Origin of the sequence: Anaeromyxobacter sp., assembly GCA_016718565.1 — a bacterium.
Classification (GTDB): domain Bacteria; phylum Myxococcota; class Myxococcia; order Myxococcales; family Anaeromyxobacteraceae; genus JADKCZ01.
Genome location: JADKCZ010000002.1, coordinates 680,868 through 737,310, shown reverse-complemented (window position 1 = coordinate 737,310; position 56,443 = coordinate 680,868). Strand labels below are relative to the sequence as shown.

General features: G+C 74.8%; 52 protein-coding genes (1 of these 52 running past the window's edge). 18 read left to right on the top strand and 34 right to left on the bottom strand.

The window, feature by feature from the left end:
- Positions 1–138, bottom strand: the 5' portion of a protein-coding gene (locus IPO09_10090; GenBank protein ID MBK9517686.1) for a CPBP family intramembrane metalloprotease. 651 nt of this gene lie to the left of the window's left edge; only the first 138 of its 789 coding nucleotides appear in the window; the start codon lies at positions 136–138; its stop codon lies beyond the left edge, outside the window.
- Complete coding sequence (locus IPO09_10085) at positions 139–1,686, bottom strand: DUF3943 domain-containing protein (protein MBK9517685.1); 1,548 nt, start codon at positions 1,684–1,686, stop codon at positions 139–141.
- Between the two features lie 96 nt (positions 1,687–1,782).
- On the opposite strand from IPO09_10085, the gene IPO09_10080 reads away from it, so the two are divergent.
- Both IPO09_10080 and IPO09_10075 read left to right on the top strand, forming a co-directional pair.
- Positions 1,783–3,114 (top strand): hypothetical protein, encoded by a 1,332-nt coding sequence (locus IPO09_10080; protein MBK9517684.1) that lies wholly within the window; start codon positions 1,783–1,785, stop codon positions 3,112–3,114.
- A 104-nt stretch (positions 3,115–3,218) separates the two neighbouring features.
- Positions 3,219–3,644 (top strand): DUF393 domain-containing protein, encoded by a 426-nt coding sequence (locus tag IPO09_10075; protein MBK9517683.1) that lies wholly within the window; start codon positions 3,219–3,221, stop codon positions 3,642–3,644.
- On the opposite strand, the gene IPO09_10070 is transcribed toward IPO09_10075, so the two are convergent.
- Positions 3,606–4,106 carry a response regulator gene (locus tag IPO09_10070; protein ID MBK9517682.1) on the bottom strand — a complete coding sequence of 167 codons (501 nt, stop codon included), beginning with the start codon at positions 4,104–4,106 and terminating at the stop codon, positions 3,606–3,608. The genes IPO09_10075 and IPO09_10070 overlap by 39 nt on opposite strands.
- On the opposite strand from IPO09_10070, the gene IPO09_10065 reads away from it, so the two are divergent.
- Together IPO09_10065 and IPO09_10060 are read left to right on the top strand one after the other, a co-directional pair.
- Positions 4,105–4,311, top strand: a complete 207-nt coding sequence (locus tag IPO09_10065) for a hypothetical protein (protein MBK9517681.1) — start codon at positions 4,105–4,107, stop codon at positions 4,309–4,311. The genes IPO09_10070 and IPO09_10065 overlap by 2 nt on opposite strands.
- A gap of 123 nt (positions 4,312–4,434) precedes the next feature.
- Positions 4,435–5,820 carry an aromatic amino acid hydroxylase gene (locus IPO09_10060; GenBank protein MBK9517680.1) on the top strand — a complete coding sequence of 462 codons (1,386 nt, stop codon included), beginning with the start codon at positions 4,435–4,437 and terminating at the stop codon, positions 5,818–5,820.
- Positions 5,821–5,823: 3 nt separating this feature from the next.
- Here IPO09_10060 and IPO09_10055 read toward each other — a convergent pair whose 3' ends face one another.
- Together IPO09_10055 and IPO09_10050 are read right to left on the bottom strand one after the other, a co-directional pair.
- Positions 5,824–6,282: a hemerythrin domain-containing protein gene (locus IPO09_10055; protein ID MBK9517679.1), complete on the bottom strand. Its 459-nt coding sequence runs from the start codon at positions 6,280–6,282 to the stop codon at positions 5,824–5,826.
- A 237-nt stretch (positions 6,283–6,519) separates the two neighbouring features.
- Entirely contained in the window at positions 6,520–7,659 is a 1,140-nt protein-coding gene (locus tag IPO09_10050; protein ID MBK9517678.1) for a rhomboid family intramembrane serine protease, read from the bottom strand.
- A gap of 69 nt (positions 7,660–7,728) precedes the next feature.
- Between IPO09_10050 and IPO09_10045 the strand changes: the two genes are divergently transcribed.
- Both IPO09_10045 and gltA read left to right on the top strand, forming a co-directional pair.
- A complete protein-coding gene (locus IPO09_10045; protein MBK9517677.1) occupies positions 7,729–8,763 on the top strand; it encodes a PilZ domain-containing protein in 1,035 nt (344 codons plus the stop codon).
- 129 nt (positions 8,764–8,892) lie between these two features.
- A complete protein-coding gene (gltA, locus tag IPO09_10040; GenBank protein ID MBK9517676.1) occupies positions 8,893–11,901 on the top strand; it encodes an NADPH-dependent glutamate synthase in 3,009 nt (1,002 codons plus the stop codon).
- Positions 11,902–12,106: 205 nt separating this feature from the next.
- Here gltA and IPO09_10035 read toward each other — a convergent pair whose 3' ends face one another.
- From IPO09_10035 to IPO09_09990, 10 genes are all read right to left on the bottom strand, one after another.
- Positions 12,107–12,502, bottom strand: a complete 396-nt coding sequence (locus tag IPO09_10035; protein MBK9517675.1) for a hypothetical protein — start codon at positions 12,500–12,502, stop codon at positions 12,107–12,109.
- The gene (locus IPO09_10030) at positions 12,495–13,016 is read right to left on the bottom strand and encodes an anti-sigma regulatory factor (protein MBK9517674.1); all 522 of its coding nucleotides are present in this window, start codon (positions 13,014–13,016) and stop codon (positions 12,495–12,497) included. Before IPO09_10030 ends, IPO09_10035 begins: the two co-directional genes overlap by 8 nt.
- Entirely contained in the window at positions 13,000–14,877 is a 1,878-nt protein-coding gene (locus IPO09_10025) for a SpoIIE family protein phosphatase (GenBank protein ID MBK9517673.1), read from the bottom strand. The genes IPO09_10030 and IPO09_10025 overlap by 17 nt, the downstream gene beginning before the upstream one ends.
- Positions 14,878–14,880: 3 nt before the next feature.
- Positions 14,881–15,222 (bottom strand): hypothetical protein, encoded by a 342-nt coding sequence (locus tag IPO09_10020; GenBank protein MBK9517672.1) that lies wholly within the window; start codon positions 15,220–15,222, stop codon positions 14,881–14,883.
- A 3-nt stretch (positions 15,223–15,225) separates the two neighbouring features.
- A complete protein-coding gene (locus IPO09_10015; protein MBK9517671.1) occupies positions 15,226–16,392 on the bottom strand; it encodes a hypothetical protein in 1,167 nt (388 codons plus the stop codon).
- Positions 16,385–16,816: a hypothetical protein gene (locus IPO09_10010; protein ID MBK9517670.1), complete on the bottom strand. Its 432-nt coding sequence runs from the start codon at positions 16,814–16,816 to the stop codon at positions 16,385–16,387. Before IPO09_10010 ends, IPO09_10015 begins: the two co-directional genes overlap by 8 nt.
- 131 nt (positions 16,817–16,947) lie before the next feature.
- On the bottom strand, positions 16,948–17,244 hold the full coding sequence (locus tag IPO09_10005) for a GIY-YIG nuclease family protein (protein ID MBK9517669.1): 297 nt from the start codon (positions 17,242–17,244) through the stop codon (positions 16,948–16,950).
- Between the two features lie 7 nt (positions 17,245–17,251).
- Entirely contained in the window at positions 17,252–17,434 is a 183-nt protein-coding gene (locus tag IPO09_10000) for a hypothetical protein (GenBank protein MBK9517668.1), read from the bottom strand.
- A 127-nt stretch (positions 17,435–17,561) separates the two neighbouring features.
- Positions 17,562–18,191 (bottom strand): PEGA domain-containing protein, encoded by a 630-nt coding sequence (locus IPO09_09995; GenBank protein ID MBK9517667.1) that lies wholly within the window; start codon positions 18,189–18,191, stop codon positions 17,562–17,564.
- A 4-nt stretch (positions 18,192–18,195) separates the two neighbouring features.
- A complete protein-coding gene (locus IPO09_09990; GenBank protein ID MBK9517666.1) occupies positions 18,196–18,372 on the bottom strand; it encodes a hypothetical protein in 177 nt (58 codons plus the stop codon).
- Between the two features lie 338 nt (positions 18,373–18,710).
- On the opposite strand from IPO09_09990, the gene IPO09_09985 reads away from it, so the two are divergent.
- Positions 18,711–20,225: a peptide MFS transporter gene (locus tag IPO09_09985; GenBank protein ID MBK9517665.1), complete on the top strand. Its 1,515-nt coding sequence runs from the start codon at positions 18,711–18,713 to the stop codon at positions 20,223–20,225.
- Positions 20,226–20,498: 273 nt separating this feature from the next.
- The gene (locus IPO09_09980) at positions 20,499–22,544 is read left to right on the top strand and encodes a M3 family metallopeptidase (GenBank protein MBK9517664.1); all 2,046 of its coding nucleotides are present in this window, start codon (positions 20,499–20,501) and stop codon (positions 22,542–22,544) included.
- 57 nt (positions 22,545–22,601) lie between these two features.
- Here IPO09_09980 and IPO09_09975 read toward each other — a convergent pair whose 3' ends face one another.
- Positions 22,602–25,349, bottom strand: coding sequence for an amidohydrolase family protein (locus tag IPO09_09975; GenBank protein ID MBK9517663.1), 2,748 nt, complete (start codon positions 25,347–25,349; stop codon positions 22,602–22,604).
- A 145-nt stretch (positions 25,350–25,494) separates the two neighbouring features.
- On the opposite strand from IPO09_09975, the gene IPO09_09970 reads away from it, so the two are divergent.
- On the top strand, positions 25,495–26,847 hold the full coding sequence (locus IPO09_09970) for a M20/M25/M40 family metallo-hydrolase (protein MBK9517662.1): 1,353 nt from the start codon (positions 25,495–25,497) through the stop codon (positions 26,845–26,847).
- 67 nt (positions 26,848–26,914) lie between these two features.
- On the opposite strand, the gene IPO09_09965 is transcribed toward IPO09_09970, so the two are convergent.
- Positions 26,915–27,844, bottom strand: coding sequence for a hypothetical protein (locus IPO09_09965; protein ID MBK9517661.1), 930 nt, complete (start codon positions 27,842–27,844; stop codon positions 26,915–26,917).
- 110 nt (positions 27,845–27,954) lie between these two features.
- Entirely contained in the window at positions 27,955–30,723 is a 2,769-nt protein-coding gene (locus IPO09_09960) for a hypothetical protein (protein MBK9517660.1), read from the bottom strand.
- Positions 30,724–30,970: 247 nt separating this feature from the next.
- Here IPO09_09960 and IPO09_09955 point away from each other — a divergent pair, with 247 nt between their 5' ends.
- From IPO09_09955 to IPO09_09935, 5 genes are all read left to right on the top strand, one after another.
- Entirely contained in the window at positions 30,971–32,221 is a 1,251-nt protein-coding gene (locus IPO09_09955) for a hypothetical protein (protein MBK9517659.1), read from the top strand.
- A 39-nt stretch (positions 32,222–32,260) separates the two neighbouring features.
- Positions 32,261–32,587 (top strand): hypothetical protein, encoded by a 327-nt coding sequence (locus tag IPO09_09950; protein MBK9517658.1) that lies wholly within the window; start codon positions 32,261–32,263, stop codon positions 32,585–32,587.
- A complete protein-coding gene (locus IPO09_09945) occupies positions 32,584–33,183 on the top strand; it encodes a hypothetical protein (GenBank protein ID MBK9517657.1) in 600 nt (199 codons plus the stop codon). Before IPO09_09950 ends, IPO09_09945 begins: the two co-directional genes overlap by 4 nt.
- Positions 33,184–33,414: 231 nt before the next feature.
- Positions 33,415–34,302: a hypothetical protein gene (locus tag IPO09_09940; GenBank protein ID MBK9517656.1), complete on the top strand. Its 888-nt coding sequence runs from the start codon at positions 33,415–33,417 to the stop codon at positions 34,300–34,302.
- Between the two features lie 7 nt (positions 34,303–34,309).
- Positions 34,310–34,642: a hypothetical protein gene (locus IPO09_09935; protein MBK9517655.1), complete on the top strand. Its 333-nt coding sequence runs from the start codon at positions 34,310–34,312 to the stop codon at positions 34,640–34,642.
- Positions 34,643–34,695: 53 nt separating this feature from the next.
- Here the strand turns inward: IPO09_09935 and IPO09_09930 are convergent, their stop codons facing one another.
- The 6 genes from IPO09_09930 to IPO09_09905 form a co-directional block, all read right to left on the bottom strand.
- Positions 34,696–36,198 carry a cobalamin-dependent protein gene (locus IPO09_09930; protein ID MBK9517654.1) on the bottom strand — a complete coding sequence of 501 codons (1,503 nt, stop codon included), beginning with the start codon at positions 36,196–36,198 and terminating at the stop codon, positions 34,696–34,698.
- Between the two features lie 217 nt (positions 36,199–36,415).
- Positions 36,416–37,348, bottom strand: coding sequence for an AEC family transporter (locus tag IPO09_09925; protein MBK9517653.1), 933 nt, complete (start codon positions 37,346–37,348; stop codon positions 36,416–36,418).
- Positions 37,349–37,409: 61 nt separating this feature from the next.
- Positions 37,410–39,899, bottom strand: a complete 2,490-nt coding sequence (locus IPO09_09920; GenBank protein ID MBK9517652.1) for a hypothetical protein — start codon at positions 39,897–39,899, stop codon at positions 37,410–37,412.
- A 162-nt stretch (positions 39,900–40,061) separates the two neighbouring features.
- Positions 40,062–40,805, bottom strand: coding sequence for a DUF3108 domain-containing protein (locus IPO09_09915; protein MBK9517651.1), 744 nt, complete (start codon positions 40,803–40,805; stop codon positions 40,062–40,064).
- Positions 40,806–40,932: 127 nt separating this feature from the next.
- The gene (locus IPO09_09910; GenBank protein MBK9517650.1) at positions 40,933–41,451 is read right to left on the bottom strand and encodes a hypothetical protein; all 519 of its coding nucleotides are present in this window, start codon (positions 41,449–41,451) and stop codon (positions 40,933–40,935) included.
- Between the two features lie 15 nt (positions 41,452–41,466).
- The gene (locus tag IPO09_09905; protein MBK9517649.1) at positions 41,467–41,865 is read right to left on the bottom strand and encodes a hypothetical protein; all 399 of its coding nucleotides are present in this window, start codon (positions 41,863–41,865) and stop codon (positions 41,467–41,469) included.
- A 302-nt stretch (positions 41,866–42,167) separates the two neighbouring features.
- Here IPO09_09905 and mscL point away from each other — a divergent pair, with 302 nt between their 5' ends.
- A complete protein-coding gene (mscL, locus tag IPO09_09900; GenBank protein ID MBK9517648.1) occupies positions 42,168–42,527 on the top strand; it encodes a large conductance mechanosensitive channel protein MscL in 360 nt (119 codons plus the stop codon).
- A gap of 61 nt (positions 42,528–42,588) precedes the next feature.
- Here mscL and IPO09_09895 read toward each other — a convergent pair whose 3' ends face one another.
- Together IPO09_09895 and IPO09_09890 are read right to left on the bottom strand one after the other, a co-directional pair.
- Positions 42,589–43,689: a hypothetical protein gene (locus IPO09_09895; protein MBK9517647.1), complete on the bottom strand. Its 1,101-nt coding sequence runs from the start codon at positions 43,687–43,689 to the stop codon at positions 42,589–42,591.
- Between the two features lie 196 nt (positions 43,690–43,885).
- Entirely contained in the window at positions 43,886–44,353 is a 468-nt protein-coding gene (locus IPO09_09890) for a cytochrome P460 family protein (GenBank protein ID MBK9517646.1), read from the bottom strand.
- Between the two features lie 495 nt (positions 44,354–44,848).
- Here IPO09_09890 and IPO09_09885 point away from each other — a divergent pair, with 495 nt between their 5' ends.
- Positions 44,849–46,171, top strand: a complete 1,323-nt coding sequence (locus tag IPO09_09885; protein MBK9517645.1) for a putative metal-binding motif-containing protein — start codon at positions 44,849–44,851, stop codon at positions 46,169–46,171.
- 103 nt (positions 46,172–46,274) lie between these two features.
- Here the strand turns inward: IPO09_09885 and IPO09_09880 are convergent, their stop codons facing one another.
- The 6 genes from IPO09_09880 to IPO09_09855 form a co-directional block, all read right to left on the bottom strand.
- On the bottom strand, positions 46,275–46,481 hold the full coding sequence (locus tag IPO09_09880) for a hypothetical protein (GenBank protein MBK9517644.1): 207 nt from the start codon (positions 46,479–46,481) through the stop codon (positions 46,275–46,277).
- 98 nt (positions 46,482–46,579) lie between these two features.
- Positions 46,580–46,900: a hypothetical protein gene (locus IPO09_09875; GenBank protein ID MBK9517643.1), complete on the bottom strand. Its 321-nt coding sequence runs from the start codon at positions 46,898–46,900 to the stop codon at positions 46,580–46,582.
- Positions 46,901–47,284: 384 nt separating this feature from the next.
- On the bottom strand, positions 47,285–50,236 hold the full coding sequence (locus IPO09_09870) for an Hsp70 family protein (protein ID MBK9517642.1): 2,952 nt from the start codon (positions 50,234–50,236) through the stop codon (positions 47,285–47,287).
- A gap of 209 nt (positions 50,237–50,445) precedes the next feature.
- Positions 50,446–50,886, bottom strand: a complete 441-nt coding sequence (locus IPO09_09865; GenBank protein ID MBK9517641.1) for a hypothetical protein — start codon at positions 50,884–50,886, stop codon at positions 50,446–50,448.
- 118 nt (positions 50,887–51,004) lie between these two features.
- Complete coding sequence (locus IPO09_09860) at positions 51,005–51,751, bottom strand: hypothetical protein (protein ID MBK9517640.1); 747 nt, start codon at positions 51,749–51,751, stop codon at positions 51,005–51,007.
- Positions 51,752–52,212: 461 nt separating this feature from the next.
- Complete coding sequence (locus IPO09_09855; GenBank protein MBK9517639.1) at positions 52,213–52,926, bottom strand: DUF2461 domain-containing protein; 714 nt, start codon at positions 52,924–52,926, stop codon at positions 52,213–52,215.
- 180 nt (positions 52,927–53,106) lie between these two features.
- Between IPO09_09855 and IPO09_09850 the strand changes: the two genes are divergently transcribed.
- Positions 53,107–53,283 (top strand): hypothetical protein, encoded by a 177-nt coding sequence (locus tag IPO09_09850; GenBank protein MBK9517638.1) that lies wholly within the window; start codon positions 53,107–53,109, stop codon positions 53,281–53,283.
- 299 nt (positions 53,284–53,582) lie between these two features.
- Here IPO09_09850 and IPO09_09845 read toward each other — a convergent pair whose 3' ends face one another.
- A complete protein-coding gene (locus tag IPO09_09845) occupies positions 53,583–54,176 on the bottom strand; it encodes a hypothetical protein (GenBank protein ID MBK9517637.1) in 594 nt (197 codons plus the stop codon).
- Between the two features lie 430 nt (positions 54,177–54,606).
- Between IPO09_09845 and IPO09_09840 the strand changes: the two genes are divergently transcribed.
- Positions 54,607–54,783 carry a hypothetical protein gene (locus IPO09_09840; protein MBK9517636.1) on the top strand — a complete coding sequence of 59 codons (177 nt, stop codon included), beginning with the start codon at positions 54,607–54,609 and terminating at the stop codon, positions 54,781–54,783.
- 401 nt (positions 54,784–55,184) lie between these two features.
- Here IPO09_09840 and IPO09_09835 read toward each other — a convergent pair whose 3' ends face one another.
- Positions 55,185–56,231 carry a diguanylate cyclase gene (locus tag IPO09_09835; GenBank protein ID MBK9517635.1) on the bottom strand — a complete coding sequence of 349 codons (1,047 nt, stop codon included), beginning with the start codon at positions 56,229–56,231 and terminating at the stop codon, positions 55,185–55,187.
- Positions 56,232–56,443 lie beyond the last annotated feature (212 nt).

The window sequence follows — 56,443 nt, the reverse complement described above, 5'->3', positions numbered from 1 at the left end:
CAGGAGCACCTCCACCGGGGCGATGACGTACACCATCTCGGGCTGGCCGTAGGCGTAGCCGAAGCCGTGGTGCATGACGGCCATGCCCACGGCCATGATGGCCACGTACGCGGCCGCGGCGGCGGCGGGGCCGAGCACCTAGGGGGCCTTGCCGGAGAAGGTCAGGGTCTCCCCGAACTGGTAGGCGTAGGCCAGGCCCAGGGTGGCCCCGCTCTGGTCGATGGTCTCCAGGCCCGGGTAGCGGGCCTGCCGCCGCTCCGCGCTGGTCTCGAGCTTCACCGAGTGCGGCCCGGAGAAGCGCCAGGTCAGGTCGAGCTGGCTGAAGGTCATGTCCTCCCACGACCCGCTCTCGGCCGTGGCGCTCCCGGAGACGAAGTACTCCCGGCCCAGCGCCTCGAGCCAGAGGGTGTCGCGCCAGACCACCCCGATGTTGGTGAACACCACGGCCTGCAGCCCGAAGTGGTAGTCGCGCCGTCCCACCGGGTCCTGCAGCGAGCCGCCGGCCCCGTAGCCCGCCGAGAGGATGGCCTGGCCCTGCAGGAGGAAGTCCCCGCCCAGCGGCACGTGGTACACGGCGCCGATCCCCAGCGCCGAGGAGCTGGCCCGGAACAGGGTGGGGGTGAGCAGGTCGTAGGTGCCGTAGAGCCCCCACAGGCCCTTGGCCTGCCCCACCCCGAAGGGCGCCCCGACCAGCAGCCCGTGGATGGAGAAGTTCCCGGTGGCGCTGGCCCCGCCGGCGTCCTCGCTCAGGCCGATCTGGGCCCGCACGTCGAAGTAGTCGAAGGGGGCGCGGAAGCCGTGGCCGCTGCCCGGGTGCCCTTGCACCACCTTGGCACTCACCAGGCCGGTCTGGGTGTGCCCCAGGCTGGTGCCGTCCTGCTTCGAGGCGCCGGCGTACTGGAAGCCGAGCGTCAGCTCGCCGGTGAGGGGCAGGTCCTCGGGCGGCGGGCGGTAGCGGTCGCCGTGGAGCACGCGGTTGAACCCGTTGACAGGCGAGACCGCCGCGGCCCCCAGCTGGCGCCAGCGGGAGGGCGCGCCGCCGCCGTCGTCCAGCACCCGGTTGGCGAGGCGGAAGAGGATCTCGCCCAGGAAGGACCCGGCCACGGTGGTGGTGATCTGGTCGTTCACCGAGGGCGGCTCCAGCTCCCCGGCCGTCTCCCAGAGCAGGCTGCCGGTGAAGGCGAAGGCCGAGGAGACCCAGAACCCGTGGCCGAGGGTGCGCGCCGTCGAGAAGTAGAGGTGCCCCTGGTACGGGTGGCCGAACTGGTTGGTGGCGAACTTGTCCTCGTCGTACCACCACGGCCCGTTGAGGTGATCCTTGAAGCTGGCCCAGGTGGAGTGGAAGGTGGGGTCATCGATCATGGTGCGGCCCCACAGGCTCAGGACGGTGCTGACCCCCACCAGCTCGAGCGGCGGGAGCCACCAGCTGGGGGGGCGCGCCGCCACCGCGGGTGCGCCGGGCGGGGTGAGGCGGAGCTCGGGCGCGGTGGGCGGCTGCACCGCCAGGTCGGCCGCGGGTGCGCCGGAGGCCTGGGGGGCCGGCGCGGCGCCGCCCACCGCCTCCTGGGCGCCGGCCAGGGCCGGGGTGGCCAGCACGAGCCAGAGGCTGAGCGCGGGCAGGGCGCAGGCGGAGCGGGACGGCGGAGCGGGCGGGCGAGGGAGCCGGACGGCGCTGGGAGGAGCCATTTGACGGCGGGTTTTACGATCCTCCCCGGTCCGGTTGCACGGGAAAATGCCGACTCGGCGCGCCGACCCACCCCCCGCCGTAGTAGACCGGTGCCCATGAACGCGCCGACCACCAGCCGGCCCGCCCGGCCGCTCCCCGCGCCGCCCTCGCGCCTGGCCACCGCCCTGCTGGCCGCCGCCCTGCTGGCCGCCGCGCCGGCCGCGGCCGACACCTCCAACTTCCGCCCCTACCTGGTGGGCGCGCGCGCCGCCGGCATGGGAGGGGCCGCCACGGCGCTGGCCGACGACGGCGCCGGCCCCTGGTACAACCCGGCCGGCATCGCCTTCGTGGAGCGCTCCCAGCTCTCGCTGAGCGGCTCGGCCTACGGGCTGGTCTCCGGCACCTTCGAGGACGCGCTCGGCGACGGCCGGCGCTTCGCCTACAGCACCCTCGACAGCTTCCCGACCTCCACCACGGCCGTCTGGCGGCTGCCGGATCCGGCGCCCGGCGAGTCCCAGGCGCTGGGCGTCGGGGTCTACCTGCCGGACGGCTTCTCGGCGGACGACCGCGACCGGTTGGGCTCCCCGCAGAACGCCTTCCTGTTCACCAGCACGCAGCAGACCCTCTGGTTCAACGCCACCTGGGCGCGCCGCGCCGGAGCCGTCGCGGTGGGCGTGGCGGCCTACGGCCTGGTCCGCACCGCGCTCGACTCCTTCGACCTCACGGTGATCGACGCCACCGACCCCTCCCGCTTCGCCACCATCACCCAGCGGGTCGACTCGACCTCCTACGGCGCGGTGCTCGCCGCCGGCCTGCGCTGGGACGCGGCGCCCGGCCTCCACCTCGGGCTCTCGGTCACCTCGCCGGCGCTGGGCTTCGGCGCGCGGCGGGTCTACTCGCGCGCCACCACCGGCGCCGGCCTGTCGGCGCCCGGCGCCCCCGCGGTGGCCGAGGTGGTCAACGAGGACGGGCTGGACGCCGCCCCCACCGAGCCGGCCCGCCTGCGGGGAGGCGTGGCCTGGACGCGAGGTGCGCTCACCCTGGCGGCCGACCTGATCTGGCGGCTGCCGCGCACCGTGGTGGACGACGCGGACCGTGCGGCCGAGGGGCTGGAGCGGCGGGTGGTCCAGCTCGGCGTGCTGGACGCCTCGGTCGGCCTGGAGGTGGTGGCGGCCGGGCGCTTCCCGCTGCGGGCCGGGCTCTTCACCGACCGCGCCGCCTCGCCGGGGCGGGCCGGGGTGGTCAACACCGCCCGCATCGACCGCTACGGCGCCTCCGCCTCGGCCGGGTTGCAGACCGCCCAGACCTCCTCCACGGTGGGCCTCAACCTGAGCTTCGGCACGGGTCACGACGTGGTACCCGACAACCTGGACTTCACCCAGGTCAAGACCACCCGGGCCACCCAGCGCCTGCTCTACGTGTTCATGGCCACGTCCTACGAGTTCTGAGGCCCCCGGGGTGCGCGCGGGCGGCGGCGGCGAGCGCCGTGGCCCGCGCCGCACCGCCCCGAAGGGCGTGGCGCGCCAGCGCGTCGCGCGGCATCTCCTGTGCCGTGCCGCTTCCCGCCGCTCCCGCCCCCGCCGCGCCCGCCCTGGTGCTCTACGATGGCGCCTGCGGGCTCTGCCGGGGCGCGGTGGCCTGGCTCCTGGCCCACGACCCGGCGGGACGGCTCCGCTTCGCGCCGCTCGGGGGCGAGACGGCCCGGAGCCTGGCCGCCGGCCGCCCGGGCCTGGAGGCGGACGCCGACTCGGTGGTGCTCATCGCGGGAGGGCGCACCTGGCTGCGGAGCCGCGCGGTGCTGCGGGCGCTCGGCCACCTGCCGGCGCCCTGGCGCTGGGCGGCGCCGCTGGCCCGGCTGCCGGCCTGGCTGCTCGACCCGCCCTACCGGCTGGTGGCGCGACGGCGCCGCCTGCTGCGGCGCGCCGCGCCGGCCTGCGCCCTACCGGACCCCGACCACGCGACCCGCTTCCTGCCGTGACGGCCCGAGCAGCCCCTCCACGGCACCGACCAGCTCGGCCACGCCGAAGGGCTTGTGCAGCACCGCATCCACGGGGAAGGCGTCGCTCGGCGTCGGCATCCCGGTGGCCAGGATGATCTTCAGCTGGGCCAGCCGGGTGTCGGCGCGGATGCGCCCCACCAGCTCCGGCCCGCTCAGGCCGGGCATCATCATGTCGAGGATCACCACGGAGGGGAGCGGCTCCCGCCCCAGGGCGGCCAGGGCGGCGTGCCCGTCGGCCACGGTGTCCACCACGCAGCCCTCCAGCTCGAGGGCCTCCGCGAGGTTCTCCCGCAGCGCGGCGTTGTCGTCGACGACCAGGATGCGGGTGCTCGGGCTCACGAGCCCACGATCTAACCCCGTGTCACGGGCGGGGCAACCCGGGCCGGGCCTGGTCCGGCGAGTGGAATAAGCGGACGCTTGGGCCGTAGGGGTCAACGACATGGTCACCTTCCTGCTCTGGCTGCTCCTGCTGGTCTGCTGCTGGCCGTTCGCCCTGCTGGCGCTGCTGCTCTACCCGCTGGTGTGGCTCCTCTCGCTGCCCTTCCGCCTGCTCGGCGTCGCGGTGGACGGGGTCTTCGGCCTGCTGCGGGCGGTGCTCACGCTGCCGGCCCGCCTCCTGGGCGGGCCGGGCGCGCTGCGCGGCTAGGGAGCGCCACCGCCACGCCTCGCCTGGCCGCGGCGGGACCGGCGCCGGTCCGCTACACGAGCGTCGGCGCGCCGTCCGCCTGGCGCGCCGCCGCAGCGGGTGCCTTCCCGAGGAGGCGACCACGTGACGCCGACCGAACGGGCCATCGACGCCCTGCCACCCCACCTGCGCCGCTGGGTGGTGGTGCAGGACTACGCGGCCTACTCCGCCGAGGATCAGGCCACCTGGCGCCTGCTGCTCGGGCGCCTCACCGCCCAGCTGGCGGACACGGCCGATCCGCGCTACCTGGCCGGCCTGGCCCTGACCGGCATCACGGTGGACCACATCCCCAGCCTCGACGAGATGAACCTCGGGCTGGCGCGCGCCGGGTGGAGCGCGGTGGGCGTGGGCGGCTTCATCCCGCCGGCGGTCTTCACCGAGCTGCAGGCCCGGCGGGTGCTGGCCATCGCCACCGGCATCCGGCGTCCGGAGCACCTCGACTACACGCCGGCCCCGGACATCGTGCACGAGAGCGCCGGGCACGCCCCGTTCGTGGCCGACCCGCGCTACGCCGAGTACCTGCAGGCCTGCGGGGAGGTCGGCTTCCGCGCCATCCCCGCCGCCGAGGACCTGGCGGTCTTCGAGGCGGTGCGCCACCTCTCGGAGGTGAAGGAGCGGCGCGGGGTCGCGCCCGCCGAGGAGGCCGCGGCGGAGCGGCGGCTGGCCGCGGCCCAGGCGGCGGTGCCGTTCGCGTCGGAGGGGGCGCGGGCCAGCCGCCTCTACTGGTGGACGGCCGAGTACGGCCTGGTGGGCGGCATGGACGCGCCGCGCCTCTACGGCGCCGGCCTGCTCAGCTCGCTGGGTGAGTCGGCCCGCTGCCTCGGACCCGCCGTGGCCCGGCGCCCGCTCGACGCCGGCTGCGCCGAGGTGCCCTTCGACATCACCCACATGCAGCCGCAGCTCTTCGTGGTGCGCGACTTCGACCGGCTCTTCGAGGTGCTGGAGGCCTTCGCCGCCACGCTCTCCTTCCGCCGCGGCGGCGACCACGGGCTGGCGGAGGCGCTGCGCGCGCGCACGGTGGTCCAGCTCGGCCTCCCCGGAGGGCGCGAGCTCTCGGGGCAGGTGGTGCAGCGGTGGGCCGCGCCGGCGCCGCTGGCCGCCGGCCTGCGCACCGCGCTGGTCCACCTGGCGCCGCCGGTGCTCCGGTCGCGGGGCGGGCGGGCCGAGGGCGGCTGGGTGCAGCACCCCGGCCTGGTGGCCTTCGGGCGCGGCGTGCTCCCGCCGCCGGGGCCCTTCACGCTGCGGCTCGAGAGCGGCCTGCGCCTCTCCGGCAGGCACCTCGGCGGCGGGGAGGTCGAGGGGCTGGCGGGCGCCCTGGGAGGGCGGCCCCTGGAGCTGCCTGCCCGCGCCCTGCTCGAGCTGGCCGAGGGGCTGCCCTCGGTGGCCGGAGGTCCGGCCGACCCGGGCCTGGCGCGGCCCGCCGCGGCGGCGGGGGCCGTGCCCCTGGGCGGCGCGGCGCCGCCGGGCTGAGGCTCAGGCCGGCGGCCGCCGGGCGGGGCGCCGGGCCGGGCGGCGGTCGGAGCCGGCCCGGGCGGGGGACCTGGCCAGGTGCTCCGCCAGCCGGGTGTCGTTCACCGCGATGTGGAAGCGGAGCCACTCGATCACCCGGACGCGCAGCCACTCGCCGAGATCCGGCGTGGGGCCCTTCACCGCCAGCTCGGCCTGCAGCTGCTGGAGGTCGGCCAGGAAGGTGTCGTGCGCCGCCCGGTGGCGCTCGCGGTCCGGGAAGAGGCTGGCCTCCATGAGCTGGCCCTCCTCCACGGTGTGGTCCAGCATGGCGTCGCAGAAGGCCGCCAGGGCGCGCCGGGCGTCTGGCATGGCGCCGGTGCGGAGCGCCACGTCGGCGGCCTCCAGGAGCTGGAAGAGGCCGCGGTGCTGGCGGTCCAGCTCCTCGTGACGCAGCGTCAGCTCCGGCGACCAGGCCACGGCCATCTCCACTCCTCCTGCGGTGCCGGAGTCTCACCACGTCCCGCCAGACCGCTCAAGTCCCACGGACAGGCGGAGGGCCGGATCGTGACCGGTGTCACGCAGGTGGCACACCGGCCCACCCGGGCGAGGTGGGGCCAACGTTCGCTTGCGCCCCCAGGTGCCGCTGCCGCTGCCGCGAAAAGGTTTGCTTCCATACGACCGGTACCATCCGGGGCGGGGCGCCTGGTCCGGCCCGGCGGTTCAGGGTGGGGGCGGCGGGGCGGCCGGCCGGGGCTCGGCCGGCTCGCCGGTGCGGATCTGCCGCTCGGCGCGGCAGGCGCCCTGGTGGCCGGCGGCGCAGGCCTCCACCACCAGGCGGAGCCCGAGGTCGGTGTCGCGCGGCACCCCCTCGCCGTTGAAGGCGGTGGCGCCCGCCGCGTAGAGCAGGTTGGCGGCGGCGTCGCGCAGCCCGGCGGCGCCGCCCTCCGCCAGCAGCGCCCGGGCGACGCCGGCCGCCCGCTCGATCTGGCCGCGCTCCAGGGCCACCACCCCGCCGGCGTAGTCGGCCTCCGGCGTGCGCCACCCGGCCTGCTCCAGCCGGCCGAGGGCCTCCGCCGCGGCCGTGAAGTCCTCCCGCCGGAGGGCGTCGAAGGCCAGGCCCTCCAGGTGCTGGCCGGTGAAGCGCGACAGGCCGGCGCGCGGCCAGACCGCGGCGACGCAGGCCGCCAGGAGCAGCGCGGCCAGGGAGGCCAGCCAGCGGGGGCGGTGGCCCGGCGAGGTGAGCGCCCAGGTGGCGGCGGCGCCGGTGACCAGGCCGCCGAGGTGGGCGGCGTGGTCGATGGGCAGCTTGCCCACCACCGCCACCACGGTCCAGGCGGCCAGCTGCCCGACCACCTGCACGGTGGCGGGGCTGGTGGCGAAGGCGCGCCAGCCGGGCAGGGCGCGCCGGTGCAGCGCCAGGGTGACGCCGATCATCCCGAAGAGCGGTCCCGAGGCGCCGGCCGAGACCACGTCGCTGGCCAGCAGGGAGGCGGCCGCGGCGCCCAGCCCGGAGGCCAGGTAGAGGCCGAGGAAGCGCCAGGGCCCGGCCAGCCGCTCCACCGCGCGGGTCCAGGAGAGGCCGAAGGCGACGTTGAGCGCCAGGTGGATCCAGCCCACGTGCAGGAAGGAGGCGGTCAGCAGGCGCCACCACTGGCCCGCCTGCACCATCCCGCGCTCCAGCGCGCCGGCCCGCACCAGCACCCGCCCGTCGGTGGTGTCGCCCAGGGCGAAGGTCACCCAGGCCAGCACCCCCACCTGCAGCGCCACCAGGGCCAGCGAGGCGGGGGTGGTGGCCAGCGAGGCGAGCCACTCGCGGGGCGAGAGGCGAGGCGGATCGGCGGGGGAGGGGGTGCGGAGCACGCCAGGACGATACCCCGGCGCCGGCCCTCGAGTTCGTCCCGGCGCCGTGCCGGCGTAGGATGCCCCCCCGTGACCGACTACATCGTGAACCCGCGGCGGGCGCCGCGCGCCCAGTCCCGCTGCCGCGTGCACGTCCGCATCCAGGCGCCGGCCCAGGTCTGGGACGCGGAGACCGAGGACATCGGGCCGCACGGCTGCCAGCTGGTGGCGCCGGCGCCCCAGCCGCGCGGCACCATCCTGCTGCTGGAGGTGCAGGGCCCGGCCGCCCGGGAGCCGCTGCGCGCGGCGGGCCGGGTGGCCTGGGTGAACTCCCAGCCGCCCTGGCGCCTGGGCGTGGCCTTCGAGCAGGCGGCGCGGCCGACCGCCGCGCGGTGGTTCTCGGCGCTGCTGGCCGACAACCCCGGGCTCGGGAACTACCGGCGGGTCCCGGACCGGCTGCCGGTGGACGCCATGGTCTTCCTGGCCCTCCCGCCGCGCTTCGCCGACTTCGGTCCGGACGAGCTCGAGCTGCTGCGCCACGTCGCCGGCGGCGCCACCATCGCCGCCCTGCGGGCCCGGCTGGAGGGCAGCTGGGCGGTCAAGCAGCGCACCCTCTTCGCGCTGCTGTCGCGCGGGCTGCTCACGGTGTCGCGCGGCGCGGCCGCCCACCCGGAGACCTGGAAGCACGTCATGGCGGAGTACGGCACCTACTTCCTGGCGGAGGCGCCCGCGAGCCGCGAGTCACCCGTCCCGACCTGGGTGCCCCAGGCGCCGCCGCTCCGGGCCCCCCCAGGCGTCCCCGGCTCGGCCGCGCCGCCTCTTCCGCCGCCAGCGCCGGCCAGCGCGCCGCCCGCCCCGCCACCTTCACCGGCCGCGCCGCCGGCCGCCGCCCAGCCGCCCCCGCAGGCGGCTCCCGGAGCCTCCCTCGAGGCCTCGGCGGGCACCGGGTGGCGGGGCGCCGCCCGTCGCCGCTCCATGGAGGCCCAGGAGGCGTTCGACCTGGGTCGCCAGGAGGCGGCGGCCGGCCGCGGCAGCTCGGCCCTGGCGCTGCTGCGCCGGGCCCTGCAGCTCGCGCCCGGCGACACCGACGTCGCCGCCGAGCTCGCCAGGGTGATGAAGGGCTGAGCGCAGCTAAATTGTGGACCGGATTGGTCAATTCGGTCCTGCGCCGCGCCTTGACTGGGGTGGCCCGAGATTGGTACTCCCCCCGTTCCTTCACGCCGTCCCCACCTGACACGGAGGGTTCACTCCCCGATGTATACGATCGTCCGCCGCGAGGCGTTTTCCGACACGACGTTCCTCTGGGAAGTCTCCGCCCCCGACGTGGCCAAGGCGGCGCTGCCGGGCCACTTCGTCATGCTGCGCCTGGGGACGGGCGCCGAGCGCATCCCGCTCACGGTCGCCGACTACGACCGCGAGAAGGGGACCATCACCATGGTCATCCAGGCGCTCGGCAAGTCCACGCGCCAGATGATGACCGACTACAAGGAGGGCGACACCTTCGAGGACTTCGTCGGGCCGCTCGGCCTGCCGCAGCACATCGAGAAGGTGGGCCACGTGGTCCTGGTGGGCGGCGGCCTCGGCGTGGCGCCGGTCTACCCGCAGCTCAAGGCCTTCAAGGAGGCCGGCAACCGGGTCACCGGCATCATCGGGTTCCGCAACAAGGGCCTGGTGTTCTGGGAGAAGAAGTTCGCCGAGTACTGCGACGACCTCATCGTCTGCACCGACGACGGCAGCTACGGCAAGCCGGGCTTCGTCACGCAGGCGCTCAAGGAGGTCTGCGAGAAGGACAAGCCGGCCGTGGTGGTCGCCATCGGCCCGCTGCCGATGATGAACGCCTGCGTCGAGACCACCCGCCCGTTCGGCGTGAAGACCATGGTCTCGCTCAACGCCATCATGGTGGACGGCACCGGCATGTGCGGCTCCTGCCGCGTCACGGTGGACAAGAACGTCAAGTTCGCCTGCGTGGACGGTCCGGACTTCGACGGCCACCTGGTGGACTTCAAGGAGCTGCTCTCCCGCCAGCGGCGGTTCAAGGCGCAGGAGACGCGGGCCACCGAGGACTACGCCCACGTCTGCAACCTCGAGAAGCAGCTCTTCGACGAGAACAAGCACAACTACAAGAAGATCAAGGATCTCGCCCCCAAGCAGACGGTCATGCCGGAGCGGGACCACGTCGAGCGCGCCCGCAACTTCAAGGAGGTCAACCTCGGCTACTCGCTGCAGGACGCCCTCGGCGAGGCCGAGCGGTGCATCCAGTGCGCCAAGCCGACCTGCATCTCCGGCTGCCCGGTGGAGATCGACATCCCGCGCTTCATCAAGCACCTGGTGGTGCGCGACATCGACGGCGCCCTCGAGGTGATCCGGGAGGCCTCCATCTTCCCGTCGGTCTGCGGCCGCGTCTGCCCGCAGGAGACGCAGTGCGAGGCCCAGTGCGTCATCGCCAAGAAGGTCGAGTCGGTCGGCATCGGCCGGCTCGAGCGCTTCGTCGGCGACCACGGCAAGCTCAAGCCGACGGTGCCGCCGAAGTTCGCCCCCGCCGACATGCTCGGCAAGGTGGCGGTCTGCGGCTCCGGCCCGGCCGGCCTGGCGGTGGCGGCCGACCTGGTCAAGTTCGGCTGCGACGTGACGGTCTACGAGGCCCTGCACGTGGTGGGCGGCGTGCTCCGCTACGGCATCCCGTCCTTCCGCCTGCCGCGTGACATCATCGACCGCGAGGTGAACAGCCTGGTGGAGCTGGGCGTGAAGATCGAGACCAACAAGGTCATCGGCAAGACCTTCACGGTGCCGCAGCTCATCAAGGAGAAGGGCTACGACGCCGTCTTCCTCGGCGTGGGCGCCGGCGCCCCGGCCTTCCTGGGCATCCCGGGCGAGTTCGCCGGCCAGGTCTACTCGGCCAACGAGTTCCTCACCCGCGTCAACCTCATGGGCGGCGACAAGTTCCCGTTCCAGGACACGCCGGTCTCCATCGGCAAGTCGGCCGTCGTCATCGGCGCCGGCAACACCGCCATGGACTGCCTGCGCGTCGCCAAGCGGCTCGGCACCGAGACGGTGCGCTGCGTCTACCGGCGCACCGAGAAGGAGGCCCCGGCCCGCATCGAGGAGATCCGCCACGCCAAGGAGGAGGGCATCGAGTTCTTCTTCCTCCACTCGCCGGTCGAGATCTACACGGACGCCGACGGCAACGTGAAGGGCATGAAGGTCGAGGAGATGGAGCTCGGCGAGCCGGACGAGAAGGGGCGCCGCAAGCCGGTCGCCACCGGCCGCTTCAAGGACCTCGAGTGCGACACGGTCATCTACGCGCTCGGGACCAAGGCCAACCCCATCATCACCCAGTCCACCCCGGGCCTGGCCCTCAACAAGTGGGGCAACATCGTCGCCGACGACGGCAAGACCCAGACCACCTCGCTCCAGGGGGTCTTCGCCGGCGGTGACATCGTCACCGGCGGCGCCACCGTCATCCTCGCCATGGGGGCGGGCCGCCGCGCCGCCCGCTCGATCGGCGCCTACCTGAAGGGCGGCAAGAAGAAGTGGCCCATCACGGAGGAGGACATGACCGCATTCGTTCCACCCACCCCGCTCGGCGCCGCCGGCGCCACCGCCACCGGCCCGCAGTCGGCGGCGGCCTCCGGCACGGTGTGCCCCAAGTGCCGCCAGCCCCTCGAGGGTGACGAGGCCTACGTCTGCTGCGCCACCGCGCAGCTCACCTGGAAGTGCCAGGACTGCGCCAAGGTGAGCGAGGGCTTCGCCTTCCCGTACGGCATGTGCCCGGCCTGCGGCGGCAAGCTGGCGGTGGCCGACCCGGCCAAGGCGTCCGAGGCGGCGGCGCTCGATGCCGTCCGCATCGCCTTCGAGATCGAGCTGGGCGGCCAGGCCTTCTACGGCCGCGCCTCCAAGGAGGCGCCCGACCCGCTGCTGCGCGAGCTCTTCGGCCGCATGGCCGAGATGGAGAAGGAGCACATGGCCACGCTGTCGCGGCGCTACCACGCGCAGATGCCGGCGCCCGGCGACTTCAAGGTGGACCGGGCCGCCATCTACGCCGGCATCCCCAACCGGCCGGAGGACCCGGCCAACCTGTTCCGCATCGCCATCGCCTTCGAGGAGCGGGCCGTGCAGTTCTTCTCGGAGCGCGGCGCCGCCGCGGCCGAGGGCACGCCGGAGAAGGAGCTCTACAAGGAGCTGGCGGCCGAGGAGCGGGAGCACGTGGACCTGCTCACCACCGAGCTGGCGCGCTGGCAGGCCGGCAAGCCGGGCCTCATCTAGCGCCGGCGGCAGGTCGCTGGTCCGCGGGGCCCGGTCGAGAGACCGGGCCCTTCGCCTTTCCGGGGAGGCCCGGCGCGACGCCGGCCCCCAGCCGGGGAAGGGCTCCGCGGCCGTGCGGCCAGGGTGCGGCGCCTTGCCCTGTGGCCATTCGCCACAAAGCGAGACGGCCTGGTGGTCCGAGCGCCTGGAGCCCCGAGCCAGCGGCTCAGGCGATCTCCACCAGCCCCGGCGCGTAGCAGGAGAGCGCCAGCAGGCTGGTGCGCTGCCACTTGCGCGCCGGGCTGGAGAGGAAGCGCAGCTTGTAGCGCTGCGGCTCCGGCAGGGCCTGGACGCGCTGGATCCAGTGGATGAAGGCCTTGAAGCCGGAGGAGTTGCAGAACTCCAGCTCCTGGAAGTCCACCCGGATCTCCTTCACGTTGGCGCCGGCCAGCTGGCCGTGCACCGCGTCCACGAAGGGGTTGAGGATGCCGGCCGGGTTGACGGTGCTGATGGTCCCCCGGAAGGCCACCTTGAGGCCGGCGGCGTCGTTGACCAGCCCAGCCGAGTACTTCTCCTCGGACACCTGCAGGGACGCGCCGCGCGAGCCGATGACACTAGACATGGAGACCTCCTGGGACCTGGATCACTGGGGCGTGGAGCAGGCCTCGGGCCAGGACGGTGACCCGGCGCCCCTCCCGGATGACGGACAGCTCGAGCTGGGCCTCGAAGCGGACGCGGGCCAGCCCCAGCCCGCCGCGGGTGGCGGCCGGCGCCTCGGCCATGGCGCGCAGGTAGCTGCGCAGGGCGTCGGGCTCGCTGTTGAGCCGCTCCACCCTCTGGCGCAGCTCCTCGAACGCCTCGTCGCTGCAGGGGTTGCTGACCGCCACCTCGATGCGGTCGGCCGCCGGGTCCACCTGCAGGGTGAGGTCCACGTCCTCGCCGCAGGCCTGCGGGATGGCGTTCTGCATCAGCTCGTGCACGGCCAGCGCCACCTGGGCCTCGCGGCTCTGGCCGGGGCAGGCGCACAGGCAGAAGGACTCGACGAAGCGTCGGATCTCGTCGACGAAGACCCAGGGCGGTCTCATCCTGAGCATGAGGTAGATGGGGCGCCCTCCGAAGTCAGCTGTGGTCGTCATGCGTTCGCCTCAGGATCACCGCGGTCATGTCGTCGGACTGGGTGGACAGGAAGGCCTCGGCCCGCTCGAAGATCAGCTGCAGCACCTGGGCGGCGGTGCGGGGGCCGGGCTCGCACAGCAGCGCCGCCAGCCGGTCCTCGCCGAAGAGCTCGCCACCTGCCGAGGTGGCCTCCACCACGCCGTCGGTGATGAGGCAGAGCAGGTCGCCGGGCCCCAGCTGGAACTCGCGCTCCACCACCCCGGGGCCCACCTCCTCGGTGAGCCCCATCCACGGCCCGGCCGGCTCGAGCACCTCCACCCCGCCGGCGGCCCGGCCGATGAAGACCGGCTGGTGGGCCCCGGCGCAGAGGAAGCGGCCGCCGCCCAGGTGTCGCACCGCCATGAGGGTGAGGTAGTCGTCGCGCCCCATCCGCTTGACCACGTTCTCGTGGATGACCCGGTTGACGGCGGTGATGACGCTGGCCGGGCGCCCGTGCGGATCGTCGGCGATGGCGGCGTAGGCGGCCGCCTGGGCCATCATCATCACCAGGCCGGAGTTGATGCCGTGGCCGGAGACGTCGCCGATGAGCACCCAGAAGGTGTCGGGGAAGGCCAGCACGTCGTAGAGGTCGCCGCCCACGTCCTCGGCCGGCTTCATGCGGGCGGCCACCTCGTAGCCAGGCACGGCCGGGCTGCTGGGCAGGATGGCGGTCTGGATGCGGTGGGCGATCTGCACCTCCCTGCGGAGGGCCTCGGTGCGCTGCAGCTCGTCGCGGGAGCGGGCCACCTCGGCGACCATGGTGTTGAACGAGCCCACCAGGTGGCCGAGCTCGCCCGAGTGGACCTCGGGCAGGCGGGTGGTCAGGTCGCCGCTGGCCACCCGGGACATCGAGACGGCCACCTCGCTCAAGGGGCGGGTGGCCGCCTGCAGGGCCCAGACGCTGGCCAGGGCCGCGCCCACCAGCACCACCCCGTAGAGGACGGCCAGCACCAGCCGCATGGTGGCCAGCCGCCCGTAGGCCTGCGCCTCGCGCTCCACCATGGCCGAGGACCAGCCCGGTGGCTCCTCGGCCGGCGCGGTGCGCACCGCCAGCAGCGCCTCACCCGAGGGCGAGTTGAGCCGCTCCAGGGTGCCGGGCGCCCCGGCGAGCCGGATCAGCTCGTCGAAGGTGGACGGGTCGACCCCGGGGGGCACCAGCACCAGCGCGTGGCTGGCGTCGTGGACCACCGGGACCAGCGCCGTCTCGTTGCCGTTGATCTCCGCCAGGAGGCGGCCCATGGCCCGGGTGGAGATCGCCGCCAGCATGGCGCCCACCACGTCGGAGGCGAAGTCCTTCACCGGCACCGCCACCAGCACCACCACCTCGTCGCCGCCGTCGGCGTCCACCTGGGACAGCCGGCCCAGCTCCATCGAGAGCGGCGTGCCCTCCAGGGCGGCGTCCACGATGTCGAGGCGCAGCGAGCGATCGCGCTGCGCGGACAGCGCCGTGCCGCGCCGCGCCCCGGCCGCGCCGGCCCGGACGCCGGCGGTGAGGGCCGCCTCGGGCCCGACCAGGGCGGCGGCGGCGATGCTGCCGCCCTGCTCCTGGATGAGCCGGCGCAGGTAGTCCTCGGCGAACTTGGGGTCGCCCGAGTCGAGGGTCAGCTGCATGGCCTCGGCCTCGGCCCAGTTGCGCACCGTCAGGGCCCGCTCCTCCTGGAAGCGATGCACCGCCTCGTGCACCTCGCGGGAGCGGGCCGAGAGGTGGTCCAGCACCGCCTCGGTCACCACGCCGCGCGCCACCTGCTCGAAGCCCGCCGCCGCCGCCGCCAGCGCCAGCGCCACCAGCACCACGGTGGCGGCCAGCAGGCGGAGCCGGAGCGAGCTGGCGCGGCGGGGCACCGGCTACTTCCCGCCTGCCTGCCGGCCCGCGTAGTACTTGAGGAACTCGTAGATGTCCGCCGCCTGCTCCTCGTTGATGCCGGAGTTGGGGCGGCGGATCATCTTCTTCATGTAGCGCTTCCACTCGCTCGAGTCGAAGCGCGAGTTGATGGCGCGGGCCGCCGGGTGGCACTTGGAGCACTTCTGCAGGAAGGTCGGGTACTGGCGCTGCTGGTCGGGCGGGTAGGCCGACACGTCGACCGCGCCGGGGCCGTCGTCGCGCGGGTCGTGTGGGGCCTTCTCGGCGCCGCCGGGGGCGCCGGCGCCGAGGGCCGCGGCCAGCGCCAGGCTGGTGAGGCAGGGGATCATCTAGAACGCTCCTCCGAGGCCCAGGTGGCCGGAGTGGAACTCCGCCCAGGCGGTCGGCATCCAGTACTCGTATGACACCTTGAGGTAGAGCGACGAGGCCAGCGAGGTCATCAGGCCCGCGGTGGCCCGGTCGATGCGGGTGGCCGGGGTCATGGCCTGCGCCGACCCGGGCAGGGGCACGCCCCGCCGCTCCAGGCGGTCGAAGCGGGCCACCACGCTGGAGGAACGGCCCAGGGGGTGCTCCAATTCAGCGTAGAAGCCCTGCTTGTCGAACCAGGGGTCGACCACGTCGTAGGCGTAGCCGGCGGCGGACGGGTCGAGCCGGGTCCGGCGCAGGGCCCACTCCCCGCGCAGGGTGGCCTTCCAGATGGGGAGCGCCGCGTCGACCGCCACCGCGTCGTAGCGGAGGCGCGCCGCCTTGTCGAAGCGCCCGCCGGTGTAGGAGGCCCCCAGGCTGACGTCGCCGAGGACGTGCCCAGGCTCGGAGGTCAGGGTGAAGGCCAGGCGCCCGCCGTAGGCCGGCTCGGCGTTGTTGTCGGCGTACGGGACGCTGCGCAGCGCCATCCAGTCCACGTCGTTGCCGCCCTTGAGGCCGGCCACGGCGTAGGCGCCGTACCAGACCTGCACCACGTCGGCCAGGAAGAACATGCCGTAGGCCAGGGCGCCGGTGTCCACGTAGGGCAGCATCACCACCGGGCCGTTCAGGTTGGCGCGGTCGGCGAAGGCGGAGCGGCCCATGTCGTAGATGAGCGGCCCCGAGGTGGCCTTGTGGCCGGAGGGGTCGATGCGGTTGGAGTACTCGCCGAAGGGGACGGCGATGCGCCCGACCTGCAGGTTGAACCAGAGCTTCGGCTGGTAGTCGAAGGCGGCGTGCTCCAGCTCGATGCCGTGGCAGCTCAGGCAGGCCTTGGTGGAGAACGAGAGGTCGTCGTCGATGTCCACGCCCACCTTGAGCGAGCCGTCCGGCGTGACCCCGCGGGTGGCGCGCACCGCCGCGCCGTCGGGGATGACCCAGGTGTCCACGTAGAAGGAGCCCGAGACCGCCACGCTCGGCGCGGCCCGCGCGGCGCCGGCGCCGGCGCCGAGGCAGAGCAGGAGCGCCAGCCAGCCGGCGGCCAGGGCGCGCCGGCGGGGACCAGGGGGGGCGCCGCCGGGCCGCTCAGTCATCGGCCGCTCCGGCGGAGACCCAGCCCTCGATGGCCAGCAGCTCCTCTGCCGTCAGCTCCTCGCCGCCGGGCGGCATGGGGGTCCCGTAGCCGCCCACCGCCTCGTGGGTGCCACGCAGCTTGATGACGAGGTAGCTCTGCGCCAGGTCGCCGGGGGTGACGAGCGGGACGGCGGGCGCTTGCTCGGAGGGGATGCCCACCAGCGCGCCGAAGGACTCGCCAGCCACCAGCGAGAGCGGCGTGCCGTTCCCACCCACGTGGCAGGCGGCGGTGGCGCACCGGGGGGAGAAGACCAGCGACTGCACCGACGACAGGGTCGGCTCCAGCGACGGCAGGCCGCCGCCCGGGATGGCGGCGCCGACGTCGGGCCCCGTCAGGCAGGCGGTCAGCAGGACCGCCAGGGCCGGTGCGCGCAGGTGTCGCATGAAGCCTCCATGATACGGGGGCGCCGGCGGTGGGTGTCAATGCGCACCTGGCCGACAAGAGGCTGATTTCTCGCCCCTTTCGGCGTTCGGTGGGCGGCGTGTCCCGGGGACGGGGGACGAGCCTGCCTCCATCAGCCAGCGGAGGCGCGGGGCCGGCGGGCCTTTCCTGGGGAGGCGGCCACCAGCGCCAGCTTGGCGGCACGTGGGAGCCGCTTGATGGCGGCCTCCCGCCGGAGCGCCGCGCTCCGATCGCCGACCTGCTCCTGGTGGACCAGCACCACCGGCAGGCGCGAGCGGGTGTAGCGCGCCCCCTCGCCGGCGGCGTGGCGGGCCACCCGCCGGTCGAGGTCGTTGGTGGCGCCGGTGTAGAGCGAGCCGTCGCGGCACCGCAGCAGGTAGACGCGCCAGCCGGCCCGAGGCTGGGCCACGGATGGGCTACCGGCCGCGCGGCGCGCTGCGGACGATGGGGCGCTGCGCGTTGAAGGGGTTGCTGGGCTTCCCGGCCTTGAGCGGCGCGGCAGCGACCTTGGCCTCCGGGCCGTGGGCGTGCTCCGACTCGGCGTGCACGGGCTCGCTGCGGTGGACCGGCTTGCCTTCCTTCTTCCGCTTCTTGCTCACGGGCATGGTGTCTGGGCTCCAGGGGGCTGTGGGTGGGACGCCAGGGGCCACGGTAGTCCGGAGCCGGCGCGGCGTCACGCGACCAGCGGGGGCTGGTGGCCGGTCGCGGGGCGCGCCGGCGGCCCGGTCAGGGCGGGAGATTGGCGGTGAAGGAGACCAGCGCGTCCTGGCGGCAGCGCACGGTGCGCTGGGCGGGGCGGCGCCCGGGGTGCACCAGGCGCACCTCGACCGGCTCCCCTGGCCGGCAGTCCACCGTGGTGAGGAGCGGGGTCTGCCCCTGGTCGAGGCCGTCCACCAGCACGGTGGCGCCCGCGGGCCGGGAGTCCACCGAGAGGCCGAAGCCCTGGAACGGCGAGACCAGCTCGCCGCTGGCGTCGGGGACGGCCGGACGGGGGGCCAGGACCTCCACCTTCTTCCAGCCGCGCTGCGCCTCGGCCAGCGCCTCCTGGGCGGCGCGGTTGGCCTCGATCTCCTCCACGGTGGGGCCGTCGCGGCGGGGCGGCTCCGCCGCGGCGCCGGCCGGCCCGCCCGAGGGGGCGTCGCCCAGGGCGGCGTCGGCCTGGCGGGCAGAGGCCTGGGCGGCCTGCTCGGCGGTGCGGACCGCCTGGCGCGCGGCCGGCACGGCCGCCCCGGGGCCCGGACCCGTCGGGGCGGTGGCCCAGCGCCGCACGTGCGGCAGGGCCACCGCGGCCAGCACCAGCGGCACCACCAGGAAGGCGGCCCGGATGGCGAAGCGGAGGGGGCGCGGCTCGCTCACGGCGTCACCTGGAGGCGCGGGAGAAGGCCGAGCCGACGGCCGCCGCGCCGAGCGCCAGGGCCGAGAAGATCCCCATCTTCAGCCACTCGCCGGCGTTCATGGCGGTCATGGCGAGCCAGCCGCAGGAGAAGACGGCGAAGGCGCTGAGGAAGGTGCCCAGCCTGGCCATGGTGCGGTTCACGGCGCCTCCGGCGCTGCGGGGCGGGGAGGGGCGGCGGGCGGCGCGGCGGTCGTGCGGGACATGGCTGCGGTTGTAGCGCGCGACGCGGCCGGTGCAAACCCGCCTCCGGTGCGGTGGCCCCCCGGATCGGGGTGACGCTGCGTCCGAAACATGGTCTCTTCCGCCGGTCCCGGCCGGCGCGTCCCGTGCCCCCACCGGCCCGGGGCGCCGTGCCCGTCGCCCGTCACGCCGGGCGCCGGGGCGTCTCCCTGTACCGTCCCGCCGCCCGCTCCCGCCGCCCCGAGGTCCTCGTGCCCCCGTCGCCGCCCGCCGCACCGCTCCACCCCTCCGTCGCCGCGGTGCAGGGGGACCGCGCCTTCTTCGGCCACCCCCGCGGGCTGGGGCTGATCTTCGTGGTCGAGATGTGGGAGCGCTTCTCCTACTACGGCATGCGGGCCCTGCTGGTGCTCTACCTGGTGAACGGGCTGCAGTGGGACAAGGCGGAGGCGGCGCGCCTCTACGGCACCTACACCAGCCTGGTCTACCTGACGCCGCTCATCGGCGGATACCTGGCCGACCGGCTCATCGGCACCCGCCGCTCGATGGTGCTCGGCAGCGTCATCATCGCCCTCGGCCACTTCGCGCTGGCCATGCCCGGCCTGCCGTCCTTCTACGCCGGCCTCGGGCTGATCATCGTCGGCACCGGCTTCTTCAAGCCCAACGCCGCGGCGCAGGTCGGCCAGATGTACGCGCCCGGGGACTCGCGCCGCGACGCCGGCTTCACCATCTTCTACATGGGGGTCAACGCCGGCGCGGCCATCGGCCCGCTGGTGTGCGGCTACCTGGCCCAGAGCGAGCGCTGGGGCTGGCACTACGGCTTCGGCGCCGCCGGTGTGGGCATGGTGCTCGGCCTGCTCATCTACCTGTGGGGGCGCGACCGCTACATGCCGGGCATCGGGGTGGGCGTGCCGGCCAGGCAGGCGGCCGGGGTCCAGCCGGGCGAGGGCGAGGTCGGTCCGCCGAGGCGGGTGCTGCTGCTCGACGCGGCCGGCGGGGCGGCGGCGGGCGGGGCGCTGGCGGCCCTGCTGGGCGGCCTGGCGCTCCAGCCGGTGGTGCTGGGCGCGGCCATCGGCGGCGCGCTGGCGGTCACGGTGCTCGGCACCCACGGCGAGGAGCGGCGCCGGGTGCTGGCGATCTTCCTGGCCGCCTTCTTCGTGGTCTTCTTCTGGGCCGCCTACGAGCAGGCCGGCAGCTCCATGAACCTGTTCGCCGACAAGTTCACCGACCTCACGGTGGGGGGCTTCGACATCCCGTCCTCCTGGTTCCAGTCGGTCAACCCGACCATCATCCTGGTCTTCGGGCCGGTCTTCGCGGGGCTGTGGGGGGCGCTGGCGCGCCGTGGCAAGGAGCCACCCACCGCCCTCAAGATGGTCTTCGGGCTGGCGCTGCTCGGGGTGGGGTTCCTCTTCCTGGTGGCCGGTGGGGCGCGGGCCGACGCCGGGGTGAAGGTCAGCCCGATCTGGCTGCTGCTGGCCTACTCCTTCCACACCTTCGGCGAGCTGTGCCTCTCGCCGGTGGGGCTGTCCTACGTGAGCAAGATCGCGCCGGCTCGCTTCGCCTCCCTGCTCCTGGGGGCCTGGTACCTGGCCAACGCCACCGCCAACAAGATCGCCGGCGCGCTGGCCGCCTACACCCCCACGCCCGGGCAGGCGCCCGCCGTGCTGGAGGAGGGGCTGGGCGGGGCGGTGCAGCGCATCTCCCAGACCAACGCCGGCTTCTTCTCCATCTTCGTGGTCACCAGCCTGGCCGCGGCCGGCCTCATGCTGCTCTGCGTGCCCCTGCTCCGAAGGCTGACCAGCAGCGTGAAGGCCTGACCGGCCGGCGCGCTGCGCCGGCCAGGACCGTTCCCGAGTTTCCAGTGGAGACACCCATGCCGCGCTCCCTCCGCACCTCCCTCGCCGCCGCGCTGACGCTCGCCACGCTGAACGCCTGCGCCACCACGACTGCGACCCCGACCGCGACCACGACCCCGACCGCGATCCCGACCGACCCCGACCCCGACCGCGACCCCGACCCCAACCCCGACCGCGACCCCGACCGCGACCCCGACCGCGACCCCGACCGCGACCGCGACCGCGACCGCGACCCTGGCCGACAACCCCCTCCTCGCCGACTGGAACACCCCGTTCGGCCTGCCGCCCTTCGCCGAGATCAGGGTCGAGCACCACCTGCCGGCCTTCGAGGCGGCCATGGCCACCGAGCGGCGCGAGGTCGAGGTCATCGCCACCAGCCAGGCGCCGGCCACCTTCGAGAACACGGTGGCGGCGCTCGACGGGGTCGGCGAGCGGCTCGCCCGGGTCTCGGCGGTCTTCTTCGGGCTGGTCGGGGCCGACACCACCGAGGCGCTGCAGGCCATCAACCGGAAGGTGACGCCGCTGCTCACGACCCACCGGGACGACATCGCGCTCGATGCCCGCCTCTACGCCAGGGTCCAGGCGGTCTGGTCCCAGCGGGAGCGGCTCGACCTGGCGGTGGACCAGCAGATGCTGCTGGAGCGGACCTGGAAGCGCTTCGTCCGCGCCGGCGCCGAGCTCGGGCCGGCGCAGCAGGTCCGGCTCCGCGAGGTGAACGCCGAGTTGGCCAGCGCCGGCGTGAAGTTCGGCGACAACCTGCTGGCGGAGACCAACGCCTACAGGCTGGTGCTCGACCGGACGGCGCAGCTGGCCGGCCTGCCGGAGCGGGTGGTGGCCGGCGCCGCCGAGGCGGCTCGGAAGGCCGGGCTGGAGGGGCGATGGGTCTTCACGCTGCAGGCCCCGTCCATCTGGCCGTTCCTGCAGTACGCGGAGGACCGCGAGCTGCGCCGCCAGCTCTTCACCGCCTACACCACCAAGGCGGATCACGGCGGCGCCACCGACAACAACGGGCTGGCCTCCCGGGTGGCGGCGCTCCGGGTCGAGAAGGCCCGGCTCCTCGGGTTCGCCACCTGGGCAGACTACGTGCTCGACGACTCCATGGCCGGCACCCCGGCGCGGGTCTACGGGCTGCTCAACCAGCTGTGGGGCCCGGCCAAGGAGGCGGCCGCCGCGGAGGCCGAGGCGCTGGCCGCGGCGGTCAAGGCGGCCGGCCGGGACCACCCGGTGGAGCCCTGGGACTGGTTCTTCTACACGGAGAAGGTGCGCCAGGCCCGCTACGCCCTCGACGAGTCGGAGCTGCGGCCGTACTTCCCGGTGGACCGGGTGCGCGACGGGGCCTTCGCGGTGGCCGGCAAGCTCTACGGCATCACCTTCACCGAGCTCACGGGGGTGCCCGTCTACCACCCGGAGGTGAAGGCCTTCGAGGTGAAGGACCGCGACGGCTCCCACCTGGCGGTCTTCCTGGTGGACTACCACCCGCGGCCCGGGAAGCGCTCCGGGGCCTGGGCCTCCGGCTTCCGGGGCCAGTGGGTCAAGGACGGCAGGGAGATCCGGCCGCTGGTCTACAACGTCGGCAACTTCTCGCGCGGGGTGGGCGACGCCCCGGCCCTGCTCTCGCTCGAGGAGGTGGAGACCCTCTTCCACGAGCTGGGCCACGGGCTGCACGCCATCCTCGGGAAGAAGCGCTACCTCGGCCTGGGCCAGGTGCCGCGCGACTTCGTCGAGCTGCCGAGCCAGGTGATGGAGAACTGGGCCACCGAGCCCGAGGTGCTGCGGGGCTACGCCCGCCACTGGAAGACCGGGGCGCCCATCCCGCCGGCGCTGGTCGAGAAGATCCAGCGCACCGCCCGCTTCGACCAGGGCTTCAAGAACGTGGAGTACCTGGCGGCGTCGCTCCTCGACCTGGAGTGGCACACCCTCACCACCACCGCCGAGGTGGACGCCAAGGCCCTCGAGCGGGTGGCGCTGGCCCGCATGTCGCTGCCGTCCACCATCGTGCCGCGCTACCGGACCACCTCCTTCCAGCACATCTTCGGCCCGGGCGGCGGCTACTCGGCCGGCTACTACAGCTACAAGTGGGCCGAGGTGCTCGACGCCGACGCCTTCGCCGCCTTCCAGGAGAAGGGGCTCTTCGACCAGGCCACGGCGCGCCGCTTCCGCACGCTGCTCGAGAAGGGGCGGTCGGAGGATCCCATGAAGCTCTACGTCGACTTCCGCGGTCGCCCTCCCTCCGTGCAGCCGCTCCTCCGGAAGCTCGGCTTCGACCGGCCCGGGCGCTGAACCACCGGCGCGGCCGGGCCGGCGCCTCCGCCCGGGCGCCGCCGGCGCCCGCCCCGGCTAGGGCCGGCGCGCCGGCTCCACCGCGCCGGGCGCCTCGGGGCCCAGCACCCGGTAGCGCTCCAGCAGCGCCTGCTGGCGCGAGGCCAGCGGCGCCTGGCGCCCGCCGATCCACATGGCCAGCGGCCGGCTCGACAGCTCGAGCGGGTCGCCGCTCCAGAGCACCAGGTCGGCCACCACGCCCTCGGCGACGCGGCCGCCCGGCAGGCCGTAGGCCTCGGCCACGCCGGCGGTGACGCCGCGCAGGGCCAGCGCCCACGGCAGCCCGTGGGCCACGGCCAACCCGGCCACCTGCCGCAGCGTCCTGGCCTGGTGCGGCTCGCCGGCCATGCCGCGCGGCGCGATCAGCACCGGCACCCCGGCGGCCGCCAGCAGGGCCGCGTTGTCGGACCGCGCGCCCAGCTGATCGAAGGAGGCCGGCAGGTCCTCCTGCGGGTCGAGCAGCACCGGCACCCGCGCCTCCGCCAGCTCCCGCGCCACCAGCCAGGCCTCGGCCCCGCCGCGGACCACCAGCCGGAGCTTCCACTCGCGCGCCAGCGCCAGGGCGGCCAGCAGGTCGGAGACCCGGTCGGCCTCCACCACCAGCGGCAGCTGCCCGGCCAGCACCGGCTGGAGCGCCTCCAGGTCCAGGCGGCTGGCCGAGACGCGGCGCAGCCTGGCCCCGTCGAAGTCGGACCGCCTGGCGGCGTAGGTGCGGGCGTCGTCGAGCAGCTCGCGCAGCCGCTGCAGCGCCGCGCCGCGGGTGGAGTGGAGGGCCTGGGCCCCCGCCACGCCGAGGCTGGCCGCCAGGCCCACCGAGGCCACCCGCACCTGGCCGTCGGTGCCCACGAAGGCGGCCTGGCCGGACACCAGCCCGCCGCCCGGGAAGGCCACCGCGCCGGTCAGGCCGCCCTGTCGGGCCACCGGCAGGAGGGCCGAGGCGGGGTTGACGCTGTCGGCGGCGCGCAGCGCGGCGCGCACCGGGTCGGGCGCCGCCGCCCCTTCGCCGCCGGGGCCGAGGTCGCGCGCGCCCTCCTCGCCCGAGACCTCCTCCAGGCCCAGCGTGGAGACCGGGTCGAGCAGGCCCGGGGAGAGCACCAGGCCGCGGCCGTCCACCTCGCGGCAGCCGGTCGGGGCGGCCAGGCCGGGCGCCACCCGGGTGATCCGCTCTCCCTCCACCACCACGGTGGCCTCGCCGGGCGGGCCGGCGCCGCCCACCACCCGGGCGCCGGTGATGGCCAGGCAGCGGTCGGCCGTGACCGGCAGCGGGGCCGGGCAGGGGACGGCGCCGCCGTCACACGGGGCGGCCGGCGCCGGCGCCCCGGCGGGCCTGCCCGGCAGCGGCGGCGCGGCGGCCGGCGCCTGGCGCGGCTCGCGCAGCTCGAAGTCGCTCGGCGACAGGCCGGCGCGGACGTCGTAGGCCAGCAGGCCGTCCAGGTAGACCTGCTCGGCGCGGGCGTAGACCGAGAACGGGTGCCCGCTCCAGACCACCACGTCGGCCATCTTGCCCGGCTCGAGGGAGCCGGTCTGGCCGTCCACCCCCAGGACCCAGGCCGCGTCCAGCGTCACCCAGCGCAGCGCCTCCTCGTCGGAGACCGGGACGCCGGCGGCCCGCGCCGCCCACATGGCCTTGGCGGCCTCCTGGCCGAGCCGCTGCCCGACCACCGGGGAGTCGGACTGGATGGTGGCCCGCCCGCCGGCGCGGGTGGCCAGCCCGGCGTTCTCCGGGATGCCGTCCCAGGCCTCCAGCTTGTAGCCCCACCAGTCGGCGTGGGTGGCGGTGGCCACGCCGCGCGCCGCCAGCAGGTCGCGCACCTTGTAGGCCTCCAGCGCGTGGTGGAAGGCGCGGATGCGGAAGCCCAGCTCGTCGGCCACCGCCAGCATGGCCGCCAGCTCGTCGGCCCGGTAGCAGTGGATCTGCACCAGCACCTCGCCGCGCAGCGCGGCGGCCAGCGTCTCCAGCTTGAGGTCCCGCCTGGGCGCCGGCCCGGCCGCCGCGCCCGCCTCGGCCTGCTTGGTGCGCCACTCCTGCTGGCGCGCCTGGTAGTCCTGGGCGTCGAGGAAGGCCTGGCGGAAGAGCGACACGTTGCCCATGCGCGTCTGCGGGGCCTGCTTCTTCCCCTCGCCGTAGATCCGCCGCGGGTTCTCGCCGCAGGCCATCTTGAGCGAGTCGGGGGCGCCCGGGAAGCGCGCCTCGGCGGCGCTGCGGCCAGGGCGCAGCTTCACCGGCAGGCCGCGGCCGCCCACCAGGTTGGCGCTGCCCGGCAGGACCAGCGCCGAGGTGACGCCGCCCGCCAGGGCCCGCCCCAGGGCCGCGTCCTGCGGCCAGTAGGCGTGCTCGGCCGAGGCCTCGGCGGTGATGGGGGAGGTCATCTCGTTGCCGTCGGAGTGGGCGAAGGACTCCGGCTGGCCATAGACGCCGAGGTGGGTGTGGGAGTCGACCAGGCCGGGCGTGACGAACCGGCCGGTCAGGTCCAGCTCGCGGGCGCCCGGCGGGGTGGCCACGGTCGCGCTCGGGCCGACCGCGGTGATGCGGCCCCGCTCCAGCACCACCGCACCGTCCGGGATGGCCGGCCCGCTGGCCGGCAGCACCGTGGCGTGGCGCAGCACCAGCGCCTGCGGCTGGCGCGGCACCGGGCCGACCAGCGGGGACGGGGCCGCGGGAGGCGCGGCGACGGGCGCTGGCGTGGCGCAGGCGGCGAGGGCCAGCGGCGCCGACAGGGCGAGGAGCGCGGCGAGCGGCGCGAGGCCGCGGCGGGGCGAGGGCATCCGGGGAGTGTAGCGAGGCCGCGGGCCCGGCGCTGTACGCTGGGTCACATGGGGGGCGGCGGGGACGGGCCGAGGTCGGGGTCGGGGCAGCGCCCCTTCCTGCCCCTCGGCGCTCCTCGTAGGATGCCATCCCCCGGAGCCCACCATGACCTCCCTCGCCCTGGCAGCGCTCGCCGCCCTCACCCTCTCCACCCCAGCGACCGCCCTGGCCCCGTCGGCCCGCTCGCCCCGCGTCGAGGCGTTGGTCGCCGCGGTCGAGCCAGCCCGCCTGCTGGCCACGGTGACCAGGCTGGCCGCCTTCGGCACCCGCCACACCCTCTCCGACACCCGCTCCGAGGTCCGCGGCATCGGCGCGGCGCGGCGCTGGCTGGCGTCCGAGGCGCGCGCGCTGGCGGCCCTGCCGGGGTCGCGCCTCCAGCCCTTCGACGACCGCTTCACCGCCCCGCCGGAGCGGCGCATCCCGGCGCCGGTGGAGCTCTGGAACGTGGGCGTCCTCCTGCCCGGCACCGACCCGGCCCGCGCGCGCGAGGCCATCGTGCTCACCGCCCACTACGACAGCCGCGCCACCGATCCGATGGACGCCACCTCCGACGCCCCCGGCGCGGTGGACGACGCCAGCGGCGTGGCCATGCTGCTCGAGCTGGCGCGGGTCCTGGCGACGGACCGGCCGGCGGTGGCCGTCTACCTGGTGGCGGTGGCGGGCGAGGAGCAGGGGCTGACCGGCTCGACCCACCTGGCCAGGCGCCTGGCCGCCGAGGGCCTGGCGGTGCTGGCCATGGTGAGCGTGGACACGGTGGGCAACGTGGCTGGCCAGGACGGCGTGCGCGACGACGTGGCGGTGCGGGTCTTCAGCGAGGGGGTGAGCCCGCTGGAGGGCGAGGCCGCCCGGAAGCTCCGCGAGGCCATCGGCGGGGAGAACGACGGCGCGGCCCGCGAGTGGGCCCGCTACCTGGAGCGGATGGCCGAGCGCCACGTCGAGAACCTCGACCTGTGGGTCATGCTGCGGCGCGACCGGATCGCCCGGGGCTCCGACCACCTGGCCTTCGCAGGCCAGGGGGTGGCGGCGGTGCGGCTCACCGAGGCGCACGAGCACTACGACCGCCAGCACCAGGTGCCCCGGCTGGAGGCCGGGCGCGCCTTCGGCGACACGCCGGCCCACTTCGACGCCGCCTACTGCGCCAAGGTGGGCCGCGGGCTGCTGGCGGCGGTGGCCACGCTGGCCGCCGCGCCGGCGCCGGTGACCGGCCTCACCCTGGGTGGGGCCGTCAGCCCCGACACCCGCCTGCGCTGGACGCTGCCGGCCGATCCGCGGGTGGCCGGCCTGGTGGTCTACCGCCGGCGCGCCGACGCGGTGACCTGGCAGCGCGCCACGCTCCACCCCCGCGCTGCCTCCCTGGTGGTGAAGGGCGTGGTGCCGGACAGCCACGTCTTCGCCGTGGCCACCGTGGACGCCGAGGGGAACGAGGGGATCCCGGTCCACCCGTCGGCGCTGGAGTGACGGCTCCGCCCGGCGCCCGCGCCCTGCGCGGGGCGCGGGCCGGTGCGGAGAGCGCCCCGGTCGGCCCCTAGAAGCCCAGCCCGAGGCTGAGGCCGGCGCCGCTGACCGGCGAGGCGCCGCGGATCGAGAAGGTGTTCCACCAGTACTCGGCCTGCAGGCGAATGCTCACGGTGGAGAGCCGCCCGACGATGACCCCGCCGGCGGCGTAGGGCTGGAAGCCGTTGCCGCCGCCTGCGCCGTAGTTCACCCAGGCGTAGCGGACACCGGCGCCGGCGTACGGCGAGAGCGTGGTCCGGCTGAACGGGTAGGCGGCGCCGAAGCCGGCGGTCACCTGCTTCACGTCGGCGCCCCAGGCGCCGTCGAACGCCAGGTCCACCAGGAAGTCGCGGGTGTCGTAGGCCCAGAAGAGGCCGGCGCCGGTGCCGTGGCCGGAGGCGCCGGCGCCGCGCGGCCAGACCATGCCGAGCCGGAAGCCGGTGCTGCGGGCCGCCTCCACCCGCTGCACCGGCCGGGACTCCTTCTGCGTCACGGTGTCGAGCTCGGCCACGGCGGCGGCCGACCGGCCCCTGGCGTAGCCCTTGGCGAGCCGCTCCAGGGCCGGGTCGAGGTCCGCGGCGGAGTCGGCCGGCATGTCGTCGTCGTGCACCAGCGCGCCGCTGGCGGCGTCGTACACGGTCAGCCGGGAGCGGAGCACCGTGCCCAGCCCCACCACCCGGACCACGGCGGCCCGGCTGGCGCCGGCGGCGCGGGCGGCCGCGGCGGCCTCGGCGCCGCTGGCCTCGGCCTGCTGCCCGCCCGGACCCTGGACCAGGCGCACCTCCAGGCCGGCGCGGGCCAGGTGGTTGCGCAGCACCTCCGAGGTGGCGGCCAGCGTGCCCTGGTCCACGTTGACGCCGGTGGCCGGCAGGAGCGCCAGCACCTCCGCGGCCTGGGCGGTCAGCGGGGCGGCCAGCCCGAGCAGCGCCAGGGCGAGGGCGGGGAGGGTGGCTGACGGCATGGCGGCTCCAGGGGTGGGCGGGCCGCGGCGGCGCGACCACCCCGCAGTGTGCCGCTGGCCGGCGGCGACGTCGAGGCGGAACCGCCCCCGCTCCCGGCCCGCCGGCCGGCTCAGGGGCCCGGGGTGGAGGTGAAGCTCCACTGGTAGACCAGCTGTCCGTTGTCGGCGCTCGCCGAGGCCTGGAGGCCGTCGGCGGAGACCTGGGGCACCCAGTCCGGATCGGCGTCGCGCACCATGTCGAGCCAGGTGACGGTGGTGGTGTGGGAGGTGACGGTGGTGCGCCCCTCGGGGTCGACGCAGGTGAGGGTGTAGCTGGCCTGGTGGCCCGAGCCCCCGCCCATGTAGGCGCGGTGGAGCCGCCCGCTGATCACCTGCGGGCTGAAGGTGAGCACGCCCGCCTGCAGGCCGTCGTCGCTCCAGGCGTCCTGGCCGGCGTAGGTGCAGTCGTCCACCGTGCCGGAGATCGCCCAGGTGAACTGCCCGTGGGCCAGGCGGAAGAAGGGCTGGCCCGCCATGTCGTAGGCGGGGTCGCGCAGGAACTCCACCGCGGCGGTGATCCGCTCCATCGGGCCGGGCAGGGCGGCCTGGCTGGTCACCGCGGTCACCGTGCCCTGCCAGCGGTAGCAGCCGATGTTGCTCACCCAGAGGCGCGGCAGGTGCCCCTCGGGCTTCAGGCGGTGGCCCTTCCTGGGGGCGCTGTCGCCGAAGGCGATCATCAGCTCGTCGAGCCGGGCGCCCGGGTCGTCCTGGCAGGCGATCAGCCCGCCCGGCGCAGGCGAGGCCGCGGGCCGCTGCCAGGAGCCGTCGCGCAGCTCCAGCAGCCGGGTGGCCACGTCGAGGAAGCGCATGGGGTCGTCACCCGCGGTCGAGTCGGGGATGAGGAAGGTGGAGCCGTCGACGTCGGTGAACTCGATCAGGGGGTAGGTGAGGCCGTCGTAGAAGTAGAGCTGGCGAGCCGTCGGGTCGGGCAGGGTGAGGTGGTGGTAGCGGGTGGCCAGGTGCTGCACCGCCGCCTCCAGCTCCAGCTGCAGCTCGCCGCCGGCCATCCGCACCTCGGTGGGTGGGACCTCGCTGGCCCTGGCGCCGAGCTCCAGGCCGTCCGCCGCCCAGAAGCCCGAGGCGGGGTCGCGGTTCCAGGCCAGCTCCATGAACGGGCCCCACTGGAAGTTGAAGCCGATGCCCATCTGGAAGGCGTGGTCCACCGCGGCCAGCGCCTTCTCCCGCTGGAAGTTGTCGAAGGCCCGGCGCACGAAGTCGCGGGTGCCGAGCCCGCGGGTCATGCCCTGGAAGAAGAGGTAGCTGGCGTAGGCGTGCATGGAGTCGGCGTCGTCGAGCGACAGGTCGGGCCGGTCCAGGAAGTGGCTGGTGTACTCCTGCTCGGTGTCGACGTCGGGGTAGACGTCGTCCTCCGCCCAGGTGGCGATGCCGTCGAAGATCCACTGCGCCTGCGAGTACCGCTCGGCCTGCGCGTAGCTGTCCTGGGCCGAGTGGGTCATCTCGTGGGCGGCGCTCTGGAAGAGGCCCGGGGGGCTCTTGCCCGTGAGCGGCAGGCCCTCCTGGAGCTGGATCCAGGAGGGGGAGGGGGGCCGGAGGTAGGGCTGCTCGACGCCGGAATCGGCCAGGCCCCGCGCGATGATGATGTTCAGCTTGCCGCGCACCCCGTGGAAGTCGGCGCTCGGCACCAGGGCGTCGGCCAGGATGGGCAGGTGGTCGGCCCTCCACACGGCGAGGAGGCCGGGCCAGATCCTGGCCTCGATCTCGTCCCGGAGCGCCGTGGCCGTGGCCAGGCCTCCGGCCAGGTCGCTCAGGTAGTAGACGGCCACGTGCGCGCCCACCACCCACCGCCACTCCGGGGCGGCGGGGGCCGCGGCGGCCGGCCGCGCGCCGGCGGCCCCGGGCGACGGGCGCTGGCGGAGCGAGTACCAGCTGCCGGGGGCGATGGCCGGGAGCAGGAAGGGGCGCACCACCTGCTGGGCGGCCGGCGAGAGGGTGGGGAACTCCTCGGCCACGAGCTTCAGGGCGCCCGTGCCCGAGGGGCCGCGCTCGCCGCCCTGGTAGGCCGCCGGCAGCCGCGCGTCGCCGTACACCGAGAAGGCCAGGTACTGCGCGGCGGTGTCGCGATCGAGGCGTCCCTCCGCCAGCGCCCGGCGGATGAGTCCGGTGCTGGTGGTGGGGGTGGGCAGGGCGGCGGGCTGGCGCACCTCCACCAACAGGTCGACCGAGGCGGTGGCCCCGGCGCCGTCCCCCACCGTGAGCGTGAAGGTGAGCGCCTCGCCGGCCGCGTCGACGGCCGGCGCCAGGAAGCCGGGGCGAGGGGTGTCGGCGCCGGTGAGGGTCACGGCCGGGCCCGCCGCCTGCGCCCAGCGCCAGGTGGCGACGGCGCCCGCGGGCGAGAGGGAGCGCGTCCCGTCCAGCGAGACCTGGGCGCCGCCGGCCACCGTGAGGTCGGGGCCGGCGTCCGCGGTCAGCGCCGCCGCCGCGGTGGCGCACTGCCCCCCGCGGCACGCGCCGTTCAGGCAGTCGGCGGCGCCGCCGCAGGCCTGGCCGTTCGGACAGGCCGGACAGGTCCCACCGCAGTCCACGCCCGTCTCGCCGGCGGAGTGCAGGCCGTCGCCGCAGGCGCTGCGGTCGGTGGGCAGGCAGGCCCCCGCCGAGCAGGTGCCGCCGGCGCAGCTCGCCCCGTCGGGAGCGGTGGGCTGGGAGCAGGTCCCGGTGGCCTCATCGCAGGCGCCGGCCAGGTGGCAGGCGTCGATCGCGGCGCACACCACGCCGGCGCACCGGCCGGGCGGCGGCTGGTCCGGGGAGCCCGAGGAGCAGGCGGAGGTGGCGAGAGCCAGGATCCACGGTGCGGCCAGGAACAGCGCGCGGGTGGCGGACATGGTGTTCCCCCGGTGCGCCTCGGGCGGGCTCCAGCTGGCGCTCGAGTGGAGCGGTGGCGTGCCGGGCGCGGTGGCCCATGTGAGCCTCCCGTTCGACGCTGTGTCGATACCATGAGCAGGCGAGCGACGATTTGAAGCAGCCCGGATGGTGCGGGCCCCGCCGGGGGGCTCCCCACTCTCCGCCCCCTTTTCCGGCCCGGACCGCCGACAATGGTCGGCAGGTTCGGAGTTCACCGGGGGTGAGGCCATGGGTCGATCGGCGAAGCGTCTCCTCGGGGTCCTGGCCGGCGCCCTGATCGCGCTCCTCTCGGCGAGCGGCTGCTCCGGGGGCAAGGAGTCCGGTCCGGCCACGCCGCCGGTCACGGTCACCATCACCACCGACGCGCAGCTCGTCGCGGTGGACGACGGCACCGGCTGGCGGCGGCTGGCGCCGGCCTCGCCCTCCGACGGCGCCGTCTACACCTTCGAGGCGGCGGGGCGGTACGGCGTGGCGCTGGTGGCGCCCGACGCCCAGGTGCGGCTCTACCAGCTCACCACCGGCGAGGTGACCTCGATCCGGCGGGTCTTCGAACCGCCCGCCCTGACCTACGCCTTCCTGTCCGGCACGGTCTCCAACCTGGCGCCCCCGTACTACTCGATGCTGGTGACCAACCAGGTGAACAGCTCCACCAGCGGCTCGCCGCGCACCTTCAGCAACTTCCCGATGCTCCCGGGCACCCTGGACTTCATGGGGGTCGAGTTCTCCCCGGACTTCTCCACCCGGAGCCGCTTCCTGTTCATCCGCCGGGACCTGTCGGGCGACACCTCCCTCGGCGGCGTGGAGGCCGACTTCGCCGGCGCCGCGCCCTTCGCCACCGTGCCGGCGACCGCGGTGGGTGGGCGGCTCGCCAGCGGGCTGCTGACCCGGAACGGCACGCGGGTCCAGCTGGGGGAGCTCGACGCCGGCACGGCCGGCCCGCTGCTCCTCCCGTCGGCCGGGCTCCTGGCGGGCGACCAGCTCTGGCTCCAGGGCTCGCTCACCGACGGGGGCCACACCCAGTGGCACAAGAACCTCGACGCCCGCGCGCCGCCCGCCGAGGTGACCATGGACTTCACCGGGATCACCCGGTACGCCCCGACCTTCGCCCAGGCGACGCGGAGCTTCACCGGCCTGGCCTACGCCGCGCCGGCGCGCTGCCCACCCTTCGTCGGCGACCTGCTGGTGGCGGCGCACCAGGGGACGCCGTACGCCATCTGGTACGCCTGGGTCTCGAAGGAGTGGCTCGGCAGCGCCACCAGCTACGCCCTGCCGGATCTCTCGGGAGTGGCCGGGTGGAACGCCGCCTGGACCTTCCCGGCCGCGGGCGGCTCCGTCAACCTGGCCACCCTGCGCTGGCTGTCGACCACCCCGCTGCAGCACTTCCTGGAGCGCGACGTGGACTTCTACGAGGTGAACCGCGGCGTGCCCGTGCCGGGGCTCGACCTGCTCATCTCCGGGGCGGACGACATCGACATCTGAGGGGTGGACGGTCCGGCCGAGGCATCGTACCATCGGTACGTGCGCTCCCGCCCTCCTGCCTGGCCGCTGCTCCTCCTGGCCTTCACCATGTGCCCGGGCATCTCCAGGCACGAGCTGGCCTGCGAGGAGGCCAAGGCCCACCTGATGGCCTGCTGCCCAGGGTTCTCGGGGGCCATGCTCTCCTGCGACGACACCTCCGACGAGCTCATGGGCTGCGACGACGTCGGCCTCGACCTGGCCGACGCCCGCTGCCTCACCGGGCGGAGCTGTGAGGTCCTCGTCGAGTCCGGGGCCTGCGCCCGCGCCGAGGCGAGCCTGGACACCCTCCCCACCACCTCCCCGTGGACCCCGGTGTGCCTGCCGTGAGGGCCCTGGCCGCCGCGCTCGCAGTCACCCTGTGGCCCGTCGCCCGCGCCCAGGAGCCGGCCGAGGCGCCGCGGCCCGCCCCGGTGCTGGCGCCCCCGCCCTCGCAGCAGGACCTCCCGGCCCCGGCCCGCTCGACGGCCTGGCGCGCCTCGCTCACCGCGGCGGGGGGGTGGGAGTCGGCGCGGCTGCAGGAGGTCCCCTTCTCCGGCCCGGCCATCGAGGTCGGGGTGCTGCTGGCGCCGCGCGAGCTCCCCGGCGACGGCTTCCGGGTCCGCATCGGGTTCCACCTGGCCGGTCGCGTGGCGGAGACGCCGCAGGGGCTCGCCGGGTACCAGGGGAGGATGGGCACGCTCCTGGGCGTGGAGCACGGGCGGTTCGGCCTCGCCGCCGGCCTGGACTGGGTCTGGGTGGACGTCAGGCGGGCCACCTCAGGCTCGATGCGGGCGTACGACCTCGCCCTCCACGCCGCCGGGACCGTCGAGCTCGTGCGGCTCGACGGGGGTGCCCTCTTCGCCGAGGTGGCCGGGTCGGCCGCCAACGCCACGCGCCAGGACACCCTGGCGCTGCTGCTCGGCTGGCGCTTCCACCTGAACTGAGGCCCGGCCGGACGACCCTGGCGGGCTTCCCCGCAGGGGCTGGTCGAGGCGCCTCCGAACGGTCGGCGAACGTCCGTGCCGCGCGGCGCCGGCGCCGGCCCACCTGGAAGGCCGCGTCTTCCTGCCGCTCCGGCCCGTGGCGTGGCGCGTGCACTGCTGGCCGCGAGGACCTGGCTCCCGTCGCAGGCCCGGCCAGCACCACCCAACTTCACCAGCACACAAGGAGGGCACATGGAAATGCCCAGTCTGCACCAGCTTGCCTTGATGACCGCCCTGGGGCTCGGCGCCTGCACCACCACGGCGCCCGCGCCGGAGCTTCAGGCCCAGGCCACCGACACCCAGGCGGACGACGACCTGGCCGAGGCCGGGCTGCGGGAGCACCACCGCCACCAGCACCGCGGCGGCGTCACGCAGTTCATCGCCATGAGCCTCGACACGCTCGATCCGGACGACGCCCAGCGCCCGCAGGTGCTGCAGCTCCAGCGGGACATGTACGTGTGCATGGCGCCCGCTGGCGCCATCCAGCAGCGCCTGCACCTGACGCTCGCCGAGGGCATCACCGCCGGGGCCGTCGACCTGGCCAAGGTCGACGGGATCCTCGTCGAGCTGGACGCGGCCGACGCCGGGGTGCGCACCTGCAGCGTCGGGGGGCTGAACCAGCTCCACGCGCTCCTCACCCCGGCCGAGCGCGGCGAGCTCGCCGAGAAGGTCCAGGCCCACTACGAGGTCTGGCGCGAGGCCACCAACGAGGACGGCGCGGCCAGCCGGGTGCGGGGCGGCCGCCTGGCGCGCCTCACCGTCGACCTGGGCCTCTCGCCGGACCAGGTCGAGAAGATGTCGGCGGCGCTGCACACCGCGCTGGCCGGCCGCGCCGGCACCTACGACCGCGCCAAGGTGGACCCGGCCATGGTCGAGTTCGCCCAGGCCTTCGAGCGCCCGACCTTCGACGCCACGGTGACCCTCCCGTACGCCAACGGCCGCCTGGGGAGCCACGGGGCCTCGCGGATGGCCATCTTCTACGAGACCGTGACCCCCATGCTGTCGCCGGAGCAGCGCGTCGTGCTGGCCGCGCAGGTCCGGGCGCACGCCGGCCAGCACCCCACCATCTCAGCCAAGTGAGGAACCCATGACCCGAACGCTCGAACGGATGTTGAAGGGCGCGCTGCTGGCCGGTGCCATCGCCGGTTGCCTGGCGGCCTCCCCGGCGCAGGCGCAGATCCAGGTGCGGATCAACACGCCGCCGGCCTGGTTCATCGCCACCACCCGGCCCGTCTACCACGACGGCCACGCGTCCTACTGGTACGGGAACCGCTGGCACTACCGCGAGGGGCGGTCCTGGCGGCAGTACCGCCAGGAGCCCAGCCAGCTGCGGGATCACCGCCGGAGCCACCGCAACGACCGGCACCGCTACGGCCGCGATCGCGACGGCGGGTACGGCCGCGACCACGGTCGCCGGTAGTCGCCGGTCTCGAGGGCGCTCCCGGTGCCGGGGGCGCCCTCTGTCCGCGGCCGCTAGGTCGGCTGCCCGTGCGGGTGGCCGCCCGGGTGGCCGGCTGGGTGGCCGCCGGGGTGGCCGTGCATCTGCGGCATCTTCATGCCCAGGAAGGAGAAGTGCTCCTGGTAGCCCTTCATCATCTCCTGGAAGGCGCTCAGCATGTAGCGGCGCTTGAAGCCGTCCGGCAGGCGCATCACCTCGTGCATCTTCTGGGCGTAGAAGGTCATGTAGCACTGGCCGAGCGCCACCATGACCTCCTCCAGCGTCATGTCGAAGGGCTCGATGATGGGCGTGGCCAGGTTGTACTTCGACCAGTCGGTGACCCGGACCCGGTCCTTGAACTGCTGGTAGATGGGCGTGAACGGCATGGGCGTCAGCACCGGGAAGACCGCGATGTCGGGGTTGACCCGGATGGCCTCGGCGATGGTGGCCTGCACCGACTTCCAGGTCTCCAGCGGGCCGCCGATCATGAACGACGCCTCGGTCATGATGTCGTGCTGCCGCGCCAGGTCCACGGCGCGCTTGTTCTGGTCCACGCTGGTGCCCTTGTTGAGCGTCACCAGCATCTCGTCGGTGCTGCCCTCGGCGCCGAGGTAGAGGTGGATCACCCCGGCCGCGCGGTACTTCGGGAGGATGGCCTCGTCGCGGATGATGTCCTCGACCCGCGTCTCCATCAGCAGCCGGACGTTCATCTTCTCGGCGATGAGCAGGTCGAGGAGCTTCTCCCAGCGCACCGGGTCGTTGGTGGGGTAGGGGTCGATGAGGGTGATGAACTCGACGCCGTGCACGTCGACGAGCTGGTGCATCTCCTCGATGACGTTCCTGGGATCGCGCGCCCGCCAGTCGCCGCGCCAGAACTGCCGGTGGCTGCAGAAGGAGCAGCCCATCATGCAGCCGCGCGAGGTGAGCATCGACGCCATGCGCCCCCACGGCTCGATGTTGTAGTGGTAGTCCTTCCAGTCGAGCAGGTGCCAGGCCGGCTTGAGGGTGTTCAGGTCCTGGATGTGCGGGCGGAGCGGGGTGGCGACCACCTGGCCGTCGCGGACGTAGGCGATGCCCATGACGCCGGCGACGTTCCCCGAGGGGAGGGCGGCCACCAGCTCGGGCAGCGTCTCCTCGGCCTCGCCGCACAGCACGAAGTCCACCCGGTTGGCCGGGTCGGCGAAGATCTCCTGGTACATGAAGGTCGGGTGGGGCCCGCCGATCATGGTGACGATGCGGGGGTCCACCTCCTTGGCGACCGTGAGCGCCTGCAGGGCGGCCGGGACCGTGGCGGTGCTGATGGCGCCCGTCACCGGCAGGTAGTCGAGCGTCACCACCACGTCGGGCTTGAACGACGCCACCTCGGCGCGGATGTCCTCGAAGGTGGTGTACTTGTTCATCGCGTCGTAGATGCGGCACGTGTGGCCGGCCTGCTCGGCGGTCCCCGCCAGGTAGGCGAGCTGGAGCGGCGGCCACGTCCCGATGACCTGGACGCCCCAGCACAGGTAGGGCGGGCCGATGAAGAGGATCCTGCTCATGTGGCGCGTGTCCGTTCGGTTCGAGGTGAGGAAGGCACGTCCTGAGGGGTAACGTCGACGTCACTCGGACGCCATGCCGCTGGTCTATGGGACTGTCGACCCGCTGTCCTGGAGCAGAGAGTTTGCTTACACAAGTCGAGGCGCCGAGGCTGGGGAGGGGGCGGAGCCTCGCACGGCGCCGGGAGCCGCGGCAAGTGGCTCCGGAGGGCCCGGTCGGTCAGGGCAGCACGAGCCAGGCGGTCAGCGGGAAGGAGACCGCCCCGGCCAGCGTGGAGAGCAGGATGGCGGCCGAGATCCGCTGCGGCGCCGCGTCGAAGCGCTGCGCGAAGACGAAGGCGTAGGCCGCGGTCGGCAGGGCGGCCACCAGCGTGCCGGAGGCCACCCAGTCCGGGCCGAGCCCCGCGCCGGACAGGAGCGCCCAGGCGAGCAGCGGGTAGGCCACCAGCTTGGCCGCCACCAGGCCGGCCACCGGCCCGAGGCCCTCCCCGAGCCGCTGGCCGGCCAGCGTGCCGCCCAGGGCGAAGAGGGCCACCGGCCCGGCGGAGCCGCCCAGGAAGGTGAGGAGCCGATCGACCGGGCCCGGCAGCCGAGCCCCGAGGAGGCCGAGCGCCGCGCCCGCCGCCACCCCGAGGACGATGGGGTTGAGGAAGGTGGCCCGGGCCAGCACACCGGCCAGGGTGCGGGAGGCGCCGGCGCGCGGGTGGCCCAGCCCCATGCAGGCGAGCCCCAGGGGCATCAGGATGCCGGCCTCGGCCAGGATGGCCATGGCGATGGGCCCGGTGGCCCGCTCCCCCACCACCGCCAGCATGAGCGGCACGCCGAGGAAGGCCTGGTTGCCGCCGGTGGCCGCCTGGGCGTGCGAGCCGGCCACCGCCAGGCCGGCCCGCCCGCGCCGCAGGGTGAGCAGCGCCACCGCCGAGAAGACGGCCAGCCCGGAGGCCAGGATGGCCGCGAAGAAGCGCGGCTCGAAGGCCTGGCCCAGCGGCTGGCGGGCCAGCATGCTGGTCATGAGCGCCGGCAGCGCCAGGTTGAAGGCGTAGGCGGCGAAGGCCGAGAAGCCCTGCGGCGACACCAGCCGGAGCCGCGCCGCGGCGAAGCCGAGCGCCACGACGGCGAAGATGGGGGCGCTGGCCAGGAAGAACTGGAGCATGGTGGTCGGAGCGGGCCCTCCCCCTGGGCGGCGGACGGCCTCGGCGAGGCCCCTGCCTCTATCACGGCAGGCGCTCGATGGCCCCGACGTCCGGGCCGCCCCCGGCCGGCCGCGAGGTCCCCACCTGGTCCACGTCCGTGGCGCCGAAGACCCCCGAGGTCCAGGTGGTGGAGGTGGTCTCGACGTTGGGGCCGAAGGGCCCTGCGGGGAGCGAGGCCCAGAAGAAGTCGCCGAGCTGGACCGCCCCGAGCCGGTCGCCGATGGCCTCCTCGAGCCCTCGCCAGAAGGCGATCCAGGCCGCGTTCTCGGGGTTGGAGGGCCAGGTCACCCCGGGGCCGTGGAAGGTCACGCCGGTCGGATCGGGCAGGCTGGCGCCGAAGTCCGCGCCGAGCTGGTCGCCGTAGCGGGCGCGCACCTGGGCCAGGACCTGGGCCAGGAAGTCGTCGGTCGGCCCCACCTGGGTGTAGTCGGCGGTGGTGGTGCTCACCTCGTACGGGTAGACCGGGATCCGATCGACCGCCAGGCCGACCGGCCGGTACCAGAGCACCACCGGCGCCCCCGGATCGACGCCCGCGGAGGTGACGTCCGGAGCCAGGGCCGGCGCGGCCAGGTCGAGGACGGCCGCGGCCTCGACGCGGTCCTGGTCGCCCGGCTTGGGCCAGTGGCGCCGCGACAGCGTCCCCCACCACGGCGCCGGCACCAGCATCTGCGAGAAGTCGAGCCGGCCGACCAGGTTGAAGCCCTCGCTGTGGAAGTTCACCAGCGAGCCGGTGAAGAGGTCGTCCGCGGCGCCGCCGCGGGTGTTGCCCACCACGATGCTCTGGCGCAGCTGCATCGACTCGACCACGTGGGCGTCGCCGATGGTGGCGCCCACGCCGCCGCCGCCCATGTTGGGCTTGCCGCGGAACACCGCCGGCACGCCCGTCACCACGTTGCCGGTGATGGTGCAGGCGGTGGCGGCCAGCCAGCCGTTCGACAGGTAGACCCCGCCGCCGCGGTAGTAGTACTGGGCGCGCGCGTCCTCGGCGACGTCCGGGTGGTCCTCCACCACGTTCCCGGCCACGGTGCAGCCGAGGAGATCGAGGCCCATCATGTTCCCGGGGCCGCCGCCGTCGCTGTAGACGCCGCCGCCGTAGGCGTGCTGGCCGGTGACGCGGTTGCCCGTCACCGAGCTGCGCGAGAGCCAGGTGGCGCCGGTCTCCACGCCGCCCACCGAGTAGATGCCGCCGCCCGCCGCGCCGAAGCCCCGGGCGGCGTTCCCGCCCACCACCGAGTCCTCCAGGACCACCGAGTCGGCGTACAGGCCGCCGCCGAAGGCGCCGCGGTCGCGGCTGGCCAGCAGGTCGCCCGAGGCGCGGTTCCCGGCCACGGTGCAGCGACGCAGCGTGGCCTGGCCCCACACCGCCAGCCCGCCGCCGCGCCCCAGCGTGAAGGGCTGCGCGGGGTCCGCCAGCGGCTCGGCCAGGGCGTGGCCGCCGCGGACGGTGACGTTGTCCAGGGTGAGGTCGCCGAGCACCGCCAGGACGCGGGCCGGGCTGGCCTCGCCGCCGCTCCACGCCAGCGTCACGCCGTGCGGGAGGGCGCTGGCGTCGATGGTCAGGGCCTTGGCCGCGTAGAGGGCGGAGCGGCCGTAGTCTCGGGCGAGGAAGCCCTGGAAGGTGAAGGCGCCGGCCGCGAAGGTGTAGACCTCGCCCTTGAGCAGCGAGTGGGGCTGGCCCACCAGCGACAGCGCGATGACCTGGCCGTCGAGCGCCGGGGCGAAGGTGATGGTGCCGCCCGGGTCGAGCCGGGCCAGGGCCTCACGCAGCGTCAGCTTGCCGGGCGGCGGCGGGTCGACGTCGGCGGTGGAGTTCACCACCAGGGCGGCCGTGCCGGGTGGCGTGGTGCCGAAGAAGTCCACGGCGCCGCGGTTGGTGCGCCCGCCCACCGAGGCCACCGCCCGGTAGTAGTAGGTGGCGCCTGGCTCGAGCTCGCCCAGGGTGGCGCTGGTGGCCCGCGCCGCCCCGCCGGCCGGGACCGGGACGCGCGGCGTCTCCAGGGCCGCCGCGAGCGAGGGCTCGGTGCCCCACTCGAACCAGGCCAGGCCGGCCTCGCCGCCCACGGTCACCTGGCCGTGGATGGTGGCGACGGTCTCGCCGATGCCGTCGGGGCCGGCGGTGTGGACCAGCGGCGCTGCGGTGGAGAACCAGAGCTGGGCGCCCCGCACCGCCGTGCCGCCCTGGGCGGCCACGACGCGGAAGGAGTAGGTGACGCCGGGGTCGAGCCCGTCGAGCACGAGCGAGAGGGGGGTGGACGTCGCCCCCGCCGCGACCGCCACGGGGGCCGAGGTGGCGCCGCCGGAGAGGAGGTCGGGGCCCCACTCGAACCAGGCGGTGGTGGCCGAGGGCGAGGTGACGACGGCGTGCAGCGTCGCGCCGGTGTAGCCGACGCCGTCGGCGGGGAGGGTGGTCGCGGTCGGCGGCGCGGGCTGGCTGCCGCCGCCGCCGCAGGCGCCCATGGCGAGGGCCAGCGCCGCGGTGAGGGCCGCCTGGATCCCGGTTCGGCTGGACATGTCTCCCCCTTGGAGGCGGCGCGGCGAGAGACCGCGCCCGGTTCGAGCCGACCAGCTATCGGCCAACCCGAACCATGCGTCCTTGACGGGGGTCAGGCGACGGGGCGACGGGGTGAGGCCGCGGCGGCGGCCCGCCCGCGGGCGTCCGGGGCCGTGGCGCCGCTACCGGCCCGGCGTGAACGCCGCCAGCCGGGCCCGCACCTTCCCGAGCGGGGAGCCGAACTCCGCGGCCACGGGGAGCCTGGCCGGGCCGGTGGCGATCCAGAGGGAGACGGGCACGCGGAGCGGGCGGGCGCCGGCCCGGTGGAGCTCGCCGTCCAGCCGCAGGGCCTCGAACCGCCCGGCCGGCGTCGTGACCTGCTCGGTGCCGGCGCCGACGCGCCCCGAGACGCGCCAGGCGCTGGTGGCGCCCACCGCGTCGAAGCAGAAGGCGGCGCCCGGCCGGAGCACGGCGGCGCGCAGGTACGGCAGCGCCGAGGCGAAGTCGAGGAGCCCAGGGCCGCGCCGGTAGGCGCTGCTCCCGGCCCGGCCGTCGGCGCGCCAGTCCAGGCGCACCGCGAGCGCGCTCCGGGCCAGGTCGGCGTCGGTGGAGCGCCGGCCGCCGGCGCCCTCCTGCTCGTCGTGGAACCAGCCCGGCCGCAGCGTGGCCTCGCCGAGCGCGGAGCGGGCGCGGAAGGTGGTCCGGCCCAGGATCGTTCGGTGGCTGGCCTCGACGGTGACCGGGAGCGTGCCGTCGGAGGCGGGGGCCAGCACCACGAAGGTGGCCTGTCCGCCGGTCTCCGCGCCGGCCAGGCCCACCTGGTACGACAGGACCTCCCCCGGCGCGAAGGGCCGCGTCGCGGCCAGCGCAGGCAGATCGCAGCCGGCGGCGGCGAGGATCAGGGCGAGGGCGGTGGGGGCGAGCATGGCGTCCACGGGAGAGACGCCGGGCCCGCCGCGGGCATTCAAGGCCGATCTGGTCTCCGAAACGGGAGCGGCCCGGAGCCGAAGCCCCGGGCCGCCGTTCGGTCCATGAGGGCCGCGTGGCCCTCGCCTAGCCGGGGGGCAGCTTGGTGGCGAGGAACTCGTACCCGGACGAGCAGGTGACGGCGCTGAACGGGATGTCGGCGACGTTGCAGGTTCCCGACTCGCGCGCGACCTCGAAGGTCAGCTCGAGCCGGGCGTCGTCGACGCCGACCAGCTCGCCCTGCACCCGGCGGTGGATGCGGAGCAGGCAGTCGGTGCCGAAGGGGCCGGCCAGGTAGTTGGCCTCGACGGCGACCGCGATGGTGTTGCCGGTGAGGGTGGCCGTCGGCAGCGAGACGAGCGGGGCGCCCGAGTCGTTGGCGAGGTTGAAGGTCACGGCGGAGCCGGCGACCGCGATCCCGATGACCTTGGCAGGGTCCTGGTACGCGGCCAGGATGCCGCACTGGTCGACGGGGCGGAGGGCGGTGGTGGTGGCCCCGGACAGGTCGTAGGTCCCGGTGCTGAGGGTGAAGACGGTCTCGTCGGTGCTGCCGCAGGCGGCGAGCGCCAGCAGCGGGGCGGAGAGGATGAGCGAACGGAGGTTCATGGTGGTCTCCCTGGCCTAGAAGCCGGCGGCCTTGGCCTTCTGCTGCACGGTGGCGTCCTTCTTCAGCGGCTCCACCACCTTGACGTCGGCCTTCTTGACCGCGGCGGCGGTGGCGGCGGCCTTCTTGGCCACGGCGGACGCCTTGGCCTTGGCGGCGTCCAGCTGGGAAGAGGCGGAGGCGGCGGCGTCCGCGGCGGCGGCCTCGAACTCCGTCAGCTTGGCCTGCAGCGCCGTCTGGGCCTGCTCGAGGACCGTGACCTTGGCCTCCGCGGCGGCCTGCGCGACCTTGAGGGCCGCCAGCTCCGCCTGCGCCTTGACCGCCTCGGCCTTGCACACGGCGAGATCCGCCGTGGCCTGCTGGCCGCAGCCGGCCAGTGTCCCGGCCAGCGCGATGATGATTGCGAGCGTCTTCATGTTCTCGACTCCTCTTGCGTGAGCTGGATCCGGCCTGGCAGCGCGTGGCGTGCCGGGGCCGACGTGGATCGGCGCGGACCTGGTTGCGGACGGCACCTGCCGACGGGCGACCACACCGACTCCCGGTGTGGCGTCGACGGCGGCGGCCAACCTAGCCGAATCGTCCCGGTGACGGAAGCGGTCCGAACGGGCGGACCCCCCGGGCCGGCCGGGGCGGGCCGCGCCACGCCCCGTTTGTCCAGGTCTCCGCCCAGCCGGCGCGAGGCAAAGTGACTCAGCGTATCACCTGCCCGGGAGGGGCCATGCTCAAGGGATTCAAGGACTTCATCGCGCGCGGAAACGTCATCGACCTCGCGGTCGGCGTCATCATGGGCGGCGCCTTCGGCGCCGTCGTCTCGTCGCTGGTCGCGGACGTCATCACCCCGGCGCTGGGGATGGCCTTCGGCAAGCCGGACTTCTCGGGCATCACGCTCGGGTCGATCATGGTCGGGAAGTTCCTCAACGCCATCATCGCCTTCCTGCTGGTGTCGATCGGCGTCTACTTCTTCATCGTGTTGCCCATCAACAAGCTCAAGGGGCCGCCGCCGCCCGTCCCACCGCCCGGCCCCAGCGCCGAGGAGAAGCTGCTCGTCGAGATCCGCGACCTGCTGGCGCGGCGGTAGCGTCCCGGCCCCTCCCGCCACCCCCGCCGCCCGCGGGGGGGCGGCGCCAGTCGCGCCCGCCTCAGCGACCCGTGCCGTACTCGAGCGACTGGAGCTCGAACTCGCCGTAGCTCCAGGCGCCGCTGGCGGGGTGCCACCAGGTCTCGGCCCTGCGGGGAACCCGGGCCGGGCCCACCCGCGCGTGGTCCCGCGCCGGCGTGGTCCAGCGCGTCGGCGCCGCGGTGCTGCCGTCGGGCGAGGGGGTGCGGTCGTCGGAGGAGAAGTCCACCAGCTCGGCGGCGTCGTTGAAGTGGAGCGTCGCGGCGATGGTGTTGGCGCCCAGGGTGTAGCGCACCCGCGCGGTGCGCCCGTCGAGGGGCTCCCAGGTGACCGAGGGGCGCACCAGCTCGCCAGGAGCGAGGACGCAGAGGTCGTTGAAGAGCGTCACCGTCTCCGACCGGGTGAGCACCGGGCCGCGGGCGTCGACCATGGTCTTCAGCGAGAGCAGCCGGACCCGCATGGTCGCGCCGCGCTCGTCGAAGACGTGCAGCACGTCCACCGGGAGCCCCTTCATCACCGCGTCCATGAGGAAGAAGCGGCGCGGGGGGTCGAGGGTGTCGAGCTGGTCCGCGGTGAAGGCCATCCAGGGCTGGTCCGGCCCGGCGCGGATCCTGCCAGTCCAGGTGGCGCGGAAGCTGTGCACCCGGGGCTGGCCCACCACCCCGGCGGCGCGGACGTAGCGCCGCACCGGGTCGGGGAGCCCGGCCAGATCGGCCTCCGTCAGCACCTCGCCGGGGCGGGCCGGTGAGGCGAAGGCGAGGTGGCGCCGGTACTCCGCCGGGAGGCTCCACGGCCCCTGGTGCGCGAACCCCCAGGCCACCGCGAGGAGCAGGAGGAGGTTCGGGAGGGAGCCGAACCTGGCGTCGCTCCAGCTGGAGACGATGACCACCTGCGAGGCGACCAGGGCCACCGCGCCCACCGCCCACCACCAGCGCGGGGCCAGCGGCAGCAGCGCCGCCGTGGCCAGGGTGAGGGCGCCCGCCGCCAGCCAGGCCACCCCCCACGGCCGGGAGATCGGCTGCGTGAGCTGCGGCAGCTCGGCCAGGCCGAAGCCTTTGGCGAAGCCGAGCAGGTGGAGGAGGCCATGCAGGCCGAGGACGACCAGGAAGGCGGTGCGGATCATGGAAGGGCCCCGTCGCGGCGGGGCGGTGGGTGCCCGCCGCGATCGGGGCAAAGCCTACGCCTGGCCCAGGGGCGCGGGGTGGCGCTTCTGGTCGCAGCCGCCCCACGGGCCGCTGGGGAGCGCGGCGTCGCGGCCCGCCAGGTCCGCCTGGGGTCGGCTCCTGCGGCCGCACCCGGCGCGGCACGCCGCCAGGCCGTCAGTCGATGAACTTCGAGAAGACCAGGTCGGTGCCCTTGGCGCCGCCGGCGTGGCACTCGTAGCAGCCCTTCACCACGTCGACCCCGAGCGGCTTGCCGTCCGGGCCGAACGCGTTGAACCACCACCCGCCGGTCTGCTTGGCCGCCTCGTCCTTCTTCATGTAGGCGTCCATGATCTTCTTCCCCTGCGACAGCATCGCGCCGTCGGTGCCGACCTCGTAGAAGGAGGTGACGAACTCGGCGCCCTTGGGGAAGGGCTTTCCGCCGCGCAGCGCCTCGAGCGCGGCCGGGTTGGCGTAGGTGTTGTGGAAGCCGTAGAGGCCGTGGCTCTTGTCGGTGATGACCATGGACTTCACGTGGCCCCAGGTGCGGTAGCCCTTGGGGAGCTCGTGGTGCATGGCGAGGACCTGGAAGGCGACGAGCGCGACGGCGAGGGCGGCGACGGCGACGGCGGTGCGGCGGAGCATGTGGTTCTCCTGGGAAGCGCCGGACTGGGCTGGCGCGGGTTCACCAGGGCAGACACCGGGGGAGAGACGGGCGCGACAGGAGGCCCCGGAAGGAGTGGACGGCGAGGGCGACCTCGACGGCGACCTCGACCGCGACCCGGCGGCCCCCTCACCCCGGCCCTCTCCCCCAGCAGGCTGGGGGAGAGGGAGTGCGGGTTCCCGCGACCTCGATCCCGACCCCGATCCCGATCCCGATCCCGACCTCGATCCCGATCCCGATCCCGACCTCGATCCCGACCCCGACCCCGACCCCGACCCCGACCCCGACCCCGACCCCGAGGTACCCAGTTGTGTTGTTCGGGCGCCCGAACAACACAGAAGGGGTGCTCTCAGGCGGCGCCGGGTGCGGCGCCCCGAGGGGTTGGAGGGCGCCGTGCAGAAGGGGTGGCCACACCGAAGGTGAGGATGGCAGAGTGCCGCGCGCCCGGCATTCGGTCGGGCCATCCAGGGAGCATCATGAAGCCGACCGTCGCGATGCTCGCCCTCGCTGGCCTCGCCTCCGCCTGCGGCGGCTCGAGCAGTCCAGTCGCGCCCCCCACCGTCTGCACCGCCGCCGAGACCCGCACCTGTTACTCCGGTCCTGCCGGCACAGAGGGCGTGGGCGCCTGCCTGGCCGGCACCCAGGTCTGTGCGGCAGATGGCGCGACCTTCGGCGCCTGCCTCGCCGAGGTCCTGCCGTCAGCCGACGTCTGCGGCAACGGCGTCGACGACGACTGCGACGGGGCCGTCGACGACTCGCTCGACGCGGACGCCGACGGCTGGGCGGCCTGCGACGGCGACTGCGACGACACCCGGATCGAGATCAACCCCGGGGCCTACGACGTCCCGGGCACCGGGGTGGACGAGGACTGCAGCGGCACGCCCGACGACGCCGCCACCGCCTGCAGCGCCGGCCCGAAGCTCGGCGGCGCGACCGGCAGCGACCTGGCGCAGGCGCTGGACCTCTGCCAGGCCACCACGCAGGGCCCGCCGCTGGCAGAGCGGCGCTGGGGGCTCATCTCGGCGCGCCTCACCCTGGCCGACGGCACCGGGGCGCCCGCCGACCTGCAGGTCGGCGTGCTGGACGGCTTCGGCCTGAACGCCCACAACGCGCCGCGGGCGGGCGCCACGCTGGTGGCGCTGTCGAGCGGCACGGCGCGCGACGTCCAGGACGCCGGCTGGCTGAGCCCCTTCGGCGCCGGGTTCGCCACGGCCAACCAGAGCCAGGCGCCCGGCGACCTGCTGGCGGCCCACGGCAACGCCGTGCCCCACGCGGTCTCCTGCCCCGGGCACGTCGGGACCACGGTCTTCGACCCGGTGCGGCTGGAGCTCCTGGTGCGGGCGCCCACCAACGCGCAGGGGCTCAGGTTCAAGTTCCGCTTCTACTCGAGCGACTTCCCCGCCAACGCCTGCACCGAGTTCAACGATCTCTTCGTGGCCCAGCTCACCTCCGGGGCCGCCGGGATCCCCGCCGACCGGAGCGTCGCGCTGGCGCCGAACGGCGACCCCATCACCGTCAACGACGGCCTCATCACCACCTGCGCCGACTCCACCGGCGTGCCGGGGCCCGGCTGCGTCGCCAGCCCCCAGGACCTGAACGGCTCGGGCTACCACCTCCTGGTGCAGGGTGGCGCCACCAGCTGGCTCGAGACCTCTGCGCCGGTGGTGGGGGGCGAGACCCTGACGCTGGCCTTCAACGTCTGGGACACGGGTGACCACTCCTTCGACTCGCTGGTCCTGGTGGACGGCTTCGAGTGGCTCTTCACGCCCACCACGCTCTCCACCCTGCCCGCGCCGTAGCCACCGGGCCACGTCACCGGGCTCCGAGCCCAGCCGAGATCGCCGCTCAATTGGCCGCCTCGACGAGCTTTCGCGGGGGCACGCCCGCGAGGTCATACAGCCGTCAACCGAGGCCGACGTCGCCCGGCGGGCGTGGATCGACGTCCAGCCCGTGGACCCGGATGGTGGGCGAGCCGGGGAAGGCGAGCCGCTCGGCGTCCTCGAGGGTGCCCACCATGACGGTCACGACCTCGGCGCCTGGCGCGGTCTCCCGGACGACGCCTTCCACCAGCGCCAGCGCTGCGGCGCCGTGCCCGCAGCCGGGGCTCATCAGGACCTCGATCCTCACTCGTCCGGGCCCTTACCGGCCTCCGCGCGCCGGCCTGCTCGGCGTCGGGCGGCACCAGGTGTGAGTCGCCTCGCCGGGCCTCATCGGCTTCCAGTCCCCTCGGGGCCAGCAGGCGGCCGCTCTGGTCGCGGCAGGTGGCTCCGGTCGAAGCGGAGCGGGAGGAAGACCCACATGGGAATCGGCTGGCCCTGGGGGTCGGTGCCAGCCACCCATTGGCAGGCGCTGACGGCCCGCCAGATGGCCTGGGCCACCCGGTCGTCGACCGCGGCACTCACCACCTCGAAGCGGTCCGGGAGGCCATCGCGCCGGATGGCGAACTTCACCGCGGTCGTCTCGGGGAGCCCGTCGATCAGGTCGCGCGGCACGCGCAGCCCGCGAGCGACGCACTGGGGCTCCACCATGGACGGCTTTCCGAAGCCACGCTCGGCGAAGACGGGCGGCTCGGAGGTCAGGGGCGGAGACGCCTCGGCCCGCCCCGTGGCGGGGGCCGTGCCGGGGCCAGCGGGCGTGCCGGTGGCCGGTCCAGCGGCGGCGGCCTCGGCCGGCGCAGGCCCCGCCGGCTGGCTGGCAGGGGCCACCGAGGTGGTGGACGGAGCCACTGGCCCGGCGTCCGCTGCGGCGGCGAGCAGGAGTCCCACGGCGATGGCGGCGGCTGGGCAGGCGACCAAGGACACCCCCGAGGCGAGCAGCGTCGCGAACGACGTCCCGAGCCTAGCGCACCCGGCGTCCGGCGTCGCCCGGCCTGCCGATGGGCGCTCCGGCCCACGGCAGAGCGGCCGGGTGGCTCAGGGCGCCTCGGGCCGCCCGCGGCTGCGGAACCAGCTGGCCAGGCGGGCCAGCGGGCCCGGTGGCGGCTCGGCGGCCCGCGCGGCGCCGAGCGTGCCGGTGGCCATCCTCGACGAGACCCACGAGACGGGGCGCGGCCGCGGCTCCGGGCGGGGCAGCGGCGACAGGCCGGTCTGGGTGGGTTCGATGGTGGCGGTGGGCTCGTCCCAGAGCGAGGGGAGGGTGGAGGCGTCGAGGCCGCCCTCGGTGCGGGAGCGGTCGGGCGCGCCGGGACCGGAGTCCAGCGGCGGGAGCGCCCCGGTCGCGTGATCCCGCGGCGGGAGCACCGCGTCGCCCACCGGGCCCCGCGGGCCGAGCCCGGCGGCCGCCTCGCCGGCCCGGTCGAGCGGAGGGAAGACCGAGCCGCCCTGGTCGGGCGCCTGCGGCGGGGGAGCCTCGGCGGCGGGCGCGCCCTCCAGCCGCCGCCGCACCATCTCGGGCGTGTCCTGGGTGCTGAAGGTGACCGAGACCGAGCGGGCGGTGCCGCGCTCCTCGGCGGCGACGGTGAGGATCGACTCGGTGGAGAGCGTGAAGGTGACGTCGAAGACCACGTCGCCGTCCAGGCCGTGGGGCAGGTCGGCCACCAGCAGCGTCCCCAGGTACTCGTTCTCCTGGGCGTGCGCCTGGTCGCCCTGGAAGACCGGGATGGCCAGCGTGCGCCCCTGCTGCGCCGAGGTCCAGATGGAGTGGGTGCGCCGGCAGGGCAGGGTGGTGTTGCGCTCGATGATCCGGTGGAAGCGGCCGCCCGGCTGGCCGATGCCGATGCTCATGGGGAGCACGTCGAGGAGCACCGGGGCGTCGACCTCGGAGGCCATGAGCGAGTCGGCCAGGATGGCGGCGCCCAGCGCCACCGCCTCGTCGGCGTGGACCGACTTGCAGGGCTCCTTGCCGAAGAACTCCTTGATGAGCCCGCGCACCAGCGGCATGCGGCTCTGGCCGCCCACCAGCAGCACCTCGCCGATGTCGGCGGGCTTCAGGCCCGCGCTGGTCAGCACGTCGTCGGTGACCCGCAGCGTCCGCTCCACCAGGGCGCGGGTCAGCCCCTCCAGCTCGGCGCGGGTGACGGTGGCCTGCAGCGCGTAGGCCCGCGAGCCGACGGCGGTGACGAAGGGCAGGTTGACCTGGGTGGTGAGCCGCTCGGAGAGGGTCACCTTGGCCTTCTCGGCCGCCTCGGCGATGCGCTGGTAGGCCACCCGGTCGCCGCCGAAGTCGACGCCGTGCTGCGCCTTGAAGCGGGCCAGCAGGTCGTCGAGCAGGGCCTTGTCGAAGTCCACGCCGCCCAGGAACGTGTCGCCGCCGGTGGCGATGACCTCGTAGACGTTGCCGTGCAGCTCCAGCACCGAGGTGTCGAAGGTGCCGCCGCCCAGGTCGTAGACCAGGACCCGCTGCTCGACGCCGCGGCCGTGGGCGAAGGCCAGGGCCGCGGCCGTCGGCTCGTTGACGATGCGCTCCACCTGCAGCCCGGCCAGGGCGCCGGCGGCGCGCACCGCCTGCCGCTGGTTGTCGTTGTAGTAGGCGGGCACCGTGATGACGGCGCGCGTCACCTCCTCGCCCAGCCACTGCTCGGCCAGCTGCTTCACCTGGGCCAGCACCATCGAGGAGATCTTCTGCAGCGAGAAGATCTTGTCGCCCAGCCTGACGGCCGCCTCGCCGCGCGGCCCCGCCACGATCTCGTAGCTGAAGCGGTTGGCCAGGTCGCGCACCACCGGCGAGTGGAACTGCCGGCCGATGAGCCGCTTGGCGCCGTGGACGGTGCCGCGCGGGTTGACGAGCAGCCGGTCGCGCGCCACGTGCCCGACGATGAGGCCGCCCTTCTCGGAGACGGCCACCACCGAGGGGATGGTGCTGTAGCCCTCGCGCGACGGGATGATGAAGGGCTTGCCGCCCTTGACCACGGCGGCCGCGGAGTTGGTGGTGCCGAGGTCGATGCCGATGATGCGGCTCCCCAGCAGGACCGGCCTGGCCTCGGGGACCACGTCCTCCACCACCACCGGGCCGTCGGCCGAGGCGGGTCGCCCCAGCGAGGGAGGCGGGCCCGACGGCGCCTCCGGCCGGCGGGCGAAGGCGGGGGCCGGGGCTGCGGGTGGGAACGCGGCGGGCGTCGGGACCGGCGGCCGCGCCGCAGAAGGAGGCGAGCTCGAGATGGGGGGCGCAGGCGGGGGCGGCGCCGTCCACGCGGGCGCCGGGCGGGGCAACGGCGGCGGGCCGGGCGCCGGGCCGGGCGCCTGGACCGGCGGCGGCGTGACCGCCGGGGTCGCCGCCCCCCGCGGCAGGGGCGGCGGGGTGGTCTGCGGCCGGGCGGGTGGCTGGGCGGCGACGGGTGGAGAAGCGACGGGTGGCGGGGCGAACGGCGCCGGCGTCCGGAGCGGCAGGACGTCGACCAGGGTGGTGCTGCCATCCGCCGGGCCGAGCGCCGGGCCCGGGGTCCAGGTCCGGCCGTGGAGCGGCGGCGGGGTCAGCGCCGGCGTGCCGGCGGGCCCTGCCACCGGCGCAAGCGGGCCGGCGCGCTGCGGCCGCGCCCCGGGCGGCCGGGTCACGCCGGGTGCGTCCTCCATCCGGCCGAGCGGCGGCTGGCCGCCCATCCAGGCCACCAGCTCCTGACCGGCCTCGTCCAGGGCGGCCAGGCGGAGCGTCCAGCCGCCCGGCTGCCGGTCGGTGGAGGTGGTGACGGCCTCGACGATGGCGTGGGCGCTGAAGCAGGGGTCGCCGCCGGCCAGCGCCGCCTCGAGGCGGACGCGCGAGCCGGTGTCGCGCGGCTCGCGGGTGCGGAGGTGGAAGCGCAGGTCCTTCAGCTCGGGGTAGCGCGCCCGCACCTCGTCGAGCGTCGCGCACGGCATCTTGACGCGCACGATGGCGCCCCGCCGCTGGCCGGGGCCTGCTGTCCCGCTGGACGTGCTGGGTGGTTCCGCCACGGGTCACATTATCCACGCCCCGGGCTTCCCGACGAGTGTTCAGCGCGCCGGGTGATCAGGGGATGCCGCGGGCGCGGGACCCGGACGCAGCGCAGACATGGGGCCACAGGCGCGGGAGGCGCCGAGGCTGCGCGCCGGGCCCACATCACCCGACGTGAAGGCGGCCGGCCTGCGGTGGCCGGGAGCCTGGAGCGACCCCAGGAGGTCGATCAGGTGTGGCAGGCGCCGCAGGCGCCGACGTGGACCCGCCTGGGCGCGCCGGCCTGGTTGCCCTGGGCGTGGCACGAACCGCAGGCCCCGCCGTTGTGGGAGGGCCGGCCCACGCTGCCGCCGTTCCCCGCCACCGCCACGCCGATGGGCGGGGTGAGCGCCACGGACGTGTAGAAGTTGCCGACCGCGTTGGTGGTGAGCGTGACGGACTGCCCACCGCCGCTGCCGGTCAGCGTCACCGTCACCCCCGCGGCCCCGGTGCTGTCGGTCCCGCCCGTGAAGACCGTGCCCGCCGCGGTGAAGCGCCCTGGCTCGCCGCCGGTGTGGCAGGAGAGGCAGTCCGAACCGGGCAGCATGGTGGCCCCCTCGTCCCCCTCGGACTCACCGCAGGCGGAGAGGAGCAGGGTGGCGGCGAGGGCGGCGGCGTGCAGGTGGCGCATGGAGGCTCCTGGGAGGGTGCGGTGGACCGGGGGAAAGGCGTTCGGTTCCCCATCTTGGGGCTGACGGGAGCCTCGCGGCAACTGGCGCTGCTGCGACCGGCGAGGCGGAGGGCCTGCCCTAGAAGCGGACCGTCAGGCCGCCCCCCAGGTACGAGATCATGGCGAAGTTGTAGACCGAGGCCGTGTCGGCGCCGCCCTCGACGAAGCGCCAGCCGGCGCGGGCGGTGACGTTGGGGGCCGCCTCCCAGGTGAGGGCCAGCGTGACGTCCTCGGCCCGGCCCGGCCCGCCGGCCAGCGCGTCGCCGTCGAGGAGCAGGCCGAAGCGCTCCGCGAAGCGCCAGTGCACCATGAAGGAGGCCAGCGGCACGAAGCCGGTGTTGGAGCGGACCGAGCAGGTGGCGTCGCAGACGGTGATGGCGGCGTCGCGGATCTTGGCGGTGACGCCCAGCGCCACGTCGACCGCGCCGCCCTGCAGCACCCGGTAGCGCCAGCCGACCCGGTAGGAGTCGAACCGGTAGGTGCCGCGCAGCGGCGCGCCGGCGGCGAAGGTGCGGCCGTTGAAGTCGATGTCCGCCGGGGCCACCCCCTGGGCGGAGAGGCTGAGCGGCGCGTAGAGCGCCGAGATCTCGTGGCGCCCCATGGTGACGCCCACCCGCACGCGGGTGTAGGGCGCCGGGCTGGTGGCGAGGTCGTCGGTGAGCGAGAAGGGGGTGCCCGAGTCCCCGGGGATGCGCACGTCGTTGTAGATGCCCCAGGCGCCGCCGGTCTCCAGGTCGATCCAGGGCGTGGCGGCGCGGGCGGCGGCGGGCAGGGCCAGCAGGGCGGCGACGAGCGGGGCGGCGAGACGGGCGGTTCGGAGGCGCATGGGCACTATGTGTCACCCGGGCCACGCCAGCACAACCCCGGGCGCCGGCCGTCCCCGCGGCCGATTGCCGCCGGGGGGGGGGCCGCGGGGGGCCCGTCCCGGGGGGGCCCGTCCCAGAGACGTTTCCGCGGACCGCCTGGTCCGCGGCGCGGACCATCGGGCCTCTGCCATCGCTCCAACCCATCTGAACCACTCGGGCCGGCCTCCGGCACGCTCCGTGCGATGCCGGAGTTGCATGACCGCACCGCGACAAGTGCTGCCCGGCGTCACCTACCTCATCACGCGACGGGGCCACCGCGACCAAGAAGCCGTTGCGGCCGAGCACATGCCGGCATGGGCAGGTTCGATAGCGCTGATCTCCTCATGAAGGTGTTCTTCAGCGGGTAGGGCCTCCACCCCGCCGTCTTGGTCCGAGCGCGTGCCTCCTGGAAACTGATTCAGACCGCGGCCCTGACCATGCTTCACGCCACGTGGTCGGCGAGCCAGCTCACCAGCGGCGCGGCGGCGCGGGCGCGCTCGACGAGCCAGGGCACCAGCGCGGGCCGGGTGAGCAGCCTGGCCGGCACCTCTCCGGGATCCACCACCAGCCCCTTGAGCCGCAGCAGCTCGGCGCGCGGGTGGGCCGGGTCCACCCCGGCCGGCGCGCGCGCCAGCGTGGCGCCGGCCGAGACCCGGAAGCCATCGGCGTTGAGCGCCGCGAGCCGGCGAACCAGCACGGCGCCGCGCTTCGGGTCCAGCACGGCGGCCCGGTAGCGCTTCAGCGCGTCCCCGCTCAGGATCCAGGAGCCGCTCCCTGTGAAGCGCTCCTCCACCCCCACCTGCAGGTAGAAGGCGGCCGGCGTGGCGCCCGGGTCGGGCGTGCCCCCGACGTCCAGCGGGATCCAGCCGGCCACGTGGGTCTTGTAAGGCGACTTGTCCTTGCTGAAGCGGACGTCGCGGTGGAGGCGGAACACCTTGGGCGCGCCGAGCGCCCGCTTCCCGTAGGCGCCGCGCAGTCCCCGCTGCACCTCGTCGAGCAGCGCCGCCATGGGCGCGGCCCAGCCGGCCTCGTACTCGGCGCGGTGGGCCCCGAACCAGTCGCGGTCGTTGTGGAGCGCGAGCGCGAGGAAGAAGTCGCCCTGGGCGTCGGCGAAGCCCCGGAAGGCGGCGGGCGAAACGGCGGTCGTTCGGGCCATGCGGCGGACGCTGGCATGGCTTGGGGCCGCGGGCAACGGCTCGGAGGCTACACGGCACGGAGGCTACAGGGTCGCCGGGAGCCGCTGCGCGAGATTGCGCGAGCGGGGGCCCCGTCCCAGGGGGCCCCGTCCCAGAGACGTTTCCGCGGATCCGAGCCGCGGCGGGGCCTGAAGCCGCGCGTGGCCAGTCGGGACAAGTGGAAGCGCGTGGAGGCCATTGGGCGGCTCAAGGCCTTCCTGGTGGGGTACCGGGAGGCCTGGAGAACCTTCAGGGCCGGAGCGCGGGAGGTGGCCTTCCCGGAAGGGACCTACGGGATGCGCCAGTGGTGCGAGGCGGCCTGCGCATCGAGCACCTGACGGTCCAGGTTCCGGACCTGCCCAGCATCATCAGGCGAAGCGCCGCTGCGCCTCGCCTGGTGGTGCTGGCGCAGACCCACCAACGGCGGCGGGTCCAGCCGGTATCGGTCGAGCGAGGCCCCGCTTCGCCGCCGCATGGTGGCCTGAGGAGCCGCGCCTCCGGTTGGTCGGTGGCCTCGCGACGCACGATACGTTCGGTGTACGCGGGCGTGCCGGGTGCGCCACGACAACTTCTCTGGAACGGGGCCTCCTGGACCGCCCGCGCTTCTCCCGCCGGGCGGGCGGTAACCAGCCGCGATCTATCGCCGCGTCAGGACGAACCTCAAGGGATTGGTCCCACCGTTCTGGCTGCACGCTGTGTCGCCAACCAAGCTCAGGATCATCGTTCCACCGGTGCTCTGCGGGACGGTGCCATGATCGAGGGCGGTCGAAAAGGTGCTGGCCACCTTCCCGCAGATGTCTAGGTCGCCGGGATTCTCGACGGCGATGAGCGCAGCGCAGGCTGCCGCCGATGGGGCACAGGCGAATGACCCGACTTCGGTGACGCTGAACCTCGTGTCGGAGTTGTAAGCCACATTGTGAGAAATGCCCCAGGTGCATGAAGGGTCGGCCAACGCGACGGTCATCCTGCTGCCATCGGCATTGAACGCAAAGGTGTAGCTCCTCCCCGACACGATGCGCGCCGTGAGATCGGCCGGCACCCCTGCTGCCATACCGTTGCAGTCGATGGAGGTGACATCGAAGGTGCCCGTGATCGGAGTGATCTCGGGCGTGTCCTTGCTGGAGCCACAGGCCGCTGCCACGAGCAGCGCGGAGGCGAGCACTGCGAGGGGACCTGCCCTGGTGAGCCGCGGTGACCTGGCGACGGGAACGGCGGGGCTGCGACGGATCATGGCGACCTCCTTGCAGTTCACGAAGCTACCCTGCGACTCAGGGTCGGCCTCTGATCCGGGTCCGGCAAGCGCCCCGTTGTCTCAGCCCGGTGAGGGCGACTCCGCGCGGTGAACCGGCGCGGGTGCGACAGAGAGTCCGCCACCAACGACGGAAGCCCGGAAGCCCCGTCCCAGCCGGAAGCCCCGTCCCAGAGACGTCTCCGCGGACCCTCTGGTCCGCGGCGCGGACCAGCAAGCGCCAGCCATCGCTCCAACCCATCTGAACCACTCGGGCTGGCCTCCGGTACGCTCCGTGCGATGCCGAAGGTACATGACCGCACCGCGACAAGTGCTGCCCGGCGTCACCTACCTCATCTCGCGACGCTGCTTCGGGGCCCCGTCCCAGAGACGTTTCCGCGGACCCGAGCCGCGGCGGGGCCTGAAGCCACGCGTGGCCAGTCGGGACAAGTGGAAGCGCGTGGAGGCCATCGGGCGGCTCAAGGCCTTCCTGGCGGAGTACCGAGAGGCCTGGAGCTCCTTCAAGGCCGGAGCGCGGGAGGTGGTCTTCCCGGACGGGACCTACGGGATGCGCCAGTGGTGCGGGGTGGCCTGCGCATCGAGCGCCTGACGGCTCAGGTTCCGGACCTGCCCAGCATCATGAGGCGATGCGCCGCTGCGCCTCGCCTGGTGGTGCTGGCGCAGACCCGCCACCGGCGGCGGCTCCAGCCGGAATCGGTCGAGCGAGGACCCGCTTCGCCGTCGCATGGTCGCCTGAGGAGCCGCGCCTCCAGTTGGTCGGTGGCCTCGCGACGCACGATACGTTCGGTGTACGCGGGCGTGCCGGGTGCGCCACGACAACTTCTCTGGGACGGGGCCTCCCGCTTCCCGGCACCGCTTCCACCGCATCCGGCACCGCTTCCCCCAGCCTCGGCCCGGCCGGATCACCCTGTCCCCTCCGCCGTCGGCTCCGGGTGCGCCACCACCTGCACGTCCTCGTCCACGAGGGCGGGGCGCCCGGCCCTTCCCCCTTCAGGCCCGCGGGTTGCCGGCCTCCACCCGGTTTCGGCCGGCGCGCTTGGCCTCGTAGAGCGCCCGATCGGCCTGCTCGACGAGCTCCGTGGGCGCCTCGCCGCCGCCCGGGCATCTGGTCGCGCAGCCGAGGCTCAGGGTGACCACCGGACCGGCGGTGGAGCGCGCGTGCGGGATTCCCAGCCCGGCGACCGCTGCGCGCGCGGCCTCGGCGACGATGAGGCTGCCCTCCCGGAGGGTCGAGGGCAGCAGGATCACGAACTCCTCCCCGCCGTACCGAGCGACCAGGTCCGCTGGGCGCCTGACCCGCGACTGCAGCGCCTCGGCCACCTGGCGCAGGCACGCGTCGCCGGCCTGGTGACCGTAGGCGTCGTTGAAGAGCTTGAAGTGGTCGACGTCGGCCATCACCACGGACAGCGGCGTGCGGTCGCGCCGGGCGCGCGCCCATTCCTCCTGGAGCGTCTCGTCGAAGCGCCGGCGGTTGAACAGCCCCGTCAACCCGTCGCGGGTGGCCAGTCGGGCCAGCTCCTCCTCTGCCCGCTTGCGGTCGGTGATGTCCTTGAAGGACGCCACCGCTCCGCACACCTCGCCGTCGAGGCTGTAGTACGGAGCGGCGCTGGCGATGAAGTGCATGCCCGGGGCGCTCACGCCCTCGACGTCCTTCTCGAGGAGGTCGCCGCCGTCCCTCAGGCGCGTCACCGGGCAGTCGGGCGTCCCGCACAGGCCGTACGAGAACACCTCGCTGCAGCGGCGCCCCTTGAGCCGCTCGGGCCCCTCCCCGACGAGCCTGGCCATGGCGCCGTTGACGCGGAGGATTCGAAAGGCGCCGTCCACGACCCACAGGGCGTCGTGCGAGACGTTGAGCAGCTGCCGGACCTCGATGGCCTCGATCTCGGCCGCGAGCGCGGACCGGTTGGCCTGCTCCACGGCCGTCTCGAGGCTCCGCCCCGCCTCCAGGAGCTGCGCCTCGAGCGATGCGAGCCGCTCCCTCAGCGCGAGGACCTCGTCCTCCCGTCCGAAGGGCGACAAGGCGGCCGTGTCGACCACTGCATCCTCGCGGGTCGGGCGCTCACTCAATAGGGTTCCTTTCAGAGGACGTACCGTTCGCTGCGCCCCTCCCGGGAGAGCGACAATCGGATCACCGGGCTCTCGGCGTCAAGGCAGACCGCGGTGATCGAGGCCGCACCTCGCGACCACTGGCCCGGCGATGCCGGCGAGGACCTCGAGGCGGCCAGCGCACCTGGTCCTCGACCCCGACG

Bases quoted from the DNA above. Each gene is read 5' to 3' on its own strand.
- IPO09_10085 (MBK9517685.1), bottom strand. From the start codon at position 1,686: ATGGCTCCTCCCAGCGCCGTCCGGCTCCCTCGCCCGCCCGCTCCGCCG.
- IPO09_10080 (MBK9517684.1), top strand. From the start codon at position 1,783: ATGAACGCGCCGACCACCAGCCGGCCCGCCCGGCCGCTCCCCGCGCCG.
- IPO09_10065 (MBK9517681.1), top strand. From the start codon at position 4,105: ATGGTCACCTTCCTGCTCTGGCTGCTCCTGCTGGTCTGCTGCTGGCCG.
- IPO09_10070 (MBK9517682.1), bottom strand. From the start codon at position 4,106: ATGTCGTTGACCCCTACGGCCCAAGCGTCCGCTTATTCCACTCGCCGG.
- IPO09_10055 (MBK9517679.1), bottom strand. From the start codon at position 6,282: ATGGCCGTGGCCTGGTCGCCGGAGCTGACGCTGCGTCACGAGGAGCTG.
- gltA (MBK9517676.1), top strand. From the start codon at position 8,893: ATGTATACGATCGTCCGCCGCGAGGCGTTTTCCGACACGACGTTCCTC.
- IPO09_10035 (MBK9517675.1), bottom strand. From the start codon at position 12,502: ATGTCTAGTGTCATCGGCTCGCGCGGCGCGTCCCTGCAGGTGTCCGAG.
- IPO09_10030 (MBK9517674.1), bottom strand. From the start codon at position 13,016: ATGACGACCACAGCTGACTTCGGAGGGCGCCCCATCTACCTCATGCTC.
- IPO09_10015 (MBK9517671.1), bottom strand. From the start codon at position 16,392: ATGACTGAGCGGCCCGGCGGCGCCCCCCCTGGTCCCCGCCGGCGCGCC.
- IPO09_10010 (MBK9517670.1), bottom strand. From the start codon at position 16,816: ATGCGACACCTGCGCGCACCGGCCCTGGCGGTCCTGCTGACCGCCTGC.
- IPO09_09975 (MBK9517663.1), bottom strand. From the start codon at position 25,349: ATGCCCTCGCCCCGCCGCGGCCTCGCGCCGCTCGCCGCGCTCCTCGCC.
- IPO09_09970 (MBK9517662.1), top strand. From the start codon at position 25,495: ATGACCTCCCTCGCCCTGGCAGCGCTCGCCGCCCTCACCCTCTCCACC.
- IPO09_09965 (MBK9517661.1), bottom strand. From the start codon at position 27,844: ATGCCGTCAGCCACCCTCCCCGCCCTCGCCCTGGCGCTGCTCGGGCTG.
- IPO09_09960 (MBK9517660.1), bottom strand. From the start codon at position 30,723: ATGTCCGCCACCCGCGCGCTGTTCCTGGCCGCACCGTGGATCCTGGCT.
- IPO09_09955 (MBK9517659.1), top strand. From the start codon at position 30,971: ATGGGTCGATCGGCGAAGCGTCTCCTCGGGGTCCTGGCCGGCGCCCTG.
- IPO09_09940 (MBK9517656.1), top strand. From the start codon at position 33,415: ATGGAAATGCCCAGTCTGCACCAGCTTGCCTTGATGACCGCCCTGGGG.
- IPO09_09935 (MBK9517655.1), top strand. From the start codon at position 34,310: ATGACCCGAACGCTCGAACGGATGTTGAAGGGCGCGCTGCTGGCCGGT.
- IPO09_09930 (MBK9517654.1), bottom strand. From the start codon at position 36,198: ATGAGCAGGATCCTCTTCATCGGCCCGCCCTACCTGTGCTGGGGCGTC.
- IPO09_09925 (MBK9517653.1), bottom strand. From the start codon at position 37,348: ATGCTCCAGTTCTTCCTGGCCAGCGCCCCCATCTTCGCCGTCGTGGCG.
- IPO09_09920 (MBK9517652.1), bottom strand. From the start codon at position 39,899: ATGTCCAGCCGAACCGGGATCCAGGCGGCCCTCACCGCGGCGCTGGCC.
- IPO09_09915 (MBK9517651.1), bottom strand. From the start codon at position 40,805: ATGCTCGCCCCCACCGCCCTCGCCCTGATCCTCGCCGCCGCCGGCTGC.
- IPO09_09910 (MBK9517650.1), bottom strand. From the start codon at position 41,451: ATGAACCTCCGTTCGCTCATCCTCTCCGCCCCGCTGCTGGCGCTCGCC.
- IPO09_09905 (MBK9517649.1), bottom strand. From the start codon at position 41,865: ATGAAGACGCTCGCAATCATCATCGCGCTGGCCGGGACACTGGCCGGC.
- mscL (MBK9517648.1), top strand. From the start codon at position 42,168: ATGCTCAAGGGATTCAAGGACTTCATCGCGCGCGGAAACGTCATCGAC.
- IPO09_09895 (MBK9517647.1), bottom strand. From the start codon at position 43,689: ATGATCCGCACCGCCTTCCTGGTCGTCCTCGGCCTGCATGGCCTCCTC.
- IPO09_09890 (MBK9517646.1), bottom strand. From the start codon at position 44,353: ATGCTCCGCCGCACCGCCGTCGCCGTCGCCGCCCTCGCCGTCGCGCTC.
- IPO09_09885 (MBK9517645.1), top strand. From the start codon at position 44,849: ATGAAGCCGACCGTCGCGATGCTCGCCCTCGCTGGCCTCGCCTCCGCC.
- IPO09_09880 (MBK9517644.1), bottom strand. From the start codon at position 46,481: ATGAGCCCCGGCTGCGGGCACGGCGCCGCAGCGCTGGCGCTGGTGGAA.
- IPO09_09875 (MBK9517643.1), bottom strand. From the start codon at position 46,900: ATGGTGGAGCCCCAGTGCGTCGCTCGCGGGCTGCGCGTGCCGCGCGAC.
- IPO09_09865 (MBK9517641.1), bottom strand. From the start codon at position 50,886: ATGCGCCACCTGCACGCCGCCGCCCTCGCCGCCACCCTGCTCCTCTCC.
- IPO09_09860 (MBK9517640.1), bottom strand. From the start codon at position 51,751: ATGCGCCTCCGAACCGCCCGTCTCGCCGCCCCGCTCGTCGCCGCCCTG.
- IPO09_09855 (MBK9517639.1), bottom strand. From the start codon at position 52,926: ATGGCCCGAACGACCGCCGTTTCGCCCGCCGCCTTCCGGGGCTTCGCC.
- IPO09_09845 (MBK9517637.1), bottom strand. From the start codon at position 54,176: ATGATCCGTCGCAGCCCCGCCGTTCCCGTCGCCAGGTCACCGCGGCTC.